The sequence below is a fragment of the Streptosporangium sp. NPDC002721 genome (genome assembly GCF_042888905.1).
GTDB lineage: Bacteria > Actinomycetota > Actinomycetes > Streptosporangiales > Streptosporangiaceae > Streptosporangium.
In genome coordinates this window covers 241,493-295,882 of the sequence record NZ_JBIAQI010000011.1, presented here as the reverse complement: position 1 = coordinate 295,882, position 54,390 = coordinate 241,493, and the positions used below count along the sequence as shown (strand labels likewise).

The following is a 54,390-nucleotide window of genomic DNA, read 5'->3' as shown; positions in this document are numbered from 1 at the left end:
GTCCGGTCCCTCTCCGGCCCCCGTGCCCCCGGTGCCCTCCACCTGGGCGACGCTGCGCTCGCTCCTGCTCCGCCTGCACTTCTACGCGGGAATCCTCGTCGCGCCCTTCCTGCTGGTGGCCGCGACGACCGGCCTGCTGTACGCCGCCTCCTTCCAGCTGGAGAAGGTGGTCCACTCCCACGAGCTGACGGTCCCCGTACCGGCCGGGCAGCAGAAGCTGCCCCTGGCGCGACAGGTCGCCGCCGCGACGTCCGCGCAGCCGGGGGGAACGATCAGCGCCGTGTGGACCTACGACGAGCCCGGCGCGACGACGCGGGTGCTGTTCAACGACCCCGCCCTCCCGGAGAGCGTCCGCACGGCGGTCTTCGTCGACCCGTACACCGCCGAGGTCCGCGGCACGCTGGAGAGCTACGGCAGCTCGGGCGCGCTGCCCGTGCGCACCTGGATCTCCCAGCTCCACCGCCACCTGCACCTGGGCGAGCCGGGACGCGTCTACAGCGAGATGGCCGCCAGCTGGCTGTGGCTGGTCGCGCTCGGCGGTCTGGTGCTGTGGCTGACCCGCCGTCGCCGTGCCGGTCAGCGGCTGCGTCGTATCGTCGCCCCCGAGCGCGGCGCCCGCGGCCAGCGCAAGACCCTCTCCTGGCACGGCTCGGTCGGCCTGTGGGCGCTGGTCGGCCTGCTCGCCCTGTCGGCCACCGGCCTGACCTGGTCGAAGTACGCGGGAGTCAACGTCGACGTGATCCAGCGGGGGATCGGCTGGGGCACCCCGTCGATGCCCGTCTCCGGCGGTCACGGTGACCACGGCGGCCACGCCGGAGGGGACGCGGGCGCCGCCCCGGCCGCCGACGTCGACCAGGTCGTCCAGGCGGCGGCGGGCAAGGGCCTGTCCGGACCCATGGAGGTCGTCTGGCCGGCCGAGTCCGGCGACCCGTACGTCGTCAAGGAGACGGACCGCCTCTGGCCGCAGCGCAACGACCAGGTGGCGGTCGACGCCACCAGCGGCCAGGCGGTCGCCGAGCTGCGCTTCGACGACTTCCCCATCGGCGCCAAGCTGACCCGGTGGGGCATCGACGGGCACATGGGAGTGCTGTTCGGCCTGGTCAACCAGATCCTGCTCGCCGCGCTCGCCGTGGCGCTGATCTCGGTCATCGTGTGGGGCTACCGCATGTGGTGGCTGCGCCGCCCGACCCGCGGGTTCGGCGCCCCCTACGAGCGCGGCGGCCTGCGGCGGCTGCCCCTGGCCGTGGTCCTGCCCCTGGCGGTCGTGGTGATCGCGGTGGGCGTGTTCCTCCCGCTGCTGGGCATCTCGCTGCTCGCCTTCCTCGTGGTCGACGTCGTCCTCGCCAGGGTCGCGGCGTCACGCGCGAGGAAGCCGGAAAACGGCGGGCCTGACGTGCCCGCCGGGCTCGGCGAGCTGGACGCGCCCGCCGAGTCCGGCGAGCCTGCCGCGGTCGGCAAGGCCCGCGAGCCGGATGAGCCCGGTGAGACCAGCAGGTCGGAGGCCGGGGTTCCCGGCTGAGACCCGCCGACGGCGAAAGACCTTCCAGGACCCGGACCGGCCGGTGACGAGTGACACCGGCCGGACCGGCCGAGACGGCGGGGGTGCGGCGTGGGGCGCACGCCGCATCCCCGCCCCGTCTCCGCCCCCGGCTCAGTCGGGGTGGTGCTGGTGCTGCAGGTAGGCGGCGGTCTCGGGGTTCGCCGGGAAGTACGCCTCGATGGCCAGCTCGGCGACGGTGATGTCCAGCGGGGTGCCGAAGGTGGCCATCGTGCTGAAGAAAGCGAGCTCCCGATAGCCCCGGCGGAGCCTGAGGGGGATCACGATGTCACCGGGCCCCGGCCGGTCTATCTCCGGCTCGGGCTGGTCGCAGGGATAGTCGTCGAGCTCCTGCCAGAGCGCCGCCAGCTCGGGGTCGGCGGTGAGGCTCATCTGGCGGCGGAGCCGGTGAAGTAGGTGGGCCCGCCACTCGCCCAGATTGATGATCCGCTGCGCCATGCCCTTGGGGTGCAGGCTCAGCCGCAGCACGTTGACCGGCGGGACGAGCAGCTCCGGCGCGACCCCGCGCAGCAGCAGCCCGGTCGCGGCGTTGCGGTCGATGAGGTTCCAACGCTGGTCGACGACCACCGCCGGGTACGGTTCGTGCCCGCTCAGCACCTGCCCCAGCGCCTCCCGCACCGACGCCATGTGCGGCGAGTTGAGCGGCGTCTCCGCGTAGAGCGGCGCGAACCCGCCGGACAGCAGCAGGTGGTTGCGCTCGCGCAGCGGGAGCTCCAGCTCTTCCGCGAGGTGCAGGATCATGTCCCTGCTCGGTTTGGACCGGCCCGTCTCCACGAAGCTCAGGTGCCTGGTGGAGATGTCGGCCTGGATCGCGAGGTCCATCTGGCTCATCCGCCGTCGTTCCCGCCACTGGCGCAGAAGCTCGCCTACCGGCCGGGACGCGCTGGTGGTGGTCACGTACGCCACGATAACCGGCGGCGATCGGCGAAACCATTACCACGTACGTAACGCCCGCCATGATGTCGGCGACGCACCCCCGCGCCACGTCCGGGCAACGCGAACCAGGCACCGGAATTTATCTCCACGCATCACGGCAAACCGCCGAGCTGTTGTCCAGTTCGCTGGACGACCTTCGTCCAGTACGCTAATTTCCGTGCGTGCTCCAGACATACCCCGAGATCCGCGACCGGATCTACGAGCTCGCACGCCGGCACGCCCTGCGTCCGGACTGGATCGACGCGGGCAGGACCACCCGGTCCCTGTTGCTCTACGACTCCGACCAGGTGGTGGTCGCCCGGTCCCGGGTCCCGATGCGGCATATGGACCCCGACCTGCTCGCGGCTCTCGCGCATGACTTGGAAGACGTGTTCGGAAAGGGACGGCTGGAATGACCGACGCACCCCTGCGGCTCACGATGAAGGCCGTGCGTAAGACCGACTACTGGATCGCGCTCCCGATGGACGCCCCCATCCAGGGAGGTGTCTCCGGCGACACCCTTGCTGAGCTGTACGAGGAGGTGGAGGCGGCCAAGCACTTCATCCTCGACGCACCCGCGGAGGCCGAGATCGTTGTGACGTACCTCTACGAGGTCGCCGGTGTCCCACCCGCGGTGCTCGACACCTACAGAGACCTTCGGGCACGGCGTGACCAGGTGGCCGCGCAACTCGGCGAGACCGCCAGGGAGGCCGTGGCGGCTCTCCGGGCGGCGGGCGTCTCCGTCCGCGACAGCGCGGCCCTGCTTGAACTGTCGAAGTCGCGGGTCGACCAGCTCAGCGCCTGAAGGGCGGCCCGCACCGCCGCGACGGCCGCCCGCGGGGCGTCAGCGGCGGCGGACCTTGGTGGCGAGGCGGTTGAGGATGCGGTCCCACTCGGTGCCGAAGGGGTTGTCCTGGACGAGGTAGGTCCAGGTGGCGGTGGGGCGCTTGAGGCCCGCGCCCTCCAGGTCGAGGCCGTCCTCGGTGACCGAGGCGGTCTCGAAGGTCTCGACCGAGCGTGACTCGATCTCGGCCAGCAGCCGCTGGTAGGCCGGGACGGCGTCCTTGTGGAACTCGTCGATCGGGTTGAGCCGGCCGAGGACCCGCAGGTGGATGCCCTCCCGCAGCTCCGCGAGGTACGCCAGGTGGTCGGCCCAGCCGCGGTCGAGGTGGAACAGCACGATCTGGCGGGCCGCCTCACGCAGCACGTCCTCGCCGACGCTCTCCGACAGCTCCGCCCACCGCTCGGGGGCCGCCTTGGCCAGGGCCTCACCGGCCACGTCGTCGCGCAGGACCCGGTCGCGGCGCTCCAGCAGCTGGCCGCGCTGGCGCTCCAGCAGCCGGGTGTAACGCCAGGTGTTGCGGTGGATCTCCATGTTGACGCCCTCGGCGACCCGCTGGGCGTGGCCCACGAGGGAGTGCTCGGGCACGCCCTTGGCGTACTCGTCGGCGACGTAGTGGGTGATCAGCTCGTCCTCGCCGCTGACCAGGAAGACCGAGCCGCCGGGGTCGCCCTGGCGGCCCGCGCGCCCGCGGAGCTGGTCGTCCAGGCGGCTGCTGGTGTGCCGGCCCGAGCCGATGACGTACAGGCCGCCGAGCTCGTCGACGCCCTCGCCGAGGCGGATGTCGGTGCCGCGCCCGGCCATCTGGGTGGAGACCGTGAGCGCGCCGCGCTCCCCGGCCCGGGAGATGATGGCCGCCTCCTCGGCGTCGTTCTTGGCGTTGAGGACCACGCACTCCAGCCCGCGCCCGCTCAGGGTGAGCGCGAGGCGCTCGGACTCGGCCACGTCCAGGGTGCCGATCAGGATCGGCCGGCCGGTGGCGTGCACCTCGACGATCTCCTCGACCAGCGCGAGGTCCTTCTCCATGCGGTACTCGAAGAGGCGGTCGGGGTCGTCGATCCGCACGTTCGGCCGGTTGGGCCGGATCACGGCGACCTTGAGGTCGTAGAACTCCCGCAGCTGGTCGCCGACCGCCACCGCGGTGCCGGTCATGCCGCACTTCTCGGGGTAGCGGGTGATCAGCGCCTGGACGGTGATCGAGTCGAGGATCTCACCGGTCTCCGACGGGGAGAGCGCCTCCTTGGCCTCCACCGCCGCCTGCAGCCCGTCGGGCCAGCGCTGCAGCAGCGCCACCCGGCCCCGGGAGGGGTTGATCAGGTGCACCTTGCCGTCGCGGACGATGTAGTCGACGTCCTTGGTGAGCAGGGCGTGCGCGTGCAGCGCGAGGTTGACGTCCGTCAGGGTGGCCGGGGTGTCGTAGAGGTCGAGGCCGAGCGCCTGCTCGACGGTGTCGATGCCCTTGCCCGTCAGGTGGACGTTGCGCGCCTGGTCGTCGAGCTCGTAGTGGTAACCCTTGACCAGCTGCCTGACCAGCACGGCCATCTCCGGGACCGAGTCGCCGGGGTCGGCGGCACCGGCGAGCACCAGTGGCACCCGGGCCTCGTCGACCAGCACGGAGTCGGCCTCGTCGACCAGCGCCACGGCCGGTTCGGGCACGATCAGGTCGTCCACGGAGGTGCTCAGCCGGTCGCGCAGCACGTCGAAGCCGATCTCGCTGACCGAGCCGTACGTCACGTCCGCCGCGTAGGCCGCCCGGCGCTCCTCGGGGGTGGAGTTCTGCCCGATCCATCCGTAGGAGACGCCGAGCGTCTCGTACAGCGGGCCCATCCACTCGGCGTCACGCTGGGCCAGGTAGTCGTTGACCGAGATCACGTGGACGCGCTTGCCCTGCAGGGCGTACCCGGCGGCGGCCATCGCGCCGGAGAGGGTCTTGCCCTCGCCGGTGGCCATCTCCGCGACGTTTCCCGACAGCATCGCCAGCATGCCGACCAGCTGCACGTCGTACGGCCGCAGGTCGAGCGAGCGGCGCGCGGCCTCCCGCACGATCGCGCAGAACTCGGGGAGGTCGTCGGCCGACGGCGTGGGCAGCTCGTCGAGCGCGCGGATCCGCTCCTCGCGGGTCCCGGCCTCGGCGACGACCTTCTCGAACCTCGAGAGGTCGATGGTGCCGGGGCGTTCGAGGAACCGCCTGAAGAGCTGGGTAATCGAGGCCACGTTCCCTCCAACGCCCGTTCCCGGGCTCGCGTTCCGTCTCTCCGCACATTGTGGTGCAAAGATCGGCCGTTCAGGTCGCGGTACGAAGATCGGCCGTTCAAGATCGAGGCGCTCCCGCCGGGTGTCCGGGGCGCCGGTGACTTGTCATGCCATAGCGGGATAAGTCGGATGTGATTTTAGCCAACAAGTGATGGACATCCACAGTGATCGGAACAAAGGTTGGGGCATGGCCTTCTCCGATTACCAGTACGAGATCTACCTCAACGGGCTGGTCGGGACCCCGCCCCCGTACTCGACGTCCGTCGCCGAGCTGGAGCGGGTGGCGCGCGAGCGGCTCGACCCGGGACCGTACTGGTACGTGGCCGGTTCCGCGGGGACCGGCGCGACCGAGCGCGCCAACCGCGAGGCGTTCGACCGGTGGCGGATCGTGCCCAGGATGCTTCGCGACGTCCCGGTCAGGGACCTCGGCGTCGAGCTGTTCGGCAGGTCCTACCCGGCGCCGCTCGCCCTCGCCCCGATCGGGGTGCAGTCGATCGTGCACCCGGACGGCGAGCTGGCCACCGCCAGGGCCGCGGCCTCGCTCGGCGTCCCCACGGTGCTGAGCACCGCCGCGTCCCACACGCTGGAGGAGGTGGCCGAGGCCGACGGCCCCCGGTGGTACCAGCTCTACTGGCCGCACGACGACGAGGTCACGCTCAGCCTGCTCGACCGGGCCGCCAAGAGCGGGTACGACACCCTGGTCGTCACCCTCGACACCTGGACCCTGGCCTGGCGCCCGCACGACCTCGACCACGCCTACCTGCCGTTCCTGCGCGGGACCGGCCTGGCGATCCCGCTGTCGGACCCGGTGTTCCGTTCCAGGCTCGCCCGCCCGGTCGAGGAGGACCTCGACGCGGCGATCATGCAGTGGGTGCCGATGTTCAACGGCCGCCCCCACACGTGGGACCAGCTGTCCCTGCTGCGCGACAACTGGGACGGGCCGATCGTCCTCAAGGGGATCCAGCACGTGGACGACGCCCTGCGCGCCGCGGACGCGGGCATGGACGGCGTGGTCGTCTCCAACCACGGGGGCCGCCAGATCGACGGCGCCACGGCCTCGCTCGACGCGCTCCCCGCGATCGCGGCGGCCGTGGGCGACCGGATGACCGTGCTGTTCGACTCGGGCGTCCGCACCGGCTCCGACATCTTCAAGGCCCTCGCCCTCGGCGCGCGGGCCGTGCTCCTCGGCCGGCCGTACGTCTGGGGCCTGGCCGCGGGCGGCGAGGACGGCGTGCGCCACGTGGTGCGCGGCCTGCTCGCCGAGCTCGACCTCACCCTCGGCCTGGCGGGCCACAGCCGCCCCGCCGACCTCGACCCCTCCGTCCTGGAGGCGCTGTGACCGGTTTTAGAAGCGCTGTGACCATCTTGGAAGCGCTATGACCGTCCTGGAGGCGTTATGAGCCTGTCCGACCTGCGGCCCGTTCCCAAGGACCAGCTCACCTTCCGGCTGCCGCCGACGTTCGAGACCGTGCGGGAGGAGCGCCGCCATCGTCAGGAACGCCTGACCGCGGCGCTGCGCCTGTTCGGCAGGTTCGGCTTCGAGGAGGGGGTGGCCGGGCACATCACCGTCCGCGACCCCGAGCACACCGACCACTTCTGGGTGAACCCGTTCGGCATGTCGTTCAAGCAGATCAAGGTCAGCGACCTGATCCTCGTCAACCACGAGGGCCAGGTGGTCGACGGCCGCCACCACGTCAACCAGGCCGCGTTCGCGATCCACTCGATGGTCCACCAGGCCAGGCCGGACGTGGTCGCCGCCGCGCACAGCCACTCGGTGCACGGCAAGGCGCTGTCGTCCCTCGGCACGCTCCTGGAGCCGCTCACCCAGGACGCCTGTGCCTTCTACGAGGACCACGCCCTGTTCGACGACTACACCGGCGTCGTCCTGGAGACCGAGGAGGGCCGCCGCATCGCCCGGGCCCTCGGCTCCCACAAGGCCGTCATCCTGCGCAACCACGGGCTGCTGACGGTGGGCGGCAGCGTGGACGCCGCCGCCTGGTGGTTCATCACGATGGAGCGCTCGTGCCAGGCCCAGCTCCTGGCCAAGGCCGCGGGGCCCACCGTCCGGATCACCCACGAGAACGCCAAGCTCACCCACGGCCAGATCGGCGGCGACACGGTCGGCTGGATCAACTTCCAGCCCCTGTACGACCAGATCGTCGCCACCGACCCGGACCTGTTCGGCTGAGGTCCCGCGAGGGTCCCGTACTTCCGTACGGGACCCTCGCGGGCGTGGTCACACCTGTCCTCTCTCCTTCAGGGCGAGCAGGACGACCGCGCCGAGCAGCAGGACGCTCCCGCACGCCGTCGCCGGGGTGAGCCGCTCACCGAGCAGCAAAACGCCCAGGACCGCCGCGCCGACCGGTTCCACGAGGGAGATCACGGCGGCCGTCGTGGCACGCACCGCGGCGAGACCGATGAAGAAGAGCCCGTAGGCCAGCGCCGTCGGGACCGTGCCGAGGTAGACGACGATCGCCCAGGAGGCGAGCGGGTCACCGGAGGGAAGCAGGCCCTGGGGCAGCGCGACGGGGAGCAGGCAGAGCCCGCCGACGACGAAGCCCCCGGTCGCGGTGGCGTACGGCTCGCCGGTGGAGGCCCGGTTGAGCAGGGTCACGCCCGCGTACCCGGCCGCCGACAGCAGGGCCCACCCGACACCGGCCGCCGAGAAGGTGGCCGACCCGTCTCCGAGCGTCAGTACGGCCAGACCGGTCAGGGCGATCGCGACCGCGCCCAGCCCGGCGCCGCTCAGGCGCTCTCCCAGCGCCGGCCACCCGCCCGCGGCCACGAGGACGGGGGTGGCGCCTATCGTGACCACGGTCGCCACGGCCAGGCCCGACTCGGCGATCGCCGCGAAGTAGGCCGTCTGGTAGACGGCCATCGCCACGCCGGTGACCAGCACCCGCCCGAGCACCGAACCCCGCCGGTCGAGGAGTGCCCGGCTGAAGGCGGTGAGCGGTGTGGTGAGCCGTCCGGCGTACCGGGTTCGCCGGGCGGTGGTGAGCGGTCGGGTGGGACGGGTTCGCCGGGCGGTGGTGAGCGGTTCGGCGTGCCGGGTTCGCCGGGCGGTAATGAGCGGTCCGGTGGAGCGGATCCACCGGAGGACGGTGAGTGGCCCGGCGTGCCGGGTCCCGCCGAGGCCGAACAGGGACCTGGCCAGCAGGAGCACGGCGGCCCCGGCGGCGAAACGCCAGAAGGAGACGGCGACGGGGCCGAGCCCGCCCGTCTGGTGGAGCAGCGCACCGGCGGCACCGCCGGTGCCCCAGGCGGTCGCCGCGATGGACACGTACAGCAGACCCCGCCGTACGGAGACGTGCGTCATGGAGATCTCTCCAGATGAGGTGGTTGTCGTCAGGTCGCACGTGTGCGGACGGCAAGCACCCACCGGACCGCTCGGGTCCGGTCGTCAGGAGAGAGGGCCGCCCGCTATCGGGCGGTCGGCGGGGAGACGATCAGGAACACGGAGCCACCCTAACCAGGCACTCCGCACGGCGGCCACCACTTATTCCTGTCACCACCCGCTCCGGAGAACCGTTCCGGAAAGCGTTCCGGCAAACGTGACAGCAGCTGACAGGTATGGGCGCGACGATCGTTCCATGACCACGAAAGCACAGCTTCTCGCCGTGAACATCGACTGCGCCGAGCCCAGGCGGCTGGCCGAGTTCTACGCGGCCGTCCTCGGTTACGAGGTGCAGTACGCCGATGACACCTACGCCGGTATCGGCGACGGCACGATGAGCATCTACTTCCAGCAGAACCCCGACCGCAAGCCGGCCTCGTGGCCGGGACCCGACAAGCAGTTCCACCTGGACGTCCGCGTGCCCGACCTCGAAGAGGCCATCCGGGACTACCTGGAGCTCGGGGCCACCCGGCCCGACTTCCAGCCCGGCGAGGGGAAGTGGGTGGTGCTCGCCGACCCCGAAGGGCACCTGTTCTGCCTCTGCCCGCCCGGCGGTGAGTGACCACCCGAACCGGGGCCCTCAAGGCAGGGAGCTCGGGCGCGAGGTGACAGGGGTTCGGAGGTAGCGGGGGGCTCGGGGCCGGGGGTTTTCGGGAGTCAGAGGCTCGGCGCGGGGCGTTCCTCCGGGACGACTGGACGATCTGGAAGGGATGCGCTGAAGTTGCCTTCCGGACTCTCTTCTCCCTGAAGGCGGCGGATACCTCCCGGGTGGAGACCTCCCGGGGGCGGATCCCTCCCCGAAGAAGATCCCTCCCCGGAGGTGGCGGAGAGGCCGCGGCCCTCGCCCGGAGCCCGTCCGAAGGCGGAGGCCCCATCCCCGAGGAGGACTGATGAGGCGGCACCCCCGGCGCCGGACGGCCGGCGTGATCTCGCTGCTCGCGGCGGGGGCGGTCGCGGCGGCCGCGCTGGTGGCGAGCCGGGCCGGGGCGCCGGACCTGGCGGCCTACGTCCCGCTGCCCGGCCTGCTCGCCCTGGTGGCCGCGGTGCTCGCCGGGGTGGGTGCCGGACTGACCCTGGCGAGTCCCCGGCGGGACGACCGCGCGGCACTGCGCGTCCTGTCCTGGTGGTGGGTCCTCGCCGGGGTCGTACTCATCGTCGTGTCCATGTGGAGCGCCACGGCCGTCCTGCTGTTCCTCGCGGACACGGCGCCGGACGCGTCCAAGCGCGTCGAGATGCGCCTGGACGCGGTGAAGACCGGCCTGACCGTGGGCGCAGGGGCCGTGGGGCTGGTGGCGCTCCTCCTGGGCGTGCGCCGCCAGTGGCTCGGGGAGCGTACGCAGGCCTACCAGGAGTACGACGCCGGAGAGCGGCGTGTGACCGAGCTCTACACCAAGGCGGCCGACCAGCTCGGGCACGACAAGGCCGCGGTGCGCCTGGCCGGCCTGTACGCCCTGGAACGCGTCGCGCAGGACAATCCCGAACACCGCCAGACGGTCGTCGACGTGATCTGCGCCTACCTCCGGATGCCTCCCGTCCCGGCCGCGCCGGGAGAAGGGGAACCCGACGGCCGGGAGGAGGCCGTCGACCCGCAGGAACTCCAGGTGCGCGCCACGGCCCAGGGAATCCTCAGGAACCACCTGCGCTGGAGCAGGTCCGAGCCGGTCAGGCCCGTCACGTTCTGGCCGGACATCGATCTCGATCTCACGGGCGCGTGGCTCGTGAAGGTGGGGTTCGTCGACTGCCGGATGCGGGAGGCCCGGTTCGGCGGAGTCAGGTTCGAGGGGTTCGCCCGCTTCGACAGGGCCGTCTTCGAGGGCGTGGCGGTGTTCGGGGGAGCCGTCTTCACCGGCAGTGCGGCCTGGAGGGAGGCCAACTACAAGGTGGGCTTCGAGGGCGCGGTGTTCAGGGACGAGGCCGTCTTCCGGCAGGCGGTGTTCGCCCTGCGGGCGGATTTCAGGGACGTCGTGTTCGAGCGGTTGGTCTTCTTCGACCGGGCCGTCTTCAAAAACCGGGCCCTCTTCCGCGGGACCGCCTTCGGGGGTGCCGCGCTCTTCGGCGACACCGTGTTCGAGGACGAGGCGGTATTCCGCCGGGCCGTCTTCGAGGACAGGGCCTCCTTCGCCGAGGCCGTCTTCACGACCGCGCCCGCCTTCTGGGAGGCGACGGTACGGGAGGCGCCCGGCGCCCGGCGCTCCTGGCCCACCGGCTGGCGGGAAGTCGCCCGCGACGACGGCTCCGGTACGACACACCTGGTCAAGGAGGCCGGGGAAGCCCGCGAGATCCGTGGGGATTTCCGGACCGGCGACGACGACTCCGGCACCGCGCTTCCCGCCACGGGAGATGGTGAGAACCCCCGGTCAGGCGAATCCGCCGACGCCGGGCCCGGTGACGGCGGTCCGGATGCCGATCGGATCCGAGGCGCCGACCAGGACGCCGGTCGCGCCCGGAGTGCCGGTTCGTGAGGTGTTTCCCGTCCGAGCGAAGTGCCGGTTCGTGAGGGCGTTGTGAGGGTGTTTCCCGTTCGGCCGGACTGCCGGTTCGTGAGGGCGTTGTGAGGGTGTTTCCCGCCCGATCGGAGGCCTGTTCGTGAGGGTGTTTCCCGTCCGGGCGGACTGCTGGTTCGTGAGGGTGTTTCCTGTCCGGAGCAGGCGTCGTACCTGCGCCGGCACCTCTTCGTACCTCGTGGAGATCGGCGGAGGTCCCTACCCGTTCTCCGCGCGCCTTAAGCTTGCGGGATGACCCGTGAATCGCTTCTTTCCGGATGCCCCGTCCGTTATGTGAGGTGGCGATGACCTGGGTCGGGATATCGATCGCCCTGGTCGGTGCGCTGGGGTATGCCCTGGGAGCCGCGCTCCAGCAGTTCGAGGCGGTCTCCGAGGGCGCCTCGCTGAAGCTGATGAAGCGGCCACGCTGGTGGCTCGGCGGCATCATCGGTTTCACCGGGGCCTCCCTGCACGCCGTCGCCCTCAGCTTCGCGCCGCTGATCGCGGTGCAGCCGATCAGCGTGGCGACGCTGGTGTTCGCGGTGCCGCTGGCGGCGATGCTGCACGGCAGGCGCCCGCACCAGGGGGAGATCGTCGGTTCGATCGCGGTGGCCGTCGGGCTGCTCGGGTTGCTGCTGCTGGTCCCCGCGCACCCGGTGAAACCTCACATGACGAACCAGGAGGCGCTGGGCTTCCTCGGCTGCGTCGGTCTGGTCGTGCTGGTGACCCACCTGCTGGGCCGGAGGATGACCGGCTCGGCCCACGCGCTCGTGCTGTCGGTCGGCGCGGGGGCGGTGACGGCCAGCGTCTCCACCTTCGTCCGGGTGGTGGGCGGCAACTTCGACGGCGACTTCAGCACGCTGCTCAACTGGTTCGCGCTGGCCATCCCCCTGCTGCTCATCTGCGCGGTCGTGCTGCTGCAGAAGACCTACGAGGTGGGTTACTTCGGCATCTCCTACGCCGCCGTCCAGATCGTCGACCCGATCACCTCGATCCTCGCGGGCGCGCTCCTGCTCGACGAGGCGGTGCCCACCGGCTGGCTGAACGTGATCCCCGCCCTCGTCGCCGCCGCGCTGCTCGTCTGGGGAACGATCACCCTGGGACGGCTCTCCCCCGACCAGGGGACCTCCACCCCGGTACGCGAGGCGGCGAGCGTCGCGCGGTAGCCGCGAGACGGCCGCGGGGTCAGGTGGAGGGTGGTGTCCAGCCGAACACCTCGTCCATCGCGCCGTTCATGCTCGACGGGGCGAGCCGCCAACTGAGCGCCATCGCCGCGTCGCGCAGCCGCACGGCCAGCGGGCCGCGCATCCGGGTGACGCGGCAGATGGCGGCCGACCGGGCCACGATCCTGGACGTACGCTCCAGCCGCGCGGCGGTGTAACCGGCCAGCACGTCGTCCCGGTTCTTCCCGTCGTTCGCGTCGTTTCCGCCGTTTCCACCGCTTCTGGCGGCCGGGCCGCCGCTCCCGTCCGGTGGTACGGCGCCTCCGCCGCCGGTCCCGGTGCCGCCGGTGAGACTCTCGCCGTCGCCGACCACATGGGCCAGCACCACCGCGTCCTCGATCGCCTGGCAGGCGCCCTGCCCCATGTTGGGGGTCATGGCGTGCGCGGCGTCACCCAGCAGGGCGACCCTGCCCCGGTGCATGGCGGGCAGCGGGGTGGCGAGGTAGCGGATGTCGTTCCTCAGGACCTTCTCCGGTGAGGCCGCGGCGAGCAGCTCCGGGATCGGGGAGTGCCAGTCCCCGAACAGCCGGCGCAGCTCGGCCAGCCGGTCCCCGCCGTCGCCGCCCGCCGGGACGGTGTCGGTGGCGTAGCAGTAGGACGTGCCCCCGGCCAGTGGCATGACGCCGAAGACCTTGCCCCGCCCCCAGCTCTCGTACGCCTGGCCCGGGACGCCCTCGGCGGGGACGAGCACCTGCCAGCTGGTGACGCCCGCGTAGCGGGGGCCGGGGTGGCCGGGGAACAGCGCCGACCTGACCGGGGAGTGGATGCCGTCGGCCGCCACCACCAGGTCCGCCTTCACCTGCCCGCCGGTGAAGGTCACCAGGCCGTCCTCCGCGTCGACCCCCGAGACCCTGGCGTCCAGCCGGACCGTACCGGGTTCGAGGCGGGAGAAGAGGATGTCGACCAGGTCCGCGCGGCGCAGCAGCACGACGGAGTCGCCGCCGTTGCGCGCCGAGGCGGCCTCCGCGCTCGTCCTCACCAGCCACCCGCCGTCGGAGCGCCGGATGCCGCTCGTGCCCTGGACCGCCGACAGCTCGCGGATCTCGTCACCGGCCCCAAGCGTGTCGAGCGCCTTGAGCGCGTTGGCGGCGACGGCCAGTCCCGAACCGACCGGCTCCAGGGAGGCCGCCCGCTCGAACACCGTCACGTCCCAGCCCCGCCGCTGCAGCGCCAGCGCCGCCGTCAGCCCGCCGATGCCCGCCCCGATGACCGCCGCACTTCCCATGACCTTCTCCTTCACTACAGATGTAGTGGATATTACTACTCCTGTAGTTGAACTACAAGCGTAGTATCGAAGGGTGAAGTCCCAGCGTGCGGAGCTTGTCGCCGATACCGCCATCAACCTGCTGGCGGAACGGGGAATGCGTGGCCTGACCCATCGGGCCGTCGACGAGGCGGCCGGACTGCCGCCGGGGTCGACCTCCAACCTGGCCCGCACCCGGTCCGCGCTCCTGGAGCTGACCCTCGCGCGGCTCACCCAGCTGGAGACGGCCGCGTTCACGCCGTTCGCCGGCCCGCCGGGACCGGACGTGGTCGAGTCCCTCGCCCAGATGGCGGCCCGGGCGCTCTGGACGCAGCTGACCACCGGCCGCCGGCAGACGATCGCCCGCTACGAACTGGCCTTCGAGGCCACCCGCCGCCCGGAGCTGCGCACGATCTACGACAGGGCCGGTCAGCGCTTCCGCGAGATCGCGGTCTCGATCCTCTCGGCCGCGGGGTCGTCCGACCCGGTACGGCACGGGCGCCAGCTCGTCGCCTTCGGCGAGGGGGTGATGTTCGACGCCGTCATCGGCGCCGGGGCGGAACCGACCCTCGACGACCTCCGCCTGGGGATCGTGGAACTCCTGCGCGGCATGCTCGGCCACGAAGGCTAGAGAGGCAGGCCGGTGAGATCGTACGGCGGTTCAGCGGTGCGGGTCGGCGAGGTGAGAGCGGTTCAGCGGTGCGGGCCGGTGAGGCGGTAGGCCGGTTCAGCGGGGCAGGCCGGTGAGGCGGGCGCGGTGGGCGGGCCACTCGTCGTCGAGGATGCTGAAATAGGCGGTGTCGCGCCAGGTGCCGTCGGCGCGGCGGCGCTGGCGGCGCAGGGTGCCCTCGGCGACGCCGCCGATGCGCCTGATCGCGTTCTGGGAACGGACGTTCAGGGTGTCGGTCTTGAGCTGGACCCGGTTCACGCCCAGCTTGTCGAAGGCGTGGTCGATCAGCAGGACCTTGCACTCGGTGTTCACCGCGGAGCGCCACACGGACCTGCCGTACCAGGTCCAGCCGATCTCGATGCTGTCGGCGTACCCGGGGGTGTCGATGTAGGTGGTCGAGCCGACCACGCGGCCGGCCTCTCTCAGGATCACCGCGAACGGCACGTGGTCCGGCGCCTCGATCAGCCCCGCCGCGATCTCCGCCAGCTCGGCCTCGGTGCGAGGGGTCGGGGCGGGCATCCAGCGCCACACCTCGTCGTCGCCGCCACCGGCCACGAACAGGTCGGGGACATGGTCGCCGGTGAGCGGCTCCAGCCGTACGGTCTCGCCTTCGAGGGTGACGGGAGCGGGCATCTTCGCGGTCATGGAGACGACCCTAGGGCCCCCGGTGGACCTGTCCGAAGGTCCACTCAGGGGGTGTTCCCGGGGACCACTCGGCGCTCGAACTGCGCGAGCCTGCGTTCCGCCGCGGAATCCTCGATCAGCCGGGTGAGACGCCTCTCCCTCGTCTCGGGCCGCTTCGCGGTGGTCACCCAGTGCAGCGCGGTCCTGCGGTAGCCGGTCGGCTGGCCCTGGAACCACTCCCACGCCGCCGTCTCCGCCCGGAAGCGGCGCTCCTGCTCCTCGTCCAGCGCGGCGTCCTGCCCCCGCTCGTGCGAGTAGACCACCGAGTTGTCCTCGGTCCGCCGCTCGAAGGCGAGCAGGCCCGCGGGAAGCATCAGGCCGCGCTCGGTCAGCTCGGCGACCTTGGCGATGTTGACCGCGCTCCACGTGCTACGCGCCTTGCGCGGTGTGAAGCGGATGCTGTAGCTCCCGGCGTCGAGGGTCCTGCGGACGCCGTCGATCCAGCCGAAGCACAGCGCCTGCTCGACGGACTCGGGCCAGGTCATGCTCGGGCGGCCGGTCCCCTTCCTGAAGAAGCCGACCAGCAGTTGCGTCTCGGTCTCGTGGTACGCCTCCAGCCAGGCGCGGAACTCCCCGGGGGTGGCGAAGAAGACGGGCTCCATGAGGTTGAGCATAGGGGGCCGGTCGACAGGCATACCGGCCGGTCGGTACCCTCACGGGAGACCGTGAGGAGGGTCCATGGATTTCGCGTTCGACGCCGAGACCGAGGAGCTGCGGGGACGGCTGCTCGGCTTCATGGACGAGTGTGTGTACCCGGCGGAGGAGGCCTTCGAGGCCCAGGCCGCCGAGAGCGGGTGGGCCGTCCCGCCGCTGATGGAGGACCTCAAGGAGGAGGCGCGCAGGCGGGGCCTGTGGAACCTGTTCCTGCCGGGCGAGCACGGCGCGGGCCTGACCAACCTGCGGTACGCGCCGCTGGCCGAGATCATGGGCCGCTCGCCGAGGATCGCCCCGACCGCGACCAACTGCGCGGCCCCCGACACCGGCAACATGGAGGTCCTCTCCATGTTCGGCAGCGAGTGGCAGCGCAAGGAGTGGCTGGAGCCGCTGCTGCGCGGCGAGATCCGGTCGGCCTTCGCGATGACCGAGCCCGACACCGCGTCCTCCGACGCCACGAACATCGCGCTGTCGATCGTCAGGGACGGCTCCGAGTACGTCGTCAACGGCCGCAAGTGGTTCGCCTCCGGCGCGATGAACCCCAACTGCAGGATCTTCATCGTGATGGGCAAGACCGACCCCGAGGCGTCCTCGCACCGGCAGCAGTCGATGATCCTGATACCGCGCGACACGCCCGGCATGCACGTCAAACGGGGCATGCACGTCTTCGGCTACTCCGACTCCGACCACGGCGGGCACGCCGAGATCGTGTTCGAGGACGTCAGGGTGCCGGTCGACAACCTGATCGGCGAGGAGGGCGGCGGCTTCGCGATCGCCCAGGCCCGCCTCGGGCCCGGCCGCATCCACCACTGCATGCGGCTGATCGGGATGGCCGAGCGGGCCGTCGAGATGATGTGCGTCCGGACCCTGTCGCGGAACGCGTTCGGCAAGCCGATCGCCCAGCAGGGTGTCGTCCAGGACTGGATCGCCGAGTCGCGGGTGCGGATCGAGCAACTCCGCCTGCTCGTGCTGAAGACCGCCTGGCTGATGGACACCGTGGGTAACCGGGGCGCCCACGCCGAGATCCAGGCCATCAAGATCGCCACACCGCGCGACGTGGAGTGGATCCTGGACAAGGCGATCCAGTCCCACGGCGCCGGAGGCGTCAGCCAGGACTTCCCGCTGGCCGGCCTCTGGGCGGGAGCGCGCTCGCTGCGGCTCGCAGACGGGCCCGACGAGGTCCACAAGCGCTCCCTGGCCTACCGGGAGCTCAAGAAACACATGTGACCCGGCGCCGCTCCCGCCGTCCCCGTACACCCGGGAGAGCGGGAGGGGCGCGCGGACCGATGACGGCCGATGAAGGTTGACGAGGGTCGACGGAGATCGACGAAGGGAGCGTTCGTGGCGCTGGACGAGAAGGCGGTCAGGGAGCGCGCTGCCGCGTTCCTGGCCGGGCACGACCCCGCCGGGGACCGGCTGGAGTTCCTGCGGGCCAGGTTCGACGCCGGGCTGGCCTGGGTGCACTTCCCCGAGGGGCTGGGCGGGCTCGGAGCGGCGCGCGAGCTGCAGAGCGTCGTGGAGCGCGAGCTGGAGGGGACGCCCCAGCTCAACATCGGGGTGCAGACGATCGGGCTGGGGATGGCGGCGCCCACGATCCTGACGTTCGGCACCGACGAGCAGCGGAAGCGGTTCCTGCGCCCGCTGTGGACGGGCGAGGAGATCTGGTGCCAGCTCTTCAGCGAGCCCGGCGCCGGTTCCGACCTGGCCACGCTCGGCACCCGCGCGGTCAGGGACGGCGACGAGTGGGTGGTGGACGGGCAGAAGGTGTGGACCTCCGGCGCCCACCACTCCCGGTGGGCGATCCTGGTCGCCAGGACCGACGTGGACGTGCCCAAGCACCGGGGGCTCACCTACTTCGTGTGCGACATGCACGCCCCCGGGGTCGAGGTCAGGCCGCTGCGGCAGATCACCGGCGAGGCCGAGTTCAACGAGGTCTTCCTCACCGGCGTACGGCTCGGTGACGACCTGCGGCTGGGGGAGGTCGGCGACGGCTGGCGGGTCGCGCAGACCACGCTCATGAACGAGCGGGTCGCCATCGGCGGCGCGCCGGTCCGGCGGGGCGGCGGCGTGGTCGGCCTGGTCGCCGACACCTGGCGCTCCCGGCCCGAACTCCGCACCCACGACCTGCACCAGCGCCTGCTGCGCCTGTGGGTGGAGGCGGAGGTGACCCGCCTGGCCGGTACGCGCCTGCGCGAGCAGCTCTCCGCCGGGCAGCCGGGACCCGAGGGTTCCGGCATGAAGCTCGCCTTCGCCGACCTCAACCAGGCCCTGTCGGGGCTGGACGTGGAACTGCGCGGGGAGGAGGGCCTGGTCTACGACGACTGGACCTTCCGCCGCTCCGACGGCGTCGACTTCTTCGGCCGGGGCCCCGGATACCGCTACCTCCGCGCCAAGGGCAACTCCATCGAGGGCGGCACCTCGGAGATCCTGCGCAACATCATCGCCGAGCGCGTGCTCGGCCTCCCCTCGGAACCCCGCGTCGACAAGGACGTGCCCTGGAAGGACCTTCCGCGATGACCCTCCTGTACACCGAGGTCGAAGAGGAGCTGCGCGCCTCCGTGCGGGATCTTCTCGCGGACCGTTGCGGGGCCGACGCCGTGTTGAAGCGCGCCGAGTCCGAGGCGCCGTACGACATGGACCTGTGGAAGACGCTGTCCCGGGACATCGGGGTGGCGGGTCTGCTCGTGCCGGAGGAGTACGGCGGGGCGGGGGCGTCGGCGCGGGAGGTCGCGGTGGTGCTGGAGGAGCTGGGGCGGGCGGTGGCGCCGCTGCCGTTCCTCACCAGCTCGGTGCTCGCCACGAAGGCCCTGCTGCAGGTCGGCGAGGAGGACCTGATCCAGGAGCTCGCCTCGGGGGAGACGACGGCGGCGCTCGCGGTGCCGCTGTCGGCCTCGCCGTACCGGCCGCTGCCGGAGACCGTCACCGTCACGGACGGGGTCCTGAACGGGGAGGTCAGGGCGGTGGCGGGCGCGGACGTGGCGGACGTGCTGCTCGTGCCCGTCGGGACGGCGCTCTACCGGGTGGAGGCCGCGGATGTCCGGGTCGACGTGGTGCCGTCGCTCGACCTGACGCGGCCGGTCGCCACCGTCACGTTCTCCGACACTCCCGGTATTGCGCTCGGCAGGCTCGACGCGCGGGAAGTGCTGAGCTTCGGCGCCGGCCTGCTCGCCTCCGAGCAGCTCGGGGTCGCCGAGTGGTGTCTGGGCACGACGCTCTCCTACATCAAGGAGCGCCACCAGTTCGCCCGGCCGGTCGGCTCCTTCCAGGCGATCAAGCACCGGATGGCCGACCTCTGGCTGGACGTGGTGCGGGCCCGTGCCGCCGCGAGGAACGCGGCCGACCTGCTGGCCGCCGACTCGGGCGCGTCCGGGGAGGAGGCGGTCCGGGACCGCGGGCTGGCGGCGGCGGTGGCCGCGTCCTGGTGCTCGGAGGTGGCGGTGCACGTCGCCGAGGAGAGCGTCCAGCTTCACGGAGGGATCGGGATGACCTGGGAGCACCCGGTGCATCTCTATCTCAAGCGCGCCAAGTCCGCCGAGATCGCGCTCGGCACCCCCGGCGCCCACCGGGAGGCCGTGGCGGCCCTCGCGGACCTGCCCGCTCCTGCCTGACCGCCTGATCCCTGACCGTCTGATCTTTGGGCCGCCTGATCCTTGACCGTCTGATCCCTGACCGCGTGCCCCTCCGCCCCGCTCGGGCGGAGGGTCACGCGGAGAGTCACGCGGGGGACGTCGGCGGATCCGGTCGCAGCGAGGTGAGGAGCAGGTCGGCGAAGTGCGCCCCCAGCTCGGGGCCGGAGAGCGCGCCCTCCGCGCTGTACCAGGTGCCCAGGTGGTGGACGGAGCCGAAGAAGAAGTCGACGACGATGTCCGCGGGGACGTCGCTCCTGAAGGTGCCCTCGCGCTGCCCTTCGGTGACCAGGTCGCGGAAGCGCTCGTGATAGTTGCGCCGCTCGGCGCGGACGACCTTGCGGGTGTCGGGCGCGAGCAGGTGCATCGAACGGAAGAAGATCTTGGAGTCGTCCAGGTTCTCCACCGTGGTCGTGACGACGTCCGCGGCGGCGGAGTGCAGGCGCGTGGCCACCGGCCCCGGGCCGTCGGCGAAGTGGGTGAGCCGCTCCATCTGCAGGCGCAGCACCCGCCCGTAGATCTCGTGGAGCAGGTCGTCCTTGGAGTCGAAGTAGTGGTACATGGCGCCCTTGGTGACGCCGGCCGCCGAGACGACCTCCTGCACCGACGTGCTCTCGAAGCCCCGCTCGGCGAACAGGCGGGTGGCCTCGCTGAGCAGGCGTTGTCTTACCGGCTCCTGGTCGTGAGTCATGCTTCCCCCATGGTGTGGTGGGGAATAGCATACCGACTGGTCGGTTGTTTCGCTGGCGGCTGGCGAATGCGTGTTACTTGCGTCACCTTCGCGCTCCAGAGATAGCTGGAGCCCCCGATTGGGTATTTCATGGACAGAGGATCTTCAGCGTGGCAGGTCCCCCCTCACGATCCTTGCCGACCGTTCTAGCCATGGGGGTTCCGCTATGCCGGGCGGATCTATCTACGTGACTCCAGTCGACCAGGTCCACGGCCTGTCACCGCAGGTCATGTACGAGCAGTTCTGGATCAAGGAAGCCGCCCAGCGCCGGAAGATGCGCGCGGTCAAGGCGGTGGTCGGCCTGGCCGTGGGAGTCGCGCTCGCCTACCGGTTCAACCTGTCGCCGCCGATCCTCGGCCTGCTGGGCGCCCTGCTCGTCGCCGCCGGGGACGCGTTCCTGACCTGGCGGGAGTACGACGCCACCGCCGTCTGGCGCGGCAGGCGCCGGGGCGAGACCATCACCGGCAAGCTGCTCCGCCGCAGGCTCCGCAAGGACGGCTACCACATCCTCGAAGGCCGGGCCATGCCGGGCAAGGCGTCGGTCGACCACCTCGTCATCGGCCCCGGCGGCGTCTGGGTGGTCGACAACGAGGCGTGGGACCCCGACACCGAGATCGCCCGCTACGGGGACCGGCTGTTCCTGGGCGAGAAGTACGGCACCAAGGTGGCCAAGGCGCTCGTCGAGGTCTCCGAGTCGCTGGCCGAGGTCCTCTCCCGCGAGTCGGGCATCCCCATCACCATCGAGCCCCTGATCGCCGTGCACGGCGGCGAGATCAGGCGGTCGGTCACCGCGGAGGGGCTCACCCTCCTCAAGCCCCGCCTGGTCGCGCGCTGGATCCAGAAGGGGCCGCGGGCCGACTTCGACGACGCCCAGGTGGAGGTCCTGGTCAGGACCGCCGCCCGGGTGCTGCGCCGCATGAGCTGATTGCGCCCGGTGCCCGGTCCTGCAGCCTGCCCCCCTCTTCCTACCGCCTGACCTCTTTCGACCGGTCCTGTTCCTCAGACGAGCTCCTCGATGAAGGCCGCCAGCTGCGCGGCGTTCCGGCACTCGTACATCGGCACGATCCCGCCGTACGCCGTCGCCAGCGAGTCGCCGCTGTCCCACTGGGCGGTCGGCTCCGGGTTGAGCCAGTAGGCGTGCCGGGCGCCCCCGGCCAGCCGCCTCAGCGTCTCCAGCGCGGGCGGCTGGTAGTTGGACCGGGCGTCGCCCAGGATGAGCAGGGACGTCCTCGGCCCGATGGCGTCGCCGTAGCGCTCGACGAACCTCTCCAGCGCGTGGCCGTAGTTGGTCCGGCCGAACCGCACCATGTCGGCCTCCCCCGTCAGCCGGGTCATCGCCTCCACCACGTCGGCACCCGGTACGAAGAACCGGGTGATCTCGTCCACCGTGTCCACGAACCCGAACGCCCGGACCTTGGTGAACTGCTCGCGCAGCGCGTACGTCAGCAGCAGGGTGAAGTGCGCGAAGGAGGCGACCGAGTCGCTGGTGTCGCAGAGGATGACCAGCTCGGGCTTGTGCGGGCGGCGCGGCCTGTTGAAGGTGGTGAGCGGCACCCCGCCGCTGGACAGCGAGGCCCGTACGGTCCTGCGGAAGTCGAGGCGGCCACGGTGGCCGAGCCGGTGCTTGACCGTGAGCCGGGCGGCGAGACGGCGGGCGAGCGGGTGGACCTCCCGGCGGAGCCTGGCCAGGTCGGCCTTGGTGATCCGCAGGAAGTCGAGCTGTTCGAGCGGCGGGCGTACCGCGGAGCGGGCGATCCGCTCGATCCCGGAGTCCTCGGCGATCCGGCGGCGCACCTCGCCGGAGACGGCGTCCTCGAAGCGCCTGGTGTTCTCGCCGACGCGCTGCCGGGCGACCCTCTCCGCCAGCCCGCCGCGCTCCCGGCCCGCGAGGACCTCGGCGAGCAGCCGCGCCATGAGCGTCTCGGGGGAGAGCGCCCGCATCACCGGGTAGGAGAACCAGTTCTGCCTGCCGGGGCCCGCGGGCTGGCGGCCGAAGCGCTCCACCATCGCCCGCGCGAACTCGTTCATCCCCTCGGCGCCCAGCAGCAGCCCGGCCAGCCGGTCGCGCAGCTCGGAGACCTCCGCGGTCTCCAGGTCCGGCAGGCCGGGCTCGTCCGGGCGTGAGATCCGCAGCTCGGTCGTCGAGGCGGGGAACCACAGGTCGAACAGCGTGTCGAAGCCGGGCCGGTGCGAGGGCCGCTTGACCAGCGTCGCGGCGTACGCGGCCCGCAGCGACTCCCGCTCGGCCAGGTCGATCATCACCAGCGCCCTGGCCGCGTCCAGCCCCTCGGCCGGAGACACCGGCAGCCCGGCCTCTCGCAGCGCGTGCACGAACCCCACGTGCCGGTCGAGCAGGCTCACCCCCGGCCTCCCGTCCCCCTGGCCGGGCCGCCCGGAACGCCGGTCGCGGCGCTCCCGACGGCGCTCCGCGCGGGGTCGGTCACGGCGCTCCGCGCGGGGCCGGCCGGGGGGCCGCCGAGGAGGCCGGTCACAGCGCCAGTTCCTTGCGGGCCCGGGTCTGGTCGGAGGCGTGCTTGAGGACGACGCCGAGGGTGGCCCCGATCGCCGCCTCGTCGAGCTCGGTCCTGCCCAGGGCGAGCAGGGTGTTGGCCCAGTCGATCGTCTCGGCGATCGAGGGCGACTTCTTCAGCTCCAGGGAGCGCAGGGTGGCGACCGTGCGGGCGAGCTGCTCGGCCAGGCTCGCCTCGATCGCGGGCACCTGGGCCAGCACGATGTCGCGCTCGCGCTCCGGCGTCGGGTACTCCAGGTGCAGGTAGAGGCAGCGCCGCTTCAGCGCCTCGGAGAGCTCGCGGGTCGCGTTGGAGGTGAGCACCACGTACGGCTTCCGTACGGCGGCGATCGTGCCGAGTTCGGGGATCGTGACCTGGTAGTCGGACAGGATCTCCAGCAGCAGCCCCTCCACCTCCACGTCGGCCTTGTCGATCTCGTCGATCAGCAGGACCACCGGCGTCTCCGACCGGATCGCCGCGAGCAGCGGCCGCTCCAGCAGGAACTCCTCGGTGAAGATGTCGTCGTGCGTGGTGTCCCAGCCCTCGCCCTGCCCGGCCTGGATGCGCAGCAGCTGCTTCTTGTAGTTCCACTCGTACAGCGCCCTGGCCTCGTCCAGTCCTTCGTAGCACTGCAACCTGACCAGCCGGGCCCCGGTCGTCGCCGCCACGGCCTTGGCGAGCTGGGTCTTGCCCACCCCCGCGGGGCCCTCGGCGAGGAGTGGCTTGCCGAGTGCTCCGGCCAGGAAGACCGAGGTCGAGATGGAGTCGTCGGGGAGGTAGCCGGCGGCGTCGAGCCGCTCGCCGGCGTCGCTCGGTGAGGCGAACCACATATGCGTGCTCCCAGTACAGGACCGAATGTTGTTCTAGCTTAGCCGGTGATCGTCTTCACCTCGCGGCCACCGCCGGCCGGGGGCCGTCGCCGATTTCGGGGCGCCGCCCGATGTGCGCTATTCTTCAAGGGCTTCAAGCGCCGCTAGCTCAGTTGGTTAGAGCAGCTGACTCTTAATCAGCGGGTCCGGGGTTCGAGTCCCTGGCGGCGCACAGCACGTCCGACAGCGCACCGGTGGTTCCCGCCGGTGCGCTGTCGGCGCTTCCGGCCTCTCGTTCCCGCGCGGGTTCGTCCCCTGTGTCGACCCCGACACCCCGCCACACCGGCGATCATCGTGAAAAGCCCGATCATGCCGGAGACGGCGGGGCTAGGGTGCGGTGTCATGGATGCCGCCGATCTTGACTATCGGGTCCGGACGCTCTCCGGCTGCGTTCCCCCCGACCTGGTCTCCCGGCTGGTCGAGCTCGGTCACGTGGCGGAGGTCGAGTTCCAGGCCGGGCGCGGGGAGTGGTTCTGCGCCCGGGAGCAGGCCCGGCTGCTCGCGGAGCGGGGCCGGCGCGAGGAGGCGCTGGAGGTGTTCGCCCCGTACGTCGCCACGGGCTGGCGGAAGGCCTCCCGGACCGTGGCCGGGCTGCTGGAGGAGTGGGGGAGGGCGGAGGAGGCGATCGCGCTCGCCCGTCCGGGCGCGGAGGCCGGCGACAGGGTGGCGCTGGACTTCTACGCGCGGCTGCTCGCCCGGCACGGTCGGGGCGACGAGGCGTTCGTCATGCTCCGTCCGTACGTGGACGACTTCTTCCTCGCCGCCGCCCTGGTCGACGTCGCCGGGGTCACGGGCCGGGACGAGGAGGCCGCCGCGCTGCTGGCCGCCCGCGTCGAGGCCGGGCGAGACGATGACCCGTCGTCGTGCCGTCGCGGCGTCGAACCCTTCAACGCCGTCGAGTTGCTCGCCGAGATCCTGGAGCGCCAGGGGCGGGTCGACGAGGCGGTCGCGCTGCTCCGTACCCGGGAGGACACCTCGGTCGACAACCGTGACCAGCTGGCCGACCTGCTGGCCAGGCACGACCGGATCGCGGAGCTGCGGGCGTACGCGGTGGCCGACCCCCGCTGGCACGCCGCGCAGCGTCTCGCGGAGGTCCTGGAGGAGCGCGGTGACGTGGAGGGCGCGGTCGCCGTGTACCGGTGGCCGAGGGGGCCGGAGTTCTGCCGGTGCCACGGGACGGTGCTTCTCGCGGGACTCCTGGCGAGGCACGGCCGGTCCGAGGAGGCGATCGAGGCGATGCGGGCGCTCGCGGACTCGCCGGGCGGGGCCGAGGACTGGATCGTCCACACGCTGTGCACCCTGTACGCCGACCAGGGTCGTCCCGAGGACGGCCTGGCCTACCTCGACACCCTCAAGGCGCGCTGTGGCGGGGAAGACTGGGACTTCTTCAGGATGCGGCTCTCCCTGATGGTCGCGTGCGGCCGGAGCGAGGAGGCCGTCGAGCAGGCGGCCGCCCATCCCGAGAGCGACTCCTGGTGGGCGGTCCGCTCCATCGCCGGCCTGCTGGCCGGCGCCGGACGCACCGAGGAGGCGGTCGCCCTCCTCGAACGGAACCCGGACGCCGACAGCGGCCTCCTGGCCCGCCATCTCGTGGAGCTCGGCCGCGTCAAGGACGCCGTGGCGGTCCTCCAGCGCGGGCCCGAGCCCCCCGGAGACCGGCTGGGTGGCCGGAGTGCCCGCCGACGAACCCCCGTTCTGAGGACGTCGAACCTCCGGCGGAGGGCTCACTTGCACAGGGCGGTGTCGAGGGCCTTCTCCACGTTCCTGGCGCCCGCCAGGGTGACGGGCAGGGCGGTGACGGCGACGGCCGCGGCCCTGCCGTCCCTGGTCACCGCGTTGCGGGTGGTGTAGCCGGGGGCGTTCCCGCCGTGGGTCCAGGCGAAGCCGCCGCAGCTCAGCTTGAAGGTGGCCAGGCCCAGGCCGTAGCGGCCGCCGCCGACGGTGTCGGAGCCGGGGGCCGCGACGGTCTTCTTCATCTCCGCCAGCTGGGCCGGTTCGAGCAGCTCGCCGCCCAGCAGCGCGAGCATGAAGCGGTTGAGGTCGCCGGGGCTGCCGATCAGCTGGCCGGCGGCCCACCCGGACGAGGGGTCGAACCTGGTGACGTCGACCCACGGCTCGGAGGGCTTGGTCGCGAAGTAGCCGCGCGGGTGGGGGCCGCGGATGCCCTTGTCGCGGGCCCTGGGCCAGTAGGTGTCGCGCAGCCCGACGCGCTTGATGATCCGGTCGGTGATCTCGCGACCGACCGGGCGGCCGGTGACCTTCTCCACGATCATGCCGGCCAGCACGTAGTTGGTGTTGCTGTAGCCCCAGCCCTTGCCGGGCTTGAACAGCGCCTTCCGCTTCAGGGCGAGGTCCACCACCTCCCGCGGCTTCCAGTACTTCCGCAGGAAGCCGTCGAAGTCGGCGAAGAGGGCGTCGTCGTAGTCGGGCAGGCCGCTGGTGTGCTGGAGGATCTGGCGGACCGTGATCCTACGGCCGTCGCCGGCCCTGCCCCGGACCAGTCCGGGCAGGTACTTCTCGATGGGCTCGTCCAGCTCGACCTTTCCCTCGCCGACGAGCTGCAGGACGACGGTGGCGGTGTACATCTTGGTGTTGCTGGCGATGCGGACCCGCCCGTCGGCGGGCACTTCGCTCCGGGTCTTCAGGTCGCCGACGCCCGCGGTGTAGTAGCGCGCCTCGCCGTCGCTCCCGTGCACCGTCGCGAGCGCGCCGGGGAAATCGTCCTTCTTGACGAGGTCGTCCAGCGCCTTCTGCAGGGGCGGGACATCGGTGGCGGGCGCCGAGACCGATGCCGATGCCGATGCCGATGCCGTGACCGGCGCGGCGACGGTGCCGACGGCGATCATCGAGGCGAGCCCGCAGGCGAGGAAGCGGGAGCGGGAACGGGAGGAGGGCTTGTACACCGGGACTCCTTGTTAGCGGGTCACTTGCCGACCCCTGAAGCATGTCGCCGGGGCGATCATCACTTCGATCCCACGGGCTGGAGCCTTCTGGTACAGCCAGTACTACCTCGGGCCGCTGAGCTCCCGGGCGCCGCTCCACCGGCGCTCAGGAGCGGGGGATGGCCTCGATGGTCTCCATGTGGATCTCGCCCCAGTCGCCGAGCGGAATGAGCGCGGTGTTGAGCGAGTGGCCGAACTCGGTCAGCGAGTACTCCACCTTCGGCGGGACCTGGTGATAGACCTCGCGGTGCACCAGGCCGTACGACTCCATCTCCCGGAGCTGCTGGATCAGCATCTTCTCGCTGATGCCCGAGACGTTCCGGCTCAGCTCCCCGAACCGGAGGGCCCCGCCGTGCAGCGCCCACAGGATCAGCGCCTTCCACTTGCCGCCCACGACGTCCACGGCGGCGTCGAGCCCGCACGAGTAGGTCCGTTTCTTCATTCCGCTCCCCATACTTACAAAAAGGTTAGTACCTGACAAAATAGTAGGTACTTGAGGAAATTTCAGCGGAGCGCCAGCATCGAAACGTCCCGGCCGGGGTCACGAAAGAAAGGACCCGGGACCGGGACCTTCGTATGCCGACATCGCATGAAATTGGGGGATAAATGGATATCGACGATCGCCCGCCGGTGACAGTCATCGGCCTGGGGGCGATGGGCAGGGCGCTGGCCGGGGCCTTCCTGGACAACGGTCATCCCACGACCGTGTGGAACCGTACCGCCGGGAAGGGCGGGGAGCTCGTCGAGCGGGGCGCGACCGAGGCGGCCACCGCCGCCGAGGCGATCGCCGCGAGCCCGGTCGTCGTGGTCTGCGTGCTGGACTACGACGCGGTCCGCAAGGTCCTCGGCGCTCCCGAGGGGGCCGATGCCGCCGAGGGCTCCGATGCCGCCGAGGGCTCCGACACCGCCGAGGGCTCCGGCACCTTCGGCACCGCGACCGGTCTCCTGGCGGGCCGGACCCTGGTGAACCTCACCAACGGCACGCCCCGCCAGGCGCGTGAACTGGCCCGATGGGCGTCCGCGCGGGGAGCGGACTATCTGGACGGCGGCATCATGGCGGTGCCCCCGATGATCGGGAATCCTGGATCTCTCGTCCTCTGCAGCGGATCGTCCGGGGCGTTCACCGCGTACGAGGGAACCCTGTCGGCGCTGGGCGCCGTCAGCTACCTGGGCGAGGACGCGGGCCGGGCGTCGCTGTACGACATCGCGCTGCTCAGCGCCATGTACGGGATGTTCGGCGGCTTCTTCCAGGCCGTCGCCATGGTCGGTTCCGAGAAGGTCCCGGCGACGGAGTTCACGCCGCTGGTGGTCTCGTGGCTCGACGCCATGCTCACCAGCCTTCCCGAGATGGCGAAGGCGTACGACGCGAACGACCACTCCGCCACCGCCTCCAACCTGGGCATGCAGGCGGCGGGCTTCGTCAACCTGCTGGACACCGGCAGGGACCAGGCCGTCAGCACCGAGCTGCTGGAACCCATGGGGGCTCTCCTCCACCGGGGGGTCGCCGCGAACCGGGGCGGCGACGACCTCTCGGCCCTGATCGACCTGCTGTTCCACACGGCCCCCGCGAAGGTCGCGGCCCCCGCGAAGGCGGCGGACCTTACGACGACTGCCGACCCCGCGAAGGCCGCCGACCCCGCGAGGGGTGCCGACGCCCGGTCGAACGACCTCGGATCGGAGTAGGACATGACCCACGACCACCCCACCCCGGTGACGGTCCTCGGCCTGGGACCGATGGGCCGGGCGCTCGCCGGGGCGTTCCTCACGCAGGGCCATCCCACGACAGTGTGGAACCGGACGGCCGCCAGGGCCGGGGACCTCGTCTCCCGGGGGGCGACCCGTGCGGACACGGTCGCCGACGCGGTCGCGGCGAGCCCGCTGACGATCGTCTGCGTGATCGACTACGACGCCGTACAGGCGGTCGTCGACCCCGCCGCCGACGCGCTGAAGGGCCGTGCCCTGGTCAACCTCACCGCCGACACGCCGGAACGCGCCCGCCTGATGGCGGCCTGGGCCGCCGAGCGCGGCATCGGCTATCTCGACGGGGCCATCATGACCCCGACGCCGACCATCGGGGGACCGGCGGCCGTCGTCCTGTACAGCGGGGCGGAAGAGGTCCACCGGGCCCACCTCCCGACGTTGGAGAGTCTGGGCGGCACCTCCACCTACCTGGGCGCGGACCCGGGACGGGCGGCGGCGCACGACGTGGCCCTGCTCGACCTCTTCTGGACCTCCATGAGCGGCCTCGCCCACGCCTTCGCCCTGGCCGCCGCCGAGGACATCGCGCCGAGGGACCTCGCCCCGCTCGCCAAGGGGATCGGCGCCCTGCTCCCCGAGATCATCGACGAGTTCGCGGAGAACCTCGACGGCGGCGCCCACCCGGGCGACGAGTCCACCATCCTGTCGGCCGTCGCGGGTATGGAGCACATCATCCACGCGGCCCGGACCCGGGGCATCGACACCGGCGTGCTGAGCGCCGCCCAGGCCGTCGCCCGGCGGGCCGTCGAGGCGGGTCAGGGCGGTGACGGCTTCTCGCGCCTGGCGGAGGTGCTCGGGAGGCCCGTACCGGCACCGTGACCTTCCGGTCCGGGAGAGGACCACCGTCTCGCCAGCGCCTCGGCGAGCAGGGGCGGCCCGGCGTCCGTGCGGAGCGCCTCGACGGCCAGCCACTCCAGGTCCAGGAGGAAGCCGGAAGGCTTCCTCGGCCCGAGGAAGCGCAGGTCCGCGCACAGGGTGAGCACCGCGCGCTCGGACAGTTCGTGGACGTACAGGAAGAACGTCGCCCCCTTCTGGTCGGTGTCGTGGGGCGGCTCCACCAGCTCCGTCTCGCTCCGCAGGGCCTCGTACTCCGCCGGGGACAGGTGGCGCCCGGCGGGCGGGGCCGCGGCGTCGAACCTGATGTCGTTGTAGAAGCATTGACATTCACTCCGCCCTAAAGGACAGAGATTCCCGTCTGCCGTGTGTGCGGCTTCGGGTAGGTTCCTGCTTCTTCGCGCGGTGCCGGAACAGGTCCCGGTCTTATCTACGCTCCACAGTCGTTTAGCCTCTCCGCCTGCCCGGCGGCGAGAATGTTGATCGCGGCGTTGACATCCCGGTCGTGAGCGGCACCACAGGTGCACGTCCACGACCGTACGTTAAGCGGCATCGAGGTGGCGATGATCCCGCACGCCGCGCACAGCTTCGATGACGGGAACCACCGGTTGATCTTGGCGAAGTGCCGGCCGCTTCTCGCGGCTTTGTACTCCAGCATGGCTACAAACTGTGACCAGCCCGCATCCAGCACCGACGTGGCCAGTTTTGTGCGCGCCAGAGCCGACACCGCGAGATCCTCCACATACACAGCTTGGTTTTCGCTGATCAACGTGGTGGAAAGCTTGTGTGCCCAGTCTTTGCGCGTATCGGTCACCTTGGCGTGCGTCTTGGCAACCTTGAGCGTGGCCTTGGCTCGGTTCGCCGAAGTGATCACGTCCACTTGCTGGTGAACCTTCCCCCTAAGGTCGCCCTGTCCAAACTCGTCAACTCCCTCGGGGACGTCTCCTCTCGCAGAATGCGCACCGAGTTTCCCGAGCTGGCTCGCCACTACTACCGGGCGAACAAGCTGTGGTCGGGCTCCTGCTTCGCCGAGTCGGTGGGTGGGGCACCGATCAGCCTCTTGCATCAGTACATCGAGCAGCAAAACCGCCCAGCTTAGGGCACGCTCAGGCCCCGGAGGGCCTTCCCGCGCGGGTCTTCACCCCCGGCCTGAAGTCCAGAGCGCTGACCCGCATTCGAGTGAGCGCCTGCTGTCTTCTAGTAAATATATTGCGCATTGTGCTCGAAATCTTGCAGAATTACGTTACGAAGATTCGTGACTTATGGGTAACGCGCCTGGTCGTGGTGGCGTGCGCCGGGGAGTCGAGGTGTTCATGGCAGGCGACGAGGGCGTGACACCGCTGATCCGGGCGGAGGGGCTCCGGAAGACGTACCCGCCCAGAGACAGGCGGGGGAGCGGGTTCCAGGCCGTGGCCGGGATCGACTTCCACGTCGACCGGGGGGAGGCCTTCGGGTTCCTCGGGCCCAACGGGGCGGGGAAGTCCTCGACGATGCGCATGCTCGGCTGCGTCTCCCCGGCGACCGCCGGGACCCTGCGGATCCTCGGCATGGACCCCGCGCGCGACGGCCGCAGGATCCGGGCGCGCCTGGGCGTGGTCCCGCAGGACGACGTGCTGGACCCCGACCTCACCGTGCGCGAGAACCTGACGATGTACGGCCTCTACTTCGGTCTGTCCCGCCGCGTGATCAGGGAGCGCGCGGAGCGCCTGCTGGAGTTCGCGCAGCTGGAGGAGAAGGCGGGCGAGAACCTGGGGGCGCTGTCCGGCGGCATGCGGCGGCGGCTCACGATCGCCCGCTCCCTGATCAACGAGCCGGACATCCTCCTGCTCGACGAGCCGACCACCGGGCTCGACCCGCAGGCGCGGCACGTGCTGTGGGACCGGCTGTTCAGGCTGAAGCAGCAGGGGGTGACGCTGCTGCTCACCACCCACTACATGGACGAGGCCGAGCAGCTGTGCGACCGCCTGGTGGTGATGGACAAGGGGCTCATCGCGGACGAGGGCTCGCCCCGGGAGCTCATCCGGCGGCACTCGACGCGCGAGGTCCTGGAGCTGAGGTTCCGGATCGACGAGCACGAGCAGGCGGCGGGGAAGCTCCACGACCTGGTCGGTCCCGGCGAGGGGGAGCGGGTGGAGGTCCTGCCCGACCGGGTGCTGGTCTACACGCACGACGGCGAGGCGACGCTGGCCGCGGTCACCGCCGCGCGGATGACCCCGATCACCGCCCTCGTCCGGAGGTCGACGCTGGAGGACGTGTTCCTGCGCCTGTCCGGCCGGACCCTGACGGACTGAGGTGGACGAAATATGTCCACGTTTCCGACTCTGACGGACCGAGGCGGACGACGCATGCCCATGTTCCTTCGCGAGTTCGCCTCGTGGATGCTCCGCTACCGCCGCTCCTGGAAGGGCACCATCGTCATCAGCGTGGCGAACCCGCTGCTCTTCCTGGTGGCCATCGGCGCCGGGCTCGGACAGCTGGTCGACCCCGCGTCGCTGGGCGGCCTGACGTACCTGGAGTTCTTCGCCCCCGGGATGCTCGCCGCCGCGGCGATGCAGAACGCCTACGTCGAGGCGGCGTTCGTGGTCCACAGCTCCCTGCGGCAGGGCAGGGGTTACCTGGTGGCCGCCGCGACCCCGCTGGAGCCCCGCGACATCATGGCCGGGCACCTGCTGTTCATGGCGTTCAGGATCGGGACGAGCGCGCTGGCGTTCGCCGTGGTGATGGCGGCCTTCGGCGCCACCCGCTCCCCGTGGGCCGTGTTCACCGTGCCCGCCGCCCTGCTCACCGGCATGGCCTTCGCGGCCCCGCTGGCGGCGTGGACGGTGACCGTCGAGAAGTTCAACACCCTCAACACGGTGTTCCGGTTCGTACTGATGCCGATGTACCTGTTCTCCGGGACCTTCTTCGCCATCGAGACGCTTCCCGACTGGCTGCGCCCGCTGGCGTACGTCACGCCGCTGTGGCACGGCGTCGACCTGTGCCGCACCCTGAGCCTGGGCACCGCCACCCCGCTCACCACCGCGATCCACGTCGGCTACCTGGCCGCGCTCACGGCCGGGGGCGTCGCGGTGGCCCTGGTCACGTACCGGCGCCACATCCACGTCTGAGGGGTCGACATGCCGCAGAATCCGGAGACCGTCCCCCGCTGGGGCGGCGCGCACTTCCTGGTGTTCCGCAACCTCCGGGTGCACACGGGGGGCAACCCGTGGACCATGGCGATGTACTCGATCTTCGAGCCCATCCTGTACCTGCTCGCCATCGGCGTCGGCATCGGGCAGCTCGTCGGGGACGTCGACGGGGTGAACGTCTCCTACGCCGCCTTCGTCGCGCCCGGCCTGCTCGCCACGGCGGTGATGAACAGCGCCCTGCACGAGACGATGGAGGGCGCCTTCGTCAAGTTCACCCTCGAACGCCACTACCGGGCGATCCTGTCCACCCCCGTGTCCCTCACCGGGATCGTCGCCGGCGAGGTGGCGTGGGCGGTGCTGCGCGGCTTCGTCACCGCGATCGGGTTCCTCCTCGTGATCACCGTGTTCGGCCTGGTCTCCTGGCCGGACGCCCTGGTCGCGGCGGCCGGGACGCTGCTCGTCGCCTTCGCCTTCGGGGGCGCGGGACTGGCCGTGACGACGCGCATCCGGGCCTGGTCCGACTTCCAGTACGTGCAGCTGGTGCTGCTGCCGATGTTCCTCTTCGCGACGACGTTCTACCCGGTCACCGTCTACCCCCGGGTGATACAGGTCGTCGTGGAGCTGCTCCCCCTCTACCACGCCATCCAGCTGCTGCGCGGCTGCGCCCTCGGCCGGCTCGACTCAGGCCTGATCGTGAGCGTGCTCTATCTCCTGGCCATGGGAGCGCTGGGCCTCGTCGTGGCCCGGAGGCAGTGGGCACGCGTCATGCTCCACTGAACGGCGCTTCCGGCAAAGACGCTTCCATCGGCGGCGCTTCCGGCAAAAGCGCTTCCACCGGCGGCACTTTCAGCAAAAGCGCTTCCACCGGCGGCGCTCTCACCACAGGGTGACGGACCGGCTCAGGATCCCGGCCGCGTCCTCCTCGCCGACCGGGCGCGGGGCGGTGGCGAGCAGCCGCTGCTGCCTCATCGTCCCCTCCGCGAGCGCGGGCACGTCCGCCTCGGTGTACCCGACGCCGCCGATGCCGTTGGGCATCCCGACGTCGCGCATCAATCTCGCCAGCACGCCGGGCAGGAACTCCGCGAGGTCGCCGGGCCTGTCGGCGGACGGGTCGAGCAGCTCGGCCGCCCGCACGTGCCGCTCCGGCAGCGCCTCGAAGGTGAACCTGAAGGCCTCGGGAGCGGTCAGCGCGACGGCCATCCCGTGCGGCACCATCGGCTCGTCCGCCGGGTACCCCTCGGGGCGGAAGTCCCTGACGCGCCCGGCGATCGGGTAGGCGTTGGCGTGCGGGATGTGCACCCCCGCGTTGCCGAACCCCAGCCCGGCGAACGTCGCCGCCAGCGCCATCCGCGCCCTCGCCTCGTTGTCGTCCCCGTCGCGTACGGCGGCGCGGAAGGACCGCGCGAGCAGCTGCAGCGCCCGCTCGGACCACATGTCGGCCACCGGGTTCGACCCGCAGTACGGGACGCGCTCCTCGGGACGCTTGCGCTCGTAGGAGGTGTACGGGCGGGCGGTGTAGCTCTCCAGCGCGTGGCAGAGGATGTCCATCCCCGAGGCGGCGGTGACCTCCGGGGGCTGGGAGATCGTCAGGTCCGGGTCGACGACCGCGAGGACCGGGCGGAGCCGGGCGTGGCTGATCCCCGTCTTGACCTTCAGGTCCAGCACGTCGAGCACGCAGATCGTGGTGCTCTCCGACCCGGTGCCCGTGGTCGTGGGCACCGCGACCAGCGGCTTGAGCGGCCGTGACGGCGCCAGGCCGCCTCCCACCGGCGCGTTGACGTAGTCCATCAGCTCACCCGGGTTGGTGGTGAGCAGGTTGACCGCCTTGGCGGTGTCGATGCTCGACCCGCCCCCGACGGCGACGAAGGCGTCCCACGGGCCGGAGGCGCGGGCGTGCTCGACGGCCGCGAGCAGGCTCTCGTCCGTCGGCTCCACGCGCACGCCGTCGTACACGCGCGCCTCCATGCCGTAGCCCGCGAGCTGGTCGGCGATCCGCCGCGGCGCGCCGGTCGCTGCCACACCCCGGTCGGTGACGACGAGGACGCGGCGCGCACCGTACTGCCCGAGGTCGAAGCCGATCTCGGCGGAGGCGCCGGGCCCGAACTTCAGGGCGGGGGCGCCGTAGGTGAAGACGGACTCGGGGTCGCTCGGAGCGGTGAACACGTCCCGTTCCCCTCTCTCGCTGGTCGTACCGATGATGGGGCGGAACCATCCGCGTCAGCGAGCATACCCACCGGTATGTCACTTCGGTCCACCCGCCCGCCGGTTCTCCGGACGCAAGAGACCTGCAAATCAACCGCAAGTCCGGATCAATAGCATCGCCGCCATGATGAAGAGAACGATCACGCTGGCCGCCGTCGCCGGAGCCGCCGTGCTGGCGGCCCAGCTCCCCGCGTCCGCCAACTCCACCGCGCTGCTGCGCCTGCGCGGCGGGCTCACCCTGGAGATCCCGAGCTCGTGGCGCGTGTACGGGACCGCCGACCAGGTCCGTGTGGTCACCGGAGCCTGCGCCCGTCCCAAGGGGGGCTACTTCCAGCCCAGGTGCGACAGCTTCTGGATCATCGGCCCGAAGGCGCTGAGGACCGGCGGAGAGGGCTTCCGGCGCTACGACCCCACCCAGGGCCCGTACTACCCGGCCTCCGACGTGGTCCCCTGCGCGACCAACCCCAAGTACGGCCAGGTCATCGGGAAGGCGATCGCGGTCGGCTACCGCAACATCGGGGTGGCGCACAAGGCGCACTACCGGGTGTGGCCGGGCCGGTGTGTCACGTACGACGGTGGCGAGCAGAAGTCGACGTTCGACCAGCGCGAGTGGTACCTGCCGAAGACGAAGGTCCTGGTCGTCGACCAGTGGGCCACCCCGGGCCTGTCCACGATCCTGAAGAACGCGACCTGGGACAACTGACCCCGGTAACCAGAACCCTGGCTCACCTGAAACCGGAACCCTGGCTCATCCGCTCACCCGGAACCCTGGCTTGTCCGCTCACCCGGAACCAGAACTCTGGCTCATCCCGTCACTTGGAACCAGACCGATCCACCCGCGTCGTCGCGGCGCGAACCCCACCGGGCCGCGACCATCTCCACCAGCCACAACCCCCGCCCGCCGTCGTCGCCCGCTTCCGGCACGCGCACGGCGGGCACGCTCGCGGCCGACCCGTCGTCGGTGACCTCCACATGGACCCTGTCGCGGGTACGGGCCACGTAGACGGTTACCCGCCCATCTGCCGTACGCCCGGAGTCGGAGTGGGCCACCGCGTTCGTGGTCAGCTCGCTCAGCAACAGCAGCACGTCGTCGAGCACCGGGGCCGCGACGTGACCGGCCAGCAGGTCCCGCGCCCAGGCCCGAGCCTCCGGCACGGATTCCACCCGTCCGGGAAACACCTTCCGCCACGCGCTGTACGGCCCACCCGCCCAGGGCATCGTCGACGTTCTGCCACCGGGGTGTTCAGGGCGGCCGTCCTCGTTCCCCGTTGTCTCCCTCTCGGATCTCATGCGGATACCGCCGACCTGATCATGTCGGCCGCGTTGTCGGCCTCCGCCCAGACCCATTCCCCGCGCTGCCACAGCCGCGCCCACCAGGGCCGCCAGACAAACGCCCATCCGCAGTGGCGCCGGACGACCGTGATCCTTACCAGTGCCGCGCCCGTCGCCGACCGGATCTCCAGAATCGGCTGCCCCGCCACCGGGAGGACCAACGAGGTGCACACACCGAGGCGGTGCAGATCCCAGCCGAGCCGGGTCAGATGGACGAATCGTTCGTGTCGCTCGACCGCCGTGACGCTCCTGTCCTCCGAGTTCCTCCGGCGAGCGTGATTGAGGCGTGAAAGGTCGCCGTTCTGATCATTCATCACTCGTCTCGTTCCTGGTTTAAAGGCGATTGGATGCTTTCTTTTCCGTCCTGTCGAATCGAGAGGGCGTGTGCTTAGATTGCCCATGTGACAGGTGAATTCATGGCTGGATTGGCACCTCGATGGATGACCTGGGATGACGGGCGCGTGCTTATTGATACCTCGGCCTGACATAGCCGGTAAGGCAAAGATCCGTTTTTCTCTATTTCGGGAGGAATGAGATGAGTGAAGAGGTCCCCCTGGACCCGGGATCCCCCCGTGCGCGCTTCGCCTCCGAGATGCGCCGCCTGCGCGAGGCCGCGCAGCTTTCCCAGACTGCCGTGGCCTCACGCCTCGGCTGCACCCAGACCCAGGTGAGCCGCCTGGAGGGCGGCAGTCGCACCCCGTCCAAGTCCGACGCCGAGCGGCTGGACCTGCTCTTCGGCTCCAACGGCAGCACGTACTTCACGGACCTGCGCGAGCACATCGTCGCCCGCTACGGCGGCCCTGTCTGGTTCATGAGTTGGGCACAGGAGGTCGAGCCGTTCGCCTTGGTCCTGCGCTGGTGGGATCCGCTGCTCATTCCCGGCCTCCTGCAGACCGAGGCGTACGCCCGAGCGATCTTTAAGCATGCCCCTCGGATCACCTCGGAGGAGATAGAGGAGCGGGTTAAGGGCCGGATGTTTCGTAAGAAAATCCTTGAAGGCGACAATCCTCCACTTTTTCTCGCCCTCATCGACGAAAGTGTGCTGCGCCGTAACGTCGGCGGCCCCGAAGTAATGCGAGAACAGCTTGGTTACTTATTGGAGGTCGCCCAGCGCCCCTCCATCTCCATCCAACTCGTTGATCGGCTCTGCCTCTCCGGAGTTATGGGCGCTTTCATGATCGCGGAACTTCCGGACGGGCAACCGGACGCGATTTATGCAGACTCTTCAGCGGAAGGACAGGTTTCGGCCGACCCTAGCGTCGTAACCCCAATATGGAATCGCTATGAAGCAATACGTGGATGGGCTTATCCTGAGCACATGTCCCTCAAAATGATCGAGGAAGCGAGGCAGGAATGGATCTGAGTGTCGCGGTATGGCGGAAGTCATCGCTCTCTGGAGACAACGGTGCTCAGTGTGTCGAGGTCGCGGTCAACTTGCCCGGTGCTGTCGCGGTCCGCGACAGTAAGAACCCCCAAGGCCCCAAGCTCCTCTTTGCCCCCGCCAAGTGGCGGAGCTTCGTTGAAGGCGTCAAGTCCGGTGAGTTCGACTGATGAAGTGAGGCGGGAATGGACCTGAGTGCCACCAGTTACCGCACACCTCAACGAGGGAGGCCAACATGACGCTCCGGTTCATCGGCGTCGACCCTGGTACGGACGGCAACAACTGTCCGTCGGTCTGGGTCGACGAGATCGACGGCAGCCTTGTGATTCAAGGGTGGGAGGTCACCGACCCCGCCGAGCTGGCGCAGGTGTCGGAGCGTGGCCCGATCCCGAATCATGAGAAGGTCATCCGAATCCCCCGGCGGATGGCGCACTTCCTGACGGAGGCATGTGATGACAAGGCCGCTGACGTTTGACGAGATGATCGCCGGTGCACGGCACTCCGCCGTGCACCTGGAGATGCGCGACACCTACGTCCCGGACGATCCCTCGTTCATCGCGTGGCAGGGGGGCCCGGCCTTCGACCGTACGGAGCGGGAGAGGCAGTGGCATCATCTGATCGGCCACGCTGTTGGCCGAGGCGTGTGGGTGCGCCGGGCACGGATCGTCTCGGAGCCGGTGGCCGATTACATTCGCTTCGAGCACTCTGTCACCGGTTCGATGAACATCGCCGCCGGTGAGAAGGTGCGGTGGTTGCCTCGGCGGCTGGCATCGGACCTGGCGCTGCCGGGGAACGACTATTGGGTGTTCGACGATCACCTTGTGCGCTTCGGGTTCTTCTCTGGAGACGGGCACTACCTCGGCGAGGAACTGACCGGCGAGCCTGCTGTGATCAAGCTATGTCTCTCCGCGTTCGACGCGGTTTGGGAACGAGCTGTCGACCACGCCGATTACCGGCTCATCTGACCGCAGTCCTCCGTCGTGGGCATCTCACCGTCCTCCAGCGCCCAGCAGGCTCGTCAGAGGATCGCTCAACGGCTGCGAGAGATTCGTCTGGACGCCGGCCTGAGCGCCCGTGCCATCGCGAAGGAGGCAGGCTGGCACGAGTCGAAATCCTCTCGGATCGAACACGCTCGCATGGTGCCTTCCGCCGGAGATATCAGGGCCTGGTGCAGGGCCTGTGGAGTTGAGGACCAGGCGGCGGATCTGATCGCCGCCTCCCGAACCGCCGACTCCATGTACGTGGAGTGGGAACGGCTGCAGAAGTCGGGGCTTCGCCGACTCCAGGAGTCCAAGGTGCCTCTCTATGAAGGCACCCGGCACTTCCGCGTCTATTGCTCCAACGTGATACCTGGGCTGTTCCAGACACGCGATTATGCGGGCGCGCTGCTGTCATCCATCTCCACCTTTCGTGGCGTTCCCAACGACGTGGAGGACGCCGTGGCCGCGAGGGTTGCCCGCTCGCGTGTCCTCCACCAAGGCGATCACCGCTTCGCCGTGCTGATGGAGGAGTGGGTGCTTCGCTGCCGCGTCGGTGACGCGGAGGTCATGGCCGGCCAGCTCCGACATCTGCTGACTGTCATGTCGTTGCCGTCCGTGTCTCTCGGGGTGATCCCGTTCACCGCGCCGCGCCGTATGTGGCCCGTCGAGGCATACAACATTTTCGATGAAACACTCGTGCAAGTGGAGTTGCTATCTGCAGCGGTGAATGTCACTCAGCCGGATGAAGTGTCGCAGTATGTTAGGGGATTTGCAGAGCTAGCTGGAATTGCCGTTTATGGTGCCGGTGCGCGCAGTCTTATCGCCGCTGCTATCAAGGAGTTGGACTGAGTCAGCGCAAGTTCCCGCACACTTGTTGAGTGAGGGAAACGTCCACTCCTAACGTCTGACGCATGACCGGAAAGACGGCGGCGGGGTTCCAACTGTCACCCAGTTTTCCTGCCCTTGGGGCACGTGGCCCAAGCGGTGAACGTCGATCAGTCACGCGCTGTCGTGGCCATAGTCTTCGCCGCGGGTTTTCCCGGTAGCGTCCAACCCTCAGGTAGACGTCGACCCGCGGGATGGAACTCATCGTGAAAAACATGATCGCCCGGCTCTGGAGACTCATCAACGGCTCGCTTCAATGGCGCATCCTCTGGTTTCGCCACGCCAAGTTCATGGTGGGCGTAACAGGGATAGTTCGTGACAAAGACGGCAATGTGCTTCTTCTGAAGCATCGCCTCTGGCCGGAGGGCAGGCAGTGGGGGCTCCCGACCGGCTATGCCAACAAGTCGGAAACCTTCGAGGACACGATCTGCCGCGAAGTGCTGGAGGAAACCGGGCTGAAGGTACGAGTTGGAGAAATCGCTTATCTGAAGAGCGGTTACAAGCTGCGTGTGGAGGTGGCTTACGAGGTCGAGCTCGTCGGCGGCACGGTCAAAATCGACGATTTCGAGATTTTGGAGGCGAGATGGTTCGCGCCACACGATCTACCGGAAGGAATCCAGGAGGCACACCGCCTCCTCATCCATCGCAAACAGGTTTAGCTTCCGATCTTCGCGTCGCCTCGTCCTGCTTGGCGCCGAACGAGCATCTCAAAGGCGGCTCCACCTCCCGCGCAACCCTGTTCGAGCGCCTCACCGCTCTGAGGGCAACGGCCGGCCTGGACCGGAAGCATCCCGATCTCACCTTCTCCCTACTGCCGTGGGTGCTGGGGTCGCGACCTTACCGAGGCAAGCCGGTGGATCTCTTCTTTCTGGGGGCCACACTCCTGGCTGCCCGATACGAAGAACTCGGGCTGCTCCAGCGGCTTCCGTTCGACCGCGTATGGGTTGGCGTACGGTCCCGGAGACCCGCGTTCGGCGGTTTTCATCACCCCGATCAGGGCTATCGCCACCTGCAAATGGGTGCGGTGATCACTCGCTACGGCGACCTCGCCGATCACACCGGCCTTCGTCCCGAACTGGTCGCCCTGGATCTGTTGCGAGCCTACGCGCACGACTGCCTGCACTACGGCACCTACCGGGAGTACCGCCTGTGGGGCGACGAGATCGGCCGGGCCAGATACGGGATCAACTCCCGCGCCCGCGACGGCCGCACCTACTCCTCCCCGGACCCCGCCGGATCCACCTCGACGCGCAACCTCGGCATCGTGATGGAGGGGGCGACCGACCGGGAGGCCAAGGCGGTGACTCGCCAGGCAGCGCAGCGTGCGAAGGTGAGCGAACCGTCGGCGAGCCCGGACCGCTACCTGTTCCGAGACGTCACAGGCTCCTTGGAGGCAGGTGACCTCATGGTCCTCCGTGACCCCGTACAGCGCCTGGCCGCCTCCCGCAGCATCGAATCGGATGACTTCTTGCGGCGAATGGGTGTCTACAACAGCGATGTCGGAGCTCGCTACGAACTCTTCCTTGCGGAAATCGGCAGGGATGAAGCGGAGGATCTACACACCGTCATCCTCGGAGCGATGATCAGCGGTTCGCTCACGCGGCTCTCCGACTGGCTTGACCGGCGTCACGGCCCGAAGACGTTCACCACCTTGTTCAAGGCTTCAAGCGTTGTGTGATCCGGTGCCAGGTGGTTCATGGGGCTCACCTGCTCAAGCAAACAAATCGGCCGCTCAGTGCTCGCCAAGGACCAGGTCCGGCTGATTCTCGACTACGCCTGTGACTTTGTGAACGGCGGTCGTCGGCTGGAGCAGTTCCAGATCGGAGCGTTCGACATCGGTGACGTCTACCGGGCCGCCTGGGTGCAGGCCATGGCGGCGCTGGACCACTGGGTGCACCAGGAGTTCTACAGTCGCGCATGGAGCTGGCACAGCAGCCGACCGTGGAGCGGCTTGACCGGTTCAACAAGCTGCAGATTCCGTTGGAGCTGTTCGAGCGGATCCACCACCGCGAGGCGTCGCTGGGGGAGGTGTTTCGCGAGCGTCTGGAGGCGACGCTCGGATACGTCTCCTACCAGAGCCCGGAGAAGATCCAACAGGGGGGCGCGCATGTCAGCAACAGCAGGCTCTGGGCGAAGGTGGCGAACGTCCTCAGCGAACAGCGAACCGACGGCCAGCGGATCACCGAGGCGATGGTGGTCCAAAAACTGAAGGCGATCGCCGCCCGCTGAAACAAGATTGCGCATGAGTCCGACCGTGACCCGGACGCGCCGACCGGAAGGCGGAGCATCACGGCAGTGGAGGTCACGGACACGATCACCTGGTTGCAGATGACCACGGTGGCGATTCTTGTCGTGCTCGGCGATGGTTGAGGCCACAGTACCGGCGCCACTGAACCGTACGGGACCGTAGCGACGGACGAGAGGAAGTGTTACCCCTTGGCGGAACTACTGGATGACGAGGCGTTGGAGCGTTCGTCGGTGGTGGCGAACCGGGTGATGAACCGGGAGCGAGGGCTGACCGGTTCCAACGGGTACGGCCGGGAGCTGGGCATCGACGTGCTGGAGGTCCTGCGCGAGCGGGTGCGGGCCGGGCGACGGGCGCGCTGGCTCGATCTGTGTTGCGGTTCGGCCCGCGCTCTCTTCGAGGCCTCTCGGCAGCTGGGGGACGAGGCGGAGATCGTCGGTGTCGACCTGGTCGACTTCTTCGCCGGGCCGTCCCGCCCGCCGAGGCTGCGGCTGGTCACCGCCTCGATCACCGGCTGGGAGCCCGAGGAGCCGTTCGACCTGATCACCTGTGTTCACGGTCTGCACTACGTGGGGGACAAGCTCGGAGTCCTGTCCCGGGCCGCCGGTTGGCTGGCCGAGGACGGCGTGCTCGTCGGCAACCTCGACACCCGGAGCGTCCTCGTGGAGGACGGCGTACCGGAGGGGCGCAGGTTGGCCTCGGCGCTGCGGGAGGCCGGACTGGACTACGATCCCCGGCGTCGCCGCATCACCTGCCGAGGTCGGCGCGCCGTCGACCTGCCCTACCGCTATCTCGGCTCCGACGACCGCGCCGGGCCCAACTACACCGGCCAGCCCGCGGTCGACTCCTACTACGCCCACGGTTGGTGAAACCGGGCTCGGGTGTCACGGTCCGAACGGGTAGCGTCTGATCTTCAAGCGGGCGCCGGCCCGCGGATGGGACTCGCCGTGAAGAAGCTGATCGTCCGGCTGTGGAGGCTGGCCAATGGCTCGCTCCAGTGGCGCGTCAACTGGCTTCGTCACGCCACGTTCATGGTCGGGGTGACCGGCATAGTGCGCGACCAGGACGGCAACGTCCTCCTGCTGAAGCACCGCTTCTGGCCGGAGGGCAGGCAGTGGGGCCTCCCGACCGGCTACGCGAACAGGTCGGAGACCTTCGAGGACACCGTCTGCCGCGAGGTGCGGGAGGAGACCGGGCTGAAGGTCCACGTCGGAGAGCTGGTCCGCCTGAAGAGCGGCTACCGGCTGCGCCTGGAGGTGGCCTACGAGGCCGAGTTCGTCGGCGGCACGCTCAAGCTCGACGATTTCGAGATCCTGGAGGCGAGATGGTGCGCCCCGGACGACCTGCCGGCAGAGCTCCAGGAGTCACACCGCCGTCTCATCCAGCGCGAGTACGCCTGAGGTCTGTTTGGGACGTCGATCGGCCCGTCACACGCGCCGGCCTTCGTCGCCGCCGGTCCTGTCAGTGGGGGCTGAGATCGTGTTTCCGTGAGCGAACTGGTTGAGCATGTCGACGAGCACGACCGCGTGCTGGGAGTCGTCGAGCGAGACGAGGCGGTGCGTGAGAATTGGCCGCATCGCATCGCGGTGACGATCTGCCGTGATCCTGAAGGGCGGATCCTGGTGCTGAGACGGGCCCGGACCCTGTCCCGGTTCCCGGGCTACTACGACATGATGGTCGGCGGTGCCGTGAACGTGGGCGAATCGTATGAAGAGGCGGCGGCCCGTGAGCTGACCGAAGAGCTGGGCGTTCAAGTGCCGGTGCGCTTCCTGTTCAAGTTCCTGTGCCGGGATGGAATCGGCCCCATCTGGCTCGGAGTGCATGAGGCGGTCGTACCGGAACCCCTGGTCCCCGACCCGGAGGAGATCGACTGGCAGGCCTGGCTGACAGCGGGCGAACTGCGCGGAGTCGTTGATCAATGGTGCTTCGTTCCGGGAGGGCGGGAAGCCCTGCGCCGGTATCTGGAGTCCGGGCTCGGCGGCGGCGCGGGCGGACCTGCGGCTGGGTGATCGGCAATGCGGGGGACCGAGATCTCCTTGATCTTGCAGCGGTCGCCGGTGGAGAGCAGCCATGATTTTTCGTGATGAAGCATGTCTTGTGCTCCTGGTGGAGTAATCGTCTGTCGACCCCCGGAAAGGGAGACGAATTATGAGGATCGGTATCAGGTTGGTTGCCGGGCTGGTGGGACCTCTGGTCATGGCCACGGGGCTCTGGACGGCGACCGGTGGCATCGAGAGCATGAAGGTGAGCGACCTCAAGGACTTGAGGATGGTGCCCGTGTCCGCTTCCGCGCCGGTCACGGCCGTGCCGACCGGCCCCGGTGCGGTGCGTTGCCCGCGGCCGACCAGGACCGTCGGCAGCGCCGATGAACTCCAGCGGGCGATCGGGTCGGCCCGGGCGGGCGACGTCATCCGGCTGCGACCGGGCACCTACGAGGGCAGGTTCGTCGCCCAGAGGTCGGGAACGCGGGGTAAGCCGATCTTTCTGTGTGGCAGCGCCCGATCGGTTCTGGACGGCGGCGGCATCAAGAAGGGTTACGGCTTCCATCTCGACAGGGCGAGCTTCTGGCGGTTGGTGGGCTTCACCGTTCAGAACGCTCAGAAGGGCGTGATGGCGGACAGGACCAACGGTTCGATCATCCAGGGCCTCACCGTGCACGACATCGGCGACGAGGCCGTCCATCTGCGCAACTTCAGCAGCGGCAACACGGTGCAGTACAACAAGATCTACAACACCGGCCTGCGCCGGGCGAAGTTCGGCGAGGGGGTCTATCTCGGATCGGCGGAGTCGAACTGGAAGCGATACTCCGGCGGGCAGATGGACAAAAGCGACAACAACCTGGTGCGCGGCAACGTGATCCGAGCCACGGCCGAGGCCGTGGACATCAAGGAGGGCACCAGCGGGGGCCGCGTCGTCGGCAACGTCTTCGACGGTTCGGCACTCGGCGGGGACAAGCTCAACGACTCCTGGGTCGACGTCAAGGGCAACAACTACGTGATCGAGGGCAACACCGGGAAGAAGACGCCGCAGGACGGTTTCCAGACCCATGAGATCGTCGACGGCTGGGGCACCGGCAACGTCTTCCGCAAGAACACCATCGACCTCGCCGGCGGCAGGGGCGTCGGCATCAACGACATCGTGGGCGGCAACACGATCACCTGCGACAACAAGGTCACCGGCGGCCGGCTCACCAGGAAGGGCAGCTGTTCCTGACGCTGAGGTGGCGGCGGCATCGGGCTGAGGTGACGCACCGGTTCCGCGAACCTCGCCCACCCGCGCGGCTCCGGCCGACACCCGACAGGAGGCGACGCGCGAGGACCCGGAGGTCCTCACGCGGATGCGTGCCTCCGCCCTCCTCACCCGGTGCTCGTCGGGTAACCGGAGCGCAGCCTCCACGGTGGCCGAGGGTGGCGGCCGGGGAAGGTCGGCGCGGTCGGTTGTCCTGCCGCTCCACCAGCGGCAGCGCCGGAAGCAGCGCGAGGGCGGCGTACGCGGCCATGAGCGGAGCGGCCACCGCAGCCGCTCCCGGTGGCGCCCGCGTCAGAGTCCGAGTTCGTCCAGTTCCTTCCGCAGCGCGGTTCTCGGATTCCGGGGTGAAGGGTCCGGGGCCGGTCGTGTGCGGTTACGTTCGCGGAACAGCCAGCCGCCCAGCAGGCCGGCGAGGAAGCCGAACAGGTGGGCCTGCCAGCCGATGCCCTCCTTGGGCAGCAGCCCGGTGAACTGGTAGGAGAAGCAGAGGGCGATGACCACGCCTATCACGATGTCGATCAGATGCCGGTCGAAGGCGCCCCGTACCAGGACGTAGCCGAAGTAGCCGAAGACGACGCCGCTCGCGCCCGCGCCCACGCTCTGCGGGTCGGAGGTGAACCAGGCCCCGAGGCCACTGACCAGGATGATCAGTCCCGTCACGCCGAGGAACTTGACGACGCCCCGGTAGGCCGACAGGAAGCGGCTTCGTGGGCCGGGACGGTCGTGGCGACGGATGGCGGTCGGCGAAGGGGACCGTACACGCAGAGATCGCACCGACCGCGACGACGGACATCACCATGATCACGAACAGTCGAAAAAGCCGCGAGTGATCCACGAGGTATCAGACGGGTAAAGCGCTATCCGGGTTCCTGATGCCCGCTTCCGGCTGACAGGTCGGGCATATCGCCGAGGCTGGGCCGACTCGCACCGGTATGAGCGCTCTGTGCTCCCGGTGGACGGTCTCAGATCGCGAGCAGTCACGGCAATTTATATCGACATATACATACAAGCCCATCTTGTTGGGATATTGCTAACTCTGGCCCCGATATTGTGTTCGCGTTGCCGTTTCATCTTCTGGGGCTACCTTGCGCCATTTACATTCGAACACGACGCATCGAATAGTCGAGATGAATTTCTCCCAAAAGAGTATAACTATTGGCAAATCGGACACAACGGGAAAAATAAACACGCGGCGTGCCGTAGCGGATGAGTGGAGAGTCCACATCGAGCTGGACGGCGGCGCGAACCGGAACGTGAGAAGTATATAGAGTGCCAGCTGGAGAACGGGCGTACGAGATTTCTTGAATGCCGAAGATCCCGGCGGCGTGACATGAATTCGAGGGATCGAGCAACAAGGAGATGGAAATGCGTCAAGAAATATGGACCGAATCATGTCGGGGAGTCAAGCGTGACACCGTACGGCGGCTGAGTCTTCTCGCGGTGGGGTTCAGCACGGCCCTGCCCCTGATCGCCTCCGTGCCGGTCGGGGCCACCACGACACCCGGGGAGCCGGAGCCCGGCCTCGCCAACAACTGCGTCGTCGACGTGAACAGAGGGGCGAACAAGCTGGGTGCGGAGCGCTGTTTCTCCACGTTCACCGAGGCGATCCGATACGCCACCGACGGTGCGATCGCCAATGCCCCGGTCACCGCCGTCGAAGGCGTGGACGACCCCGCCCTCAACGCGTTGCTCGGTAGCAGCGGAAAGTCGGTCGGTGCCGCGGCGGTCCCTGCCGCCAACGGGACCCAGACACTGATCGGGATCGAGTATTCGGACGCAAACTTCGGAGGCACCTCAATGATCTTCCGTGGTCCCCAGAGTTGCACCGGCCCGACCAGTGACATCGATTACTCGATCGATCTTCCGCGGGAATTCTGGGACCGTATCTCCTCCTTCAAGAACAACTCCAACTGCTTCACCAATCACTACGCCTTCTCGGACTTCCGTCCCCCGGACACCGGTTACCTGAATGACCATGCGGTCATGCCGATCGTCAACGGTCGTAACTTCAACGACGACACACGATCGATCAGGTGGAGCTGACCGGCGGAGCCTTGACCGACCTGGGCGGCGTCATGAACCGGCACCCGAGAAACACGAGAAGCGTTGGCCACGGGGTGAACGTGCGAGGTTTGCAGGGTGTCGAAAATCCCTGCCGGCAATTTTGGCAGTGTGAAGTGAATTTGAGAGATCGAGCAACAAGGAGATAGAAATGCGCCAGAAAATTGGAACCGGATCGCGTCGGGGAGTCAAGCGTGACACCGTACGGCGGTTGGGCCTTCTCGCGGTGGGGTTCAGCACGGCCCTGCCCCTGATCGCCTCCGCGCCGGTCGGGGCCACCGCGGCACCCGGGGAGCCGGCACCCGAACTCGCCAACAACTGCGTCATCGACGTGGTCGGAGGATCGAACAAACAGGCCGCGGAGTACTGTTTCCCCACGTTCACCGAGGCGATCCGATACGCCACGGACGGCGCCATCACCAACGCCCCGGCCACCGCCGTCGAGGGCGTGGACGACCCCGCCCTCAACGCGCTGCTCGGTAGCAGCGGAAAGTCCGACACCGGAGCGAGTCCCGCTCCGACCGGGGCCCTGATGGTAATCGGGATCGAGTACGCGGACAGATTCTACCGGGGTCCCTCACGCACCTTCCGCGGCTTCCGGAGATGCACCACCCCGACCACGGACATCGACTACTCGTTCAATCTTCCGCGGGTTTGGTGGGACCGCATCTCCTCGTTCAAGAACTTCGCCAACTGCTACACCAACCACTACGCCTATTCGAATTACGTCCCTCCCGCGACCGGTTACCTGAACGATCGGCCGATCATGCCGATCATCAACGGCCGCAACTTCGACAACGACGCGCGATCGCTCAGGTTCAGCTGACCGGCGGCGTTTGACCGGTCCGAGCGGCGGCCCGCGCAGGCCGCCGCCCGGGCCGGTCGTGTTCCCGGGAAAGGTTCTCGCGCGGGAAACACCGGGAACGCCAGGGGAAACACCCCGGGTGACTACTCGACGACGATGGAGTCGACCCGGTCGGGATAGAAGGCGACGTGGTCCTTGATCTCGGCGACGGCCGGGTACGGCGACTCGTAGAACCACACCGCGTCCACCGCCTGCTTCCCGTCCACCGTGACGGTGTAGTAACTCGCGTCGCCCTTGAAGGGGCAGTAGGTGGCGGTGTCGGTCCGCTCCAGCAGCGAGCGGTCGACGTCGGCGATCGGGACGTACTGCACCGGAGGGTACGACGCCTCCTGCAGCGTCAGCGCGCGCCGCGAGTCGGCGACCACCTTGCCTCCCACGGAGACGACGATCCGGGCCGGATTCGCCGTGATCGTGATCGGGTGGTCGGGTCCGGGTTGCAGGATGGGCTTGTCAGTCATGATGGGACCCCTTTCTGTCCTGTCCAGTCTGCCGGACCGGTGTGCCCCCGAACCCGGCGCGGTTCGGGTCGCCGCCGTAGTTCGCCGTCGTGGTCGGTGCCGGGCCGGTCGGCGTGAACCGGCGGAGCCCGGCGTTCGCCGACGGGGTGGGCGGCTACTTCATGGCGGCGATCTGGATCAGGTTGCCGCAGGTGTCGTCGAAGACGGCGGTGACCACCGGGCCGAGGTCGGTCGCGTCCTGGATGAACTCGACGCCCAGCCCCTTGAGCCGCTCGACCTCGGCGTACACGTCGTCGACGGCGAACTGGGTGAAGGGGATGCCGTCGGTGACCAGGGCCTTCTTGAACGGGCCCGCCGCCGGGTGGCCGTCCGGCTCCAGCAGCAGTTCGACGCCGTCGGGGGCGGCGGGGGAGACCACGGTGAGCCATCGGGCCTCGCCGGCGGGCACGTCGGTCTTCTTGATGAACCCCAGCTTCTCGGTGTAGAAGGCCAGGGCCTTGGCCTGGTCGTCGACGAGCACGCTGGTGATGTTGATGCGGATCACGGGTTCGGTTCCTCTCGGTCGATGGGCCACCGCTCGACGATCGAGCGCAGCGGGCTCGTGTCGAGGTGGTGGAACTTGTACCGGCCCTGCCGCCGGGTGTGCACCAGGCCGGCCTGTTCGAGCACCGCGAGGTGCTGCGAGATGGCCTGGCGCGAGGAGGCCAGGCCGTGCTTCATGGCCAGCCGGCTGCAGATCTCGAACAGTGTCTGACCGTCCTTGTCGCTCAGCTCGTCCAGGATGATGCGTCGCGTCGCGTCGCCGATGGCCTTGAACAGGTCGGGTTCTGCGCCCACGGGCTCAGTTATAGGCAAGTCGTCACTTGCCTGTCAAGGGAAGGGGGTCGTACGGGCCTTCGCTCGTCGTGCGGCTACCGGATTCCGGGGCCGGGTCCGACGCCGCCGGTCGTTCTACCGTCGGCCAAGGTCGGAGACCCGTGACAGCGCGCCACCGCCCCCGCTTCGGAGCCGGTGGCGACGAGGGTGAACGGATGCCGCCGCTGACCGTGCGCGCCGGTACGCCCGGCCGGTCCATGTCTGAAAGTGGCTACCCGTCCTGGTCCGCCGGGCGGCGGAAGGCGCCGTACCACCAGGTCAGCGCCATCTCGCGGGCGAACGCGGCGTCGGCGGCGGGATCCCCGGCGGTGACGTGGTCGACGATGGCCCGCTCGCCGCCCGTGACGATCACCCGGGTGGCGCTCACCGGGTCGAGGTCGGCGGGGGTGCGGCCCGCTTCCTGCTCGGCGCGGAGCACCGCGATCGTCCAGTCCGCGAACTGGTCGACCTCCTTGCCCCAGAAGTCGCGCATCGTCGCGTCGTAGGCGGCGACCTCGGCGATCGCCCGCCGTACGGCGGCGTGTTCCCGGTAGACCCGCACCACCCGCAGGAAGGCGTCCGCGAGACGGTCGACGCCGTCCGACGGGTCCCAGGCCGAGGTGACGTCGAAGGACGAGGCCATGAGCTCGGTGGCCAGGCGCGTGAGCAGGTCGATCTTGTCGCGGAAGTGGCTGTAGAAGGTGGAGCGGGCGACACCGGCCTCGGTGGAGATCTGCCGCACGCCGAGCTCGGTGAAGTTCGCGCCGTTGATCAGGAGACGCTGCGTCGCGGCCAGGATGTCCGCCTCGGCGGAGGCGGGCCGGCCGACGTTCGCGGTGCGTCGTCGGGTAATCGAAGGCATACCCGGATCCTAGGCGTCACCCGGCGGCGGACGGCGAACCGGCGGACGGCGAACCGGCGAGCTGGCGAACCGGCGAGCCTGTTGAGCTGGCGAACGATGCGCTACACCTTGTCCGGACATCGTGTAGCTTAATTTTCGGACACGATGTCCGGACGCAGTGACCGGACGTACACACGAAGGAGTGGTTGGTGAAATATCGTCTGCTGGGACGTACGGGAGTCTGGGTCTCCGAGATCTCCCTGGGCGCGATGACGTTCGGCGGCAAGGAGCACCCGGTGTACCGCACCCACGGGGCACTCGGGCAGGAGGAGACGGATCGGATCGTCGGCATGGCGCTCGACGCCGGGATCAACTTCGTCGACACCGCCGACGTCTACGCCGACGGCGAGAGCGAGGAGTTGCTCGGCCGGGCGATCGGGCGGCGCCGGCGAGACGTGGTGCTCGCCACCAAGCTGTTCGCCCCGGTCGGGCCGGGGCCCAACGACCAGGGGCTTTCCCGCCTGCACGTGATGCGGGCCCTGGAGGACAGCCTGCGCCGGCTGCGGACCGACTACATCGATCTCTACCAGGTCCACAACTACGACCGCCTGACGCCGCTCGAGGAGACGCTGAGCGCGCTCGACGACGCGGTACGGCAGGGCAAGGTCCGCTACATCGGCTGCTCCAACCTCGCCGCCTGGCAGGTCGGCAAGGCGCTGGGCATCTCCGCGCTGCGCGATCAGGCGAGGTTCGTCGCCAACCAGATCCAGTACTCGCTGGTGACGCGCGACGTCGAGCGTGAGCTGGTGCCGCTGGCGGAGGACGCGGGGCTGAGCCTGACGGTGTGGCAACCGCTTCTCGGCGGATTCCTCACGGGCAAGTTCGACCGCGGCGGGGTGACCACCGAACAGGACTCCCGCCGGGCCCGGAACGGCTTCGACTTCGTGCCGTTCGAGGAGGAGAAGGGCTTCAAGGTGCTCGACGTGCTGCGGACCGTCGCCGCGCGGCACGAGGTGAGCCCCGCCCGGGTCGCGATCGCCTGGCTGCTCGCCCAGCGCGCCGTCACCAGCGTCATCGTCGGCGCGCGCAAGCCGGAACAGCTCACGGACAACATCGCCGCCGTCGACCTGACGCTCACCGAGCAGGACCTCGCCGAACTCGACGAGGTCGGCCGGCCGCCGGTCGCCTACCCGAACTGGATCCAGGAGTGGTCCGCTCAGGGGCGGATCCCGGCCGGAAACCCGGCCTGACGCGACGACCGGGTGACAGGCGCGGGAAACGGGGAACGGCCCGGCCTGGCACCCGGCGCGACCGGCCGCGGCGAGAGGGCGGTCAGGCCGGTCGTACAGGCACGGAACCCCGGGATGTCCGCATCAGATGGACGGCGAGAGCGCCGGCCCGGAAGAAGCCGGCCCGGAAGAAGCCGACCGCCATCGGGCCCCGCGGTCCGGTGGGGAACGGCCGGATCGGGCGTCCCCGTTCCCGTCCCCGTTCCGTGTCGTCCGCCGCGCATACCGGGCGTCCGCCGGGCACGTAGGATTTCGACGGCCGGACAGGCGAGGACGAGGACGACGACGGGGACGTGGTGTGAGCTTTGATCTCGGAGTCTGGTTCGGGGCCGAGCCGATCACCGCGCGGGAGGCCCTTCACCGGTATCTCGTCTGGGACGAGAGCGGAGCCGCACCCGGTGAGCCGCGTCCGGAGGTGGCGGCCTTCTACGAGGAGCTGACGGCGCTCTTCCCGGACCTGACCGCCGAGAACTACGACGTCTCACCATGGTCCGAGCCGCTGACCGTGGGCGAGGACTTCGTGCTGATGAACGCGGTCTTCCCCCGGGCCGGAGAGGTGTGCCGCGTGGTGCTGGAAATGGCGCCCCGCCATCGGCTCGTGCTCTTCGAGCCTTAGCGAGCCCGGCCTCCCGCCGTGGAACCCGGGCCGCCGCTCCCCGGCCCGGGGGCGGGTCAGCGGCTGACAGCGTCGACTGTGTCGGCCGTGTCGGCCGGGCGCAGCAGGTCCAGGTCGGAGCGGCGGGGCAGGCTCTCCCAGTCGCCGTCGGCGGTGACGGCGAAGGCCCCCGCCGCGGAGGCCGTGGTCAGGCGCCGCTCGGGGGTCGCCCCCGCGAGGGTCTCGGCGATCCAGCCCGCGGCGAAGGCGTCCCCGGCGCCCACCGGGTCGAGCTCGACGACCCGGTAGGGCTCCGCGTGCCGTACGGCGCCGTCGGAGAGCTCGATCGCGCCGAGCGAGCCGCGCTTGATGAGGACGTGGCGCGGGCCGAGGGCCGAGAGGGCTCCGGCCAGGGTGAGCGGGTCGTCCCCCTCGACGACCAGCCGGGCCTCGGCCTCGGTCGCGAACAGGACGTCCACCGAGGTCACGGTCTCGCGCAGCGCGGCGGACGCCTCGGCGGGCGTCCACAGGGCACGGCGGTAGTTGACGTCCATCGACACGATCGCGCCCGCGTCGCGCGCCTCGGCGATCGCGGCCCGCACCGCCTCGGCGGCGGTCGCCGACAGCGCGAGCGTGATGCCCGTGACGTGCAGCACGCGTGCCGAGCGGATCAGCGAGACGTCCAGGTCGGAGGGGCGCAGCCGGGATCCGGCGCTCGCCGAGCGGTAGTAGCGCACGTCGACCGTCTCGGCCGTGCGCCTGCTCTTGATCATCAGGCCGGTGGGCGCCTCGGGGTCGACCCGCATCCCCCGCACGTCGACGCCCTCACCGGCCAGCGTCGAGCGCAGCAGCTCGCCGAACTCGTCGGCCCCCACCCTGCCGATCCAGGCCGCGCGCCCGCCGAGGCGGGCGACGCCGATGGCCACGTTCGACTCCGCGCCGCCCACGCCGAGCCCGAAGTCGCGGGCGTGCCTGAGCGGGCCGGTGCGCCGCGCGCTGAACAGCGCCATGCTCTCACCGAGCGTTACCAGATCAGTCATGGAGAACGGGTCCTTTGGGAGTCGGCGGGCGGGCTTCGTCGATCATCGGGTCGACCCGAGCTTTCTGGAGATGCGCAGGGCCGCCTCGGCCACCAGGGGGCCGAGGTCTCGCACCCGCGCGGCGGTGATCCGGGAGGTGAGGCCCGAGATGGAGATCGCCGAGGTGGCGACGTCGTTGTGGTTGAAGATCGGCGCCGCGACGCAGCGCACCTCGGGCTCGTTCTCGCGGTCGTCGACCGAGTAGCCCCGCTGCCGGATCCGGCCGAGCTCGGCGCGCAGGCGCGCGGCGTCGGTGATGGTGTAGCGGGTGACGTGCGGCATCCCGGCGGCCACGATCTCCTCGACGGCCTCCTCCGGCTGCCAGGCGAGGATCGCCTTGCCCACGGCGGTGCGGTAGACGGGGTTGCGGCTGCCGATGCGCGAGGCCATGCGCACGTTGGTCTCGTTCTCGACCTTGTCGATGTAGACGACGTCGGGCGGGTCGTAGACCACGAGGTGGACGGTCTCCCTGGCCTCCGCCATCAGGCGGTGCGACTCCTCGGCGGCCACCGTCCGCAGGTCGAGGGTGGACAGGTACGCCTGCCCGAGGTGCAGGGCGCCGCTGCCCAGCCGGTAGGCGCCGCTCCTGCGGTCGCGCTCCAGGAGCCTGGCCTCGATGAGCGGGGTGGCCAGCCGGAGCACCGTGCTCTTGGACAGGCCGAGCGCCTCGGCGAGCCGGGTGAGCGACAGGCCGTGGCCCGCGCCCGCGTGGTCGCGTACGTGCGCGAGGACGGAGAGGGCGCGCCGGAGCGAGGCCGACTGGTTGCGTTCGGGAGCCGGCTCACTCATCGCGACCTCCCAGGGTGAATCCGGCAATCGAATACCTGGTCAAGGTAGGCGAGTACGCCGCCTCGCGGCCACTTTGCAGCACAACGTTCTGCAGTGCACAACCTGTCGACGAACGGCGGGGGACAGGCACCCGCCCGGTCCCGGTTCCCCCTTCTACCGATAATTTTTGCCCGGACCAGGGCAGAACTGTCCCTCGGGATGGTTGACAGGCCAAAATTGGTCCGTGGTCAGGATCGGATCGGTAGATATGGGCGATTGCGAGAGCGAGCGACTTCCGCCAGTTCTGGGCCAGCTGTTCGCCGATGGGGCCGACGGGAGCGAGGGCGGTGACGGGACCGGCGCGGGCGGGGGCAGGAGGCTCTCGCTGGAGCTGCCGCCGGGAGACGTGGTGTGGCCCGACCCCGGTTACGCTCAGCTCGCCGTCCGTCGCCGTCCGGCGTTCTGGCTCAGCGAGGTGGCGGTCTCCGGCGAGTACTGGGCCCGGCTGAGGGCCCAGCACGAGCGGTCGGGCCTGTGGCCGGTGCTGCTGGAGGACTCCGTCCAGCCCTGGTCGGCCGGCCAGATCGCCCCGGACACGGCCGGTCAGATCGACAACTACCACGCCGCCGCGTTCATGGCCGAGGTGTGGTCCGACTGGATCGCGAAGGCCAGCGTGGACCAGCTCGAACTCCTCGACCCCTTCGGCCCCGAGTGTCCCGGCCCGGCCCCCGCGGGAAGGCTCGCCGCCGACCCCGGCGTGGTCGCCGACTGGTACGCCGGGCTGGTGGCCGAGCGCAGGACCCCGCTCGGGCTCGTCGCGGTCGAGCGCGGGGCCGACGCCCTGGCCGTCATGGGCTGGCAGGGCGCCCTGAACCACAACGAGTGGATGGTCCCGCTCGCGGCCGTCGTGCGGAGCTGGGAGGACAGGTTCGGCGTACGGGTGGTCGGCATGGGTTTCAACACCCTTGACCTCAGCGTCGCCGCGCC

58 protein-coding genes, 1 tRNA gene and 2 pseudogenes (2 of these 61 only partly in view) are annotated in these 54,390 nt (G+C 69.8%); 39 read left to right on the top strand and 22 right to left on the bottom strand.

Annotated features, from left to right (window positions below; all coding sequences use genetic code 11):
* Window positions 1-1,519, top strand: the 3' portion of a protein-coding gene (locus ACFYWM_RS18245) for a PepSY-associated TM helix domain-containing protein (protein WP_389915978.1). It extends 38 nt beyond the left edge of the window; only the last 1,519 of its 1,557 coding nucleotides appear in the window; its start codon lies off the left edge, out of view; it ends in the stop codon at window positions 1,517-1,519.
* A gap of 132 nt (window positions 1,520-1,651) precedes the next feature.
* Here the strand turns inward: ACFYWM_RS18245 and ACFYWM_RS18240 are convergent, their stop codons facing one another.
* Window positions 1,652-2,455, bottom strand: a complete 804-nt coding sequence (locus tag ACFYWM_RS18240; RefSeq protein ID WP_389915975.1) for a helix-turn-helix domain-containing protein — start codon at window positions 2,453-2,455, stop codon at window positions 1,652-1,654.
* Window positions 2,456-2,655: 200 nt separating this feature from the next.
* Between ACFYWM_RS18240 and ACFYWM_RS18235 the strand changes: the two genes are divergently transcribed.
* The gene (locus ACFYWM_RS18235; protein WP_389915972.1) at window positions 2,656-2,889 is read left to right on the top strand and encodes a hypothetical protein; all 234 of its coding nucleotides are present in this window, start codon (window positions 2,656-2,658) and stop codon (window positions 2,887-2,889) included.
* Complete coding sequence (locus ACFYWM_RS18230) at window positions 2,886-3,278, top strand: hypothetical protein (RefSeq protein WP_389915969.1); 393 nt, start codon at window positions 2,886-2,888, stop codon at window positions 3,276-3,278. The genes ACFYWM_RS18235 and ACFYWM_RS18230 overlap by 4 nt, the downstream gene beginning before the upstream one ends.
* 39 nt (window positions 3,279-3,317) lie before the next feature.
* Here the strand turns inward: ACFYWM_RS18230 and secA2 are convergent, their stop codons facing one another.
* Window positions 3,318-5,528, bottom strand: a complete 2,211-nt coding sequence (gene secA2 / locus ACFYWM_RS18225) for an accessory Sec system translocase SecA2 (RefSeq protein ID WP_389915966.1) — start codon at window positions 5,526-5,528, stop codon at window positions 3,318-3,320.
* Between the two features lie 226 nt (window positions 5,529-5,754).
* Between secA2 and ACFYWM_RS18220 the strand changes: the two genes are divergently transcribed.
* The gene (locus ACFYWM_RS18220) at window positions 5,755-6,906 is read left to right on the top strand and encodes a lactate 2-monooxygenase (protein WP_389915963.1); all 1,152 of its coding nucleotides are present in this window, start codon (window positions 5,755-5,757) and stop codon (window positions 6,904-6,906) included.
* A gap of 57 nt (window positions 6,907-6,963) precedes the next feature.
* The gene (locus ACFYWM_RS18215) at window positions 6,964-7,755 is read left to right on the top strand and encodes a class II aldolase/adducin family protein (RefSeq protein ID WP_389915960.1); all 792 of its coding nucleotides are present in this window, start codon (window positions 6,964-6,966) and stop codon (window positions 7,753-7,755) included.
* Between the two features lie 48 nt (window positions 7,756-7,803).
* On the opposite strand, the gene ACFYWM_RS18210 is transcribed toward ACFYWM_RS18215, so the two are convergent.
* Window positions 7,804-8,886, bottom strand: a complete 1,083-nt coding sequence (locus tag ACFYWM_RS18210) for a DMT family transporter (RefSeq protein WP_389915957.1) — start codon at window positions 8,884-8,886, stop codon at window positions 7,804-7,806.
* 274 nt (window positions 8,887-9,160) lie between these two features.
* On the opposite strand from ACFYWM_RS18210, the gene ACFYWM_RS18205 reads away from it, so the two are divergent.
* The 3 genes from ACFYWM_RS18205 (at window position 9,161) to ACFYWM_RS18195 (ending at window position 12,613) form a co-directional block, all read left to right on the top strand.
* On the top strand, window positions 9,161-9,526 hold the full coding sequence (locus tag ACFYWM_RS18205; RefSeq protein WP_389915954.1) for a VOC family protein: 366 nt from the start codon (window positions 9,161-9,163) through the stop codon (window positions 9,524-9,526).
* 328 nt (window positions 9,527-9,854) lie between these two features.
* A complete protein-coding gene (locus ACFYWM_RS18200) occupies window positions 9,855-11,426 on the top strand; it encodes a pentapeptide repeat-containing protein (RefSeq protein WP_389915951.1) in 1,572 nt (523 codons plus the stop codon).
* Window positions 11,427-11,752: 326 nt separating this feature from the next.
* A complete protein-coding gene (locus ACFYWM_RS18195; RefSeq protein ID WP_389915948.1) occupies window positions 11,753-12,613 on the top strand; it encodes a DMT family transporter in 861 nt (286 codons plus the stop codon).
* A gap of 19 nt (window positions 12,614-12,632) precedes the next feature.
* Here ACFYWM_RS18195 and ACFYWM_RS18190 read toward each other — a convergent pair whose 3' ends face one another.
* A complete protein-coding gene (locus ACFYWM_RS18190) occupies window positions 12,633-13,895 on the bottom strand; it encodes an FAD-dependent oxidoreductase (protein WP_389915945.1) in 1,263 nt (420 codons plus the stop codon).
* A 73-nt stretch (window positions 13,896-13,968) separates the two neighbouring features.
* Here ACFYWM_RS18190 and ACFYWM_RS18185 point away from each other — a divergent pair, with 73 nt between their 5' ends.
* Complete coding sequence (locus tag ACFYWM_RS18185; protein WP_389915942.1) at window positions 13,969-14,544, top strand: TetR/AcrR family transcriptional regulator; 576 nt, start codon at window positions 13,969-13,971, stop codon at window positions 14,542-14,544.
* A 96-nt stretch (window positions 14,545-14,640) separates the two neighbouring features.
* On the opposite strand, the gene ACFYWM_RS18180 is transcribed toward ACFYWM_RS18185, so the two are convergent.
* Window positions 14,641-15,228, bottom strand: a complete 588-nt coding sequence (locus tag ACFYWM_RS18180) for a GNAT family N-acetyltransferase (protein ID WP_389915938.1) — start codon at window positions 15,226-15,228, stop codon at window positions 14,641-14,643.
* A 44-nt stretch (window positions 15,229-15,272) separates the two neighbouring features.
* Complete coding sequence (locus ACFYWM_RS18175) at window positions 15,273-15,869, bottom strand: YdeI family protein (RefSeq protein WP_389915935.1); 597 nt, start codon at window positions 15,867-15,869, stop codon at window positions 15,273-15,275.
* A gap of 76 nt (window positions 15,870-15,945) precedes the next feature.
* On the opposite strand from ACFYWM_RS18175, the gene ACFYWM_RS18170 reads away from it, so the two are divergent.
* The 3 genes from ACFYWM_RS18170 (at window position 15,946) to ACFYWM_RS18160 (ending at window position 19,529) form a co-directional block, all read left to right on the top strand.
* A complete protein-coding gene (locus tag ACFYWM_RS18170; RefSeq protein WP_389915932.1) occupies window positions 15,946-17,148 on the top strand; it encodes an acyl-CoA dehydrogenase family protein in 1,203 nt (400 codons plus the stop codon).
* 69 nt (window positions 17,149-17,217) lie between these two features.
* Window positions 17,218-18,438 (top strand): acyl-CoA dehydrogenase family protein, encoded by a 1,221-nt coding sequence (locus ACFYWM_RS18165; protein WP_389915929.1) that lies wholly within the window; start codon window positions 17,218-17,220, stop codon window positions 18,436-18,438.
* Entirely contained in the window at window positions 18,435-19,529 is a 1,095-nt protein-coding gene (locus ACFYWM_RS18160; RefSeq protein WP_389915926.1) for an acyl-CoA dehydrogenase family protein, read from the top strand. Before ACFYWM_RS18165 ends, ACFYWM_RS18160 begins: the two co-directional genes overlap by 4 nt.
* Window positions 19,530-19,635: 106 nt before the next feature.
* Here ACFYWM_RS18160 and ACFYWM_RS18155 read toward each other — a convergent pair whose 3' ends face one another.
* On the bottom strand, window positions 19,636-20,238 hold the full coding sequence (locus tag ACFYWM_RS18155) for a TetR/AcrR family transcriptional regulator (protein WP_389915923.1): 603 nt from the start codon (window positions 20,236-20,238) through the stop codon (window positions 19,636-19,638).
* Between the two features lie 226 nt (window positions 20,239-20,464).
* Here ACFYWM_RS18155 and ACFYWM_RS18150 point away from each other — a divergent pair, with 226 nt between their 5' ends.
* Window positions 20,465-21,202 carry a nuclease-related domain-containing protein gene (locus tag ACFYWM_RS18150; RefSeq protein ID WP_389915920.1) on the top strand — a complete coding sequence of 246 codons (738 nt, stop codon included), beginning with the start codon at window positions 20,465-20,467 and terminating at the stop codon, window positions 21,200-21,202.
* 74 nt (window positions 21,203-21,276) lie between these two features.
* Here ACFYWM_RS18150 and ACFYWM_RS18145 read toward each other — a convergent pair whose 3' ends face one another.
* Both ACFYWM_RS18145 and ACFYWM_RS18140 read right to left on the bottom strand, forming a co-directional pair.
* Window positions 21,277-22,638 (bottom strand): VWA domain-containing protein, encoded by a 1,362-nt coding sequence (locus tag ACFYWM_RS18145; protein WP_389915918.1) that lies wholly within the window; start codon window positions 22,636-22,638, stop codon window positions 21,277-21,279.
* 127 nt (window positions 22,639-22,765) lie between these two features.
* On the bottom strand, window positions 22,766-23,617 hold the full coding sequence (locus tag ACFYWM_RS18140) for an AAA family ATPase (RefSeq protein WP_389915915.1): 852 nt from the start codon (window positions 23,615-23,617) through the stop codon (window positions 22,766-22,768).
* 137 nt (window positions 23,618-23,754) lie between these two features.
* On the opposite strand from ACFYWM_RS18140, the gene ACFYWM_RS18135 reads away from it, so the two are divergent.
* A tRNA-Lys gene (locus tag ACFYWM_RS18135) sits at window positions 23,755-23,828 on the top strand.
* 137 nt (window positions 23,829-23,965) lie between these two features.
* Window positions 23,966-24,613 (top strand): annotated as a pseudogene (locus ACFYWM_RS18130) (hypothetical protein); the annotation flags it as partial.
* 767 nt (window positions 24,614-25,380) lie between these two features.
* Here ACFYWM_RS18130 and ACFYWM_RS18125 read toward each other — a convergent pair.
* Entirely contained in the window at window positions 25,381-26,559 is a 1,179-nt protein-coding gene (locus ACFYWM_RS18125) for a serine hydrolase domain-containing protein (RefSeq protein WP_389915913.1), read from the bottom strand.
* 145 nt (window positions 26,560-26,704) lie between these two features.
* The gene (locus ACFYWM_RS18120; RefSeq protein WP_389915911.1) at window positions 26,705-27,040 is read right to left on the bottom strand and encodes a winged helix-turn-helix transcriptional regulator; all 336 of its coding nucleotides are present in this window, start codon (window positions 27,038-27,040) and stop codon (window positions 26,705-26,707) included.
* A gap of 188 nt (window positions 27,041-27,228) precedes the next feature.
* Here ACFYWM_RS18120 and ACFYWM_RS18115 point away from each other — a divergent pair, with 188 nt between their 5' ends.
* The gene (locus ACFYWM_RS18115) at window positions 27,229-28,281 is read left to right on the top strand and encodes an NAD(P)-dependent oxidoreductase (RefSeq protein ID WP_389915908.1); all 1,053 of its coding nucleotides are present in this window, start codon (window positions 27,229-27,231) and stop codon (window positions 28,279-28,281) included.
* Window positions 28,282-28,284: 3 nt separating this feature from the next.
* Window positions 28,285-29,175 carry an NAD(P)-dependent oxidoreductase gene (locus ACFYWM_RS18110; protein WP_389915905.1) on the top strand — a complete coding sequence of 297 codons (891 nt, stop codon included), beginning with the start codon at window positions 28,285-28,287 and terminating at the stop codon, window positions 29,173-29,175.
* Here ACFYWM_RS18110 and ACFYWM_RS18105 read toward each other — a convergent pair.
* Window positions 29,112-29,414, bottom strand: coding sequence for a hypothetical protein (locus ACFYWM_RS18105; RefSeq protein ID WP_389915903.1), 303 nt, complete (start codon window positions 29,412-29,414; stop codon window positions 29,112-29,114). The genes ACFYWM_RS18110 and ACFYWM_RS18105 overlap by 64 nt on opposite strands.
* 206 nt (window positions 29,415-29,620) lie before the next feature.
* Window positions 29,621-30,064 (bottom strand): RNA-guided endonuclease InsQ/TnpB family protein, encoded by a 444-nt coding sequence (locus ACFYWM_RS18100; RefSeq protein WP_389916042.1) that lies wholly within the window; start codon window positions 30,062-30,064, stop codon window positions 29,621-29,623.
* Between ACFYWM_RS18100 and tnpA the strand changes: the two are divergent.
* The 4 genes and pseudogenes from tnpA to ACFYWM_RS18080 form a co-directional block, all read left to right on the top strand.
* Window positions 30,059-30,289: pseudogene (gene tnpA / locus ACFYWM_RS18095) on the top strand (IS200/IS605 family transposase); the annotation flags it as partial. The gene ACFYWM_RS18100 and the pseudogene tnpA overlap by 6 nt on opposite strands.
* 214 nt (window positions 30,290-30,503) lie before the next feature.
* Window positions 30,504-31,481 (top strand): ABC transporter ATP-binding protein, encoded by a 978-nt coding sequence (locus ACFYWM_RS18090; RefSeq protein ID WP_389915900.1) that lies wholly within the window; start codon window positions 30,504-30,506, stop codon window positions 31,479-31,481.
* A gap of 54 nt (window positions 31,482-31,535) precedes the next feature.
* A complete protein-coding gene (locus ACFYWM_RS18085; protein WP_389915898.1) occupies window positions 31,536-32,297 on the top strand; it encodes an ABC transporter permease in 762 nt (253 codons plus the stop codon).
* 9 nt (window positions 32,298-32,306) lie between these two features.
* The gene (locus ACFYWM_RS18080) at window positions 32,307-33,095 is read left to right on the top strand and encodes an ABC transporter permease (protein ID WP_389915896.1); all 789 of its coding nucleotides are present in this window, start codon (window positions 32,307-32,309) and stop codon (window positions 33,093-33,095) included.
* Window positions 33,096-33,194: 99 nt separating this feature from the next.
* Here the strand turns inward: ACFYWM_RS18080 and ACFYWM_RS18075 are convergent, their stop codons facing one another.
* Window positions 33,195-34,481, bottom strand: a complete 1,287-nt coding sequence (locus ACFYWM_RS18075; protein ID WP_389915894.1) for a hydroxyacid-oxoacid transhydrogenase — start codon at window positions 34,479-34,481, stop codon at window positions 33,195-33,197.
* A 163-nt stretch (window positions 34,482-34,644) separates the two neighbouring features.
* Here ACFYWM_RS18075 and ACFYWM_RS18070 point away from each other — a divergent pair, with 163 nt between their 5' ends.
* Complete coding sequence (locus ACFYWM_RS18070) at window positions 34,645-35,223, top strand: hypothetical protein (RefSeq protein ID WP_389915892.1); 579 nt, start codon at window positions 34,645-34,647, stop codon at window positions 35,221-35,223.
* Window positions 35,224-35,324: 101 nt separating this feature from the next.
* Here the strand turns inward: ACFYWM_RS18070 and ACFYWM_RS18065 are convergent, their stop codons facing one another.
* Entirely contained in the window at window positions 35,325-35,738 is a 414-nt protein-coding gene (locus ACFYWM_RS18065) for an ATP-binding protein (protein ID WP_389915889.1), read from the bottom strand.
* A gap of 649 nt (window positions 35,739-36,387) precedes the next feature.
* Here ACFYWM_RS18065 and ACFYWM_RS18060 point away from each other — a divergent pair.
* The 12 genes from ACFYWM_RS18060 (at window position 36,388) to ACFYWM_RS18005 (ending at window position 44,556) form a co-directional block, all read left to right on the top strand.
* Window positions 36,388-37,215 carry a helix-turn-helix domain-containing protein gene (locus ACFYWM_RS18060; protein WP_389915885.1) on the top strand — a complete coding sequence of 276 codons (828 nt, stop codon included), beginning with the start codon at window positions 36,388-36,390 and terminating at the stop codon, window positions 37,213-37,215.
* On the top strand, window positions 37,206-37,403 hold the full coding sequence (locus ACFYWM_RS18055) for a DUF397 domain-containing protein (RefSeq protein WP_389915882.1): 198 nt from the start codon (window positions 37,206-37,208) through the stop codon (window positions 37,401-37,403). Before ACFYWM_RS18060 ends, ACFYWM_RS18055 begins: the two co-directional genes overlap by 10 nt.
* A 65-nt stretch (window positions 37,404-37,468) precedes the next feature.
* Window positions 37,469-37,708 (top strand): hypothetical protein, encoded by a 240-nt coding sequence (locus tag ACFYWM_RS18050; protein WP_389915879.1) that lies wholly within the window; start codon window positions 37,469-37,471, stop codon window positions 37,706-37,708.
* On the top strand, window positions 37,686-38,198 hold the full coding sequence (locus ACFYWM_RS18045; protein ID WP_389915876.1) for a DUF6879 family protein: 513 nt from the start codon (window positions 37,686-37,688) through the stop codon (window positions 38,196-38,198). The genes ACFYWM_RS18050 and ACFYWM_RS18045 overlap by 23 nt, the downstream gene beginning before the upstream one ends.
* A gap of 15 nt (window positions 38,199-38,213) precedes the next feature.
* On the top strand, window positions 38,214-39,062 hold the full coding sequence (locus ACFYWM_RS18040) for a helix-turn-helix domain-containing protein (protein ID WP_389915873.1): 849 nt from the start codon (window positions 38,214-38,216) through the stop codon (window positions 39,060-39,062).
* Window positions 39,063-39,292: 230 nt separating this feature from the next.
* A complete protein-coding gene (locus tag ACFYWM_RS18035; protein WP_389915870.1) occupies window positions 39,293-39,757 on the top strand; it encodes an NUDIX domain-containing protein in 465 nt (154 codons plus the stop codon).
* Between the two features lie 29 nt (window positions 39,758-39,786).
* Entirely contained in the window at window positions 39,787-40,776 is a 990-nt protein-coding gene (locus tag ACFYWM_RS18030) for a hypothetical protein (RefSeq protein ID WP_389915867.1), read from the top strand.
* A gap of 239 nt (window positions 40,777-41,015) precedes the next feature.
* Window positions 41,016-41,327 (top strand): hypothetical protein, encoded by a 312-nt coding sequence (locus tag ACFYWM_RS18025; protein WP_389915865.1) that lies wholly within the window; start codon window positions 41,016-41,018, stop codon window positions 41,325-41,327.
* Window positions 41,328-41,534: 207 nt separating this feature from the next.
* On the top strand, window positions 41,535-42,212 hold the full coding sequence (locus tag ACFYWM_RS18020; RefSeq protein ID WP_389915862.1) for a class I SAM-dependent methyltransferase: 678 nt from the start codon (window positions 41,535-41,537) through the stop codon (window positions 42,210-42,212).
* Window positions 42,213-42,290: 78 nt separating this feature from the next.
* Window positions 42,291-42,743 carry an NUDIX domain-containing protein gene (locus tag ACFYWM_RS18015; protein WP_389915859.1) on the top strand — a complete coding sequence of 151 codons (453 nt, stop codon included), beginning with the start codon at window positions 42,291-42,293 and terminating at the stop codon, window positions 42,741-42,743.
* Window positions 42,744-42,830: 87 nt separating this feature from the next.
* A complete protein-coding gene (locus tag ACFYWM_RS18010) occupies window positions 42,831-43,352 on the top strand; it encodes an NUDIX hydrolase (protein ID WP_389915856.1) in 522 nt (173 codons plus the stop codon).
* Window positions 43,353-43,491: 139 nt separating this feature from the next.
* A complete protein-coding gene (locus ACFYWM_RS18005) occupies window positions 43,492-44,556 on the top strand; it encodes a nitrous oxide reductase family maturation protein NosD (protein ID WP_389915853.1) in 1,065 nt (354 codons plus the stop codon).
* A gap of 327 nt (window positions 44,557-44,883) precedes the next feature.
* Here ACFYWM_RS18005 and ACFYWM_RS18000 read toward each other — a convergent pair whose 3' ends face one another.
* The gene (locus ACFYWM_RS18000) at window positions 44,884-45,366 is read right to left on the bottom strand and encodes a rhomboid family intramembrane serine protease (protein ID WP_389915851.1); all 483 of its coding nucleotides are present in this window, start codon (window positions 45,364-45,366) and stop codon (window positions 44,884-44,886) included.
* Window positions 45,367-46,032: 666 nt separating this feature from the next.
* On the opposite strand from ACFYWM_RS18000, the gene ACFYWM_RS17995 reads away from it, so the two are divergent.
* Together ACFYWM_RS17995 and ACFYWM_RS17990 are read left to right on the top strand one after the other, a co-directional pair.
* Window positions 46,033-46,635, top strand: coding sequence for a hypothetical protein (locus ACFYWM_RS17995; RefSeq protein WP_389915848.1), 603 nt, complete (start codon window positions 46,033-46,035; stop codon window positions 46,633-46,635).
* A gap of 229 nt (window positions 46,636-46,864) precedes the next feature.
* The gene (locus ACFYWM_RS17990) at window positions 46,865-47,479 is read left to right on the top strand and encodes a hypothetical protein (RefSeq protein WP_389915846.1); all 615 of its coding nucleotides are present in this window, start codon (window positions 46,865-46,867) and stop codon (window positions 47,477-47,479) included.
* A gap of 122 nt (window positions 47,480-47,601) precedes the next feature.
* Here the strand turns inward: ACFYWM_RS17990 and ACFYWM_RS17985 are convergent, their stop codons facing one another.
* From ACFYWM_RS17985 to ACFYWM_RS17970, 4 genes are all read right to left on the bottom strand, one after another.
* The gene (locus ACFYWM_RS17985) at window positions 47,602-47,976 is read right to left on the bottom strand and encodes a DUF427 domain-containing protein (protein ID WP_389915843.1); all 375 of its coding nucleotides are present in this window, start codon (window positions 47,974-47,976) and stop codon (window positions 47,602-47,604) included.
* Between the two features lie 154 nt (window positions 47,977-48,130).
* Complete coding sequence (locus ACFYWM_RS17980; RefSeq protein WP_389916039.1) at window positions 48,131-48,517, bottom strand: VOC family protein; 387 nt, start codon at window positions 48,515-48,517, stop codon at window positions 48,131-48,133.
* On the bottom strand, window positions 48,517-48,813 hold the full coding sequence (locus ACFYWM_RS17975) for an ArsR/SmtB family transcription factor (RefSeq protein WP_389915840.1): 297 nt from the start codon (window positions 48,811-48,813) through the stop codon (window positions 48,517-48,519). The genes ACFYWM_RS17980 and ACFYWM_RS17975 overlap by 1 nt, the downstream gene beginning before the upstream one ends.
* A 250-nt stretch (window positions 48,814-49,063) precedes the next feature.
* Window positions 49,064-49,693, bottom strand: coding sequence for a TetR/AcrR family transcriptional regulator (locus ACFYWM_RS17970; RefSeq protein ID WP_389915837.1), 630 nt, complete (start codon window positions 49,691-49,693; stop codon window positions 49,064-49,066).
* Window positions 49,694-49,881: 188 nt separating this feature from the next.
* Between ACFYWM_RS17970 and ACFYWM_RS17965 the strand changes: the two genes are divergently transcribed.
* Window positions 49,882-50,922 (top strand): aldo/keto reductase, encoded by a 1,041-nt coding sequence (locus ACFYWM_RS17965; RefSeq protein WP_389915834.1) that lies wholly within the window; start codon window positions 49,882-49,884, stop codon window positions 50,920-50,922.
* 337 nt (window positions 50,923-51,259) lie between these two features.
* On the top strand, window positions 51,260-51,577 hold the full coding sequence (locus tag ACFYWM_RS17960) for a hypothetical protein (RefSeq protein WP_389915832.1): 318 nt from the start codon (window positions 51,260-51,262) through the stop codon (window positions 51,575-51,577).
* A gap of 56 nt (window positions 51,578-51,633) precedes the next feature.
* On the opposite strand, the gene ACFYWM_RS17955 is transcribed toward ACFYWM_RS17960, so the two are convergent.
* Both ACFYWM_RS17955 and ACFYWM_RS17950 read right to left on the bottom strand, forming a co-directional pair.
* On the bottom strand, window positions 51,634-52,596 hold the full coding sequence (locus ACFYWM_RS17955; protein ID WP_389915829.1) for a sugar kinase: 963 nt from the start codon (window positions 52,594-52,596) through the stop codon (window positions 51,634-51,636).
* 42 nt (window positions 52,597-52,638) lie between these two features.
* A complete protein-coding gene (locus ACFYWM_RS17950) occupies window positions 52,639-53,424 on the bottom strand; it encodes an IclR family transcriptional regulator (protein WP_389915826.1) in 786 nt (261 codons plus the stop codon).
* A 247-nt stretch (window positions 53,425-53,671) separates the two neighbouring features.
* Here ACFYWM_RS17950 and ACFYWM_RS17945 point away from each other — a divergent pair, with 247 nt between their 5' ends.
* Window positions 53,672-54,390, top strand: partial view of a DUF4253 domain-containing protein gene (locus ACFYWM_RS17945; RefSeq protein ID WP_389915823.1) — the 5' portion only. 145 nt of this gene lie beyond the right edge of the window; only the first 719 of its 864 coding nucleotides appear in the window; its start codon is at window positions 53,672-53,674; the stop codon falls past the right edge of the window.

What these genes read in the sequence shown, in the direction of transcription:
- ACFYWM_RS18230 (WP_389915969.1), top strand. Translation starts at nt 2,886, where the DNA reads ATGACCGACGCACCCCTGCGGCTCACGATGAAGGCCGTGCGTAAGACC.
- ACFYWM_RS18220 (WP_389915963.1), top strand. Translation starts at nt 5,755, where the DNA reads ATGGCCTTCTCCGATTACCAGTACGAGATCTACCTCAACGGGCTGGTC.
- ACFYWM_RS18215 (WP_389915960.1), top strand. Translation starts at nt 6,964, where the DNA reads ATGAGCCTGTCCGACCTGCGGCCCGTTCCCAAGGACCAGCTCACCTTC.
- ACFYWM_RS18210 (WP_389915957.1), bottom strand. Translation starts at nt 8,886, where the DNA reads ATGACGCACGTCTCCGTACGGCGGGGTCTGCTGTACGTGTCCATCGCG.
- ACFYWM_RS18205 (WP_389915954.1), top strand. Translation starts at nt 9,161, where the DNA reads ATGACCACGAAAGCACAGCTTCTCGCCGTGAACATCGACTGCGCCGAG.
- ACFYWM_RS18200 (WP_389915951.1), top strand. Translation starts at nt 9,855, where the DNA reads ATGAGGCGGCACCCCCGGCGCCGGACGGCCGGCGTGATCTCGCTGCTC.
- ACFYWM_RS18195 (WP_389915948.1), top strand. Translation starts at nt 11,753, where the DNA reads ATGACCTGGGTCGGGATATCGATCGCCCTGGTCGGTGCGCTGGGGTAT.
- ACFYWM_RS18190 (WP_389915945.1), bottom strand. Translation starts at nt 13,895, where the DNA reads ATGGGAAGTGCGGCGGTCATCGGGGCGGGCATCGGCGGGCTGACGGCG.
- ACFYWM_RS18180 (WP_389915938.1), bottom strand. Translation starts at nt 15,228, where the DNA reads ATGACCGCGAAGATGCCCGCTCCCGTCACCCTCGAAGGCGAGACCGTA.
- ACFYWM_RS18175 (WP_389915935.1), bottom strand. Translation starts at nt 15,869, where the DNA reads ATGGAGCCCGTCTTCTTCGCCACCCCCGGGGAGTTCCGCGCCTGGCTG.
- ACFYWM_RS18170 (WP_389915932.1), top strand. Translation starts at nt 15,946, where the DNA reads ATGGATTTCGCGTTCGACGCCGAGACCGAGGAGCTGCGGGGACGGCTG.
- ACFYWM_RS18165 (WP_389915929.1), top strand. Translation starts at nt 17,218, where the DNA reads ATGAAGGTTGACGAGGGTCGACGGAGATCGACGAAGGGAGCGTTCGTG.
- ACFYWM_RS18160 (WP_389915926.1), top strand. Translation starts at nt 18,435, where the DNA reads ATGACCCTCCTGTACACCGAGGTCGAAGAGGAGCTGCGCGCCTCCGTG.
- ACFYWM_RS18155 (WP_389915923.1), bottom strand. Translation starts at nt 20,238, where the DNA reads ATGACTCACGACCAGGAGCCGGTAAGACAACGCCTGCTCAGCGAGGCC.
- ACFYWM_RS18140 (WP_389915915.1), bottom strand. Translation starts at nt 23,617, where the DNA reads ATGTGGTTCGCCTCACCGAGCGACGCCGGCGAGCGGCTCGACGCCGCC.
- ACFYWM_RS18120 (WP_389915911.1), bottom strand. Translation starts at nt 27,040, where the DNA reads ATGAAGAAACGGACCTACTCGTGCGGGCTCGACGCCGCCGTGGACGTC.
- ACFYWM_RS18110 (WP_389915905.1), top strand. Translation starts at nt 28,285, where the DNA reads ATGACCCACGACCACCCCACCCCGGTGACGGTCCTCGGCCTGGGACCG.
- ACFYWM_RS18090 (WP_389915900.1), top strand. Translation starts at nt 30,504, where the DNA reads ATGGCAGGCGACGAGGGCGTGACACCGCTGATCCGGGCGGAGGGGCTC.
- ACFYWM_RS18085 (WP_389915898.1), top strand. Translation starts at nt 31,536, where the DNA reads ATGCCCATGTTCCTTCGCGAGTTCGCCTCGTGGATGCTCCGCTACCGC.
- ACFYWM_RS18080 (WP_389915896.1), top strand. Translation starts at nt 32,307, where the DNA reads ATGCCGCAGAATCCGGAGACCGTCCCCCGCTGGGGCGGCGCGCACTTC.
- ACFYWM_RS18070 (WP_389915892.1), top strand. Translation starts at nt 34,645, where the DNA reads ATGATGAAGAGAACGATCACGCTGGCCGCCGTCGCCGGAGCCGCCGTG.
- ACFYWM_RS18065 (WP_389915889.1), bottom strand. Translation starts at nt 35,738, where the DNA reads ATGCCCTGGGCGGGTGGGCCGTACAGCGCGTGGCGGAAGGTGTTTCCC.
- ACFYWM_RS18060 (WP_389915885.1), top strand. Translation starts at nt 36,388, where the DNA reads ATGAGTGAAGAGGTCCCCCTGGACCCGGGATCCCCCCGTGCGCGCTTC.
- ACFYWM_RS18055 (WP_389915882.1), top strand. Translation starts at nt 37,206, where the DNA reads ATGGATCTGAGTGTCGCGGTATGGCGGAAGTCATCGCTCTCTGGAGAC.
- ACFYWM_RS18050 (WP_389915879.1), top strand. Translation starts at nt 37,469, where the DNA reads ATGACGCTCCGGTTCATCGGCGTCGACCCTGGTACGGACGGCAACAAC.
- ACFYWM_RS18045 (WP_389915876.1), top strand. Translation starts at nt 37,686, where the DNA reads ATGACAAGGCCGCTGACGTTTGACGAGATGATCGCCGGTGCACGGCAC.
- ACFYWM_RS18035 (WP_389915870.1), top strand. Translation starts at nt 39,293, where the DNA reads ATGGAACTCATCGTGAAAAACATGATCGCCCGGCTCTGGAGACTCATC.
- ACFYWM_RS18025 (WP_389915865.1), top strand. Translation starts at nt 41,016, where the DNA reads ATGGAGCTGGCACAGCAGCCGACCGTGGAGCGGCTTGACCGGTTCAAC.
- ACFYWM_RS18005 (WP_389915853.1), top strand. Translation starts at nt 43,492, where the DNA reads ATGAGGATCGGTATCAGGTTGGTTGCCGGGCTGGTGGGACCTCTGGTC.
- ACFYWM_RS17985 (WP_389915843.1), bottom strand. Translation starts at nt 47,976, where the DNA reads ATGACTGACAAGCCCATCCTGCAACCCGGACCCGACCACCCGATCACG.
- ACFYWM_RS17970 (WP_389915837.1), bottom strand. Translation starts at nt 49,693, where the DNA reads ATGCCTTCGATTACCCGACGACGCACCGCGAACGTCGGCCGGCCCGCC.
- ACFYWM_RS17955 (WP_389915829.1), bottom strand. Translation starts at nt 52,596, where the DNA reads ATGACTGATCTGGTAACGCTCGGTGAGAGCATGGCGCTGTTCAGCGCG.
- ACFYWM_RS17950 (WP_389915826.1), bottom strand. Translation starts at nt 53,424, where the DNA reads ATGAGTGAGCCGGCTCCCGAACGCAACCAGTCGGCCTCGCTCCGGCGC.